Below are 56,823 nucleotides of genomic sequence, written 5' to 3' on the forward strand. Positions count from 1 at the left end.
GGATCCGGCGTGAAACCCAAGACTCTTGCCGTCGCAGCCGCGATGGGCGCCGCTGCTCTGCTGCCTACCACTGCCGTGGCCGCCACCGGTGGCCTCTATTGGAGCCCGGACGGCAGCGGCGTACAGTCCGCCTCACTCCAGAATCCGCAGTCTGGCAACTGCTACACCCTGCGAGGCGACCGACCCCCCTTCTACGCGATCAACGTCACCGACAGGATCATGCACTACTACCGCTCAGCCGGCTGCTCTGGCGAGGTGGGAACGCTGACCCCGAACATGTCTGGAAACATCACCCGGTATGTGAAGTTCGACTAGGAACTGCTCCCGGTGGTCCGTCGACTGGGCCTCCAGGCGCTCAAACTCCCACTGGTCCCCTTCGTGCTCGTGGCCGCAATGCTGCGGTGGCGCTTGCGCCGAAAAAACCGAGGCCCCACCTTCGAGGACTACTTGCATGGCTTCGGCGAGGAATGAGACCACCCGTGACCGAGATCGACGAGTACGCCGCCGTTCAACGGCGGGCGATCCTCGGCGGCCGTTCCCCTCATTGTCATCGGTTGGTCGGACCCGCACCCGTCAGGCATGTCCGGCGGTCTGTGGCGATCAGGCTTGCCTGGCTGAGGAGCCGACGGGCATGTCCCCGATCAAGACAGGGCGAATGCTGCCTGATGTGGCATTAGGCCGGATGCCGGAATCCGTCCAGGATGAGGGCGAGAAGGTGGTCGCGCCGGGCGGCGATGGACGGGGCCTGGTCGGCGATCCAGACGACGGCGTTGACGAGCGCGAACAGGTCCGTCCCGTCCACGTCGGGGCGGATGAATCCGGCTTCCTGGGCGTTCTCCAGTAGACGGCCCGCGGCCTGCCGCATCGCCAGGCATGATGCGTGCAACGAGGAGTCCGCATCCTCCAGGGTCGCCACCATCGATGCGGCGAGGCCTCGATAGGCGGTGGTGCCGGAGGCGAAGTCGCCCAGCCACTCCACCAGGGCGTCGCCGGGCGCGTGGGTGCTCTCGAGTGAGGCGGCCTTCGCGGCGAGGCGGTCGAACCCTTCACCGAGCAGCGTTTCGAGCAGTTCCTCGCGGGTCGGGAAGTGGCGGTAGAGCGTGCCCAGGCCGACGCCGGCACGGCGCGCGATGTCGCGGAGCGATGCCTGCGTTCCCTGTTCCGCCACCACGGTCCGTGCCACCTCGAGGATGCGCGTGCGGTTGCGCTGCGCGTCGACGCGTTGCGCACGCGGCGTTGGAGTGGCGGGCGTCGCCTTCTCGGTCACGGGACCATCCTGAGTGTTGACAACCGGAGCAGTGCTCCGGATATATTCCGGAGCGCTGCTCCGCATCTTAGGCGGGGCCGGAATCGACGACCAGTCGACGACAGGGGAGCGACCATGCCGAGACAGACGATGATGGCCGTCCGTGTGCACGTGTTCGGCGGCCCAGAGGCCCTGGCGTACGAGGAGGTGCCGCTGCCCGAACCAGAGCCCGACGAGGTGCTGGTCCAGGTTCACGCGGCCGGCCTGAACCCGGCCGACTGGTACGCCCGGGCGGGGTTCGCGAACCTGCCGGAGGCGATGCGCCCGTCGTTGCCGCTGCCCTTCACACCGGGCGAGGAGGTCTCCGGCGTCGTCGCCGCGGTCGGCCCGGAGGTCACCGAGTGGGAGGTGGGCGATGAGGTGTTCGGCCTGGTGCGCTTCCCCCAGCTGGACAACAACGGCCGGGGTTACGCCGAATACACGACCGCGCCCGCGTCCAATCTCGCGCGCAAGCCGGCGGCGATCGGCCATGTCGAGGCCGCCGCGATGCCGCTGGCCGGGCTCACCGCCTACCAGTACCTGTTCGACCACGTACGGCTCGGACCGGACAAGACCGTCCTGGTGAACGGTGCCGCCGGTGGCGTCGGCCACTTCCTCGTACAGCTCGCCAAGACCAAGGACGCCCATGTCATCGGCGTCGCCTCCGGGCGGCACGAAGGGTTCCTGCGCGAGCTGGGCGTCGACCGGTTCATCGACTACACCACCACGACCGTCGAGGACGTCGTACGCGGCGTCGACCATCTCTTCGACACGGTCGGAGGTTCGCACGGGTACCGGTTCCTCCCGGTGGTCGAACCCGGCGGCACGATCAGCCCGGTCTTCTTCGGCGAATACCACCGCGAACGCGCGGCCGAGCTGGGCATCACGTTCCGGGGAAGTCAGGTTCATTCCGACGGGCCGCAGATGGCCGAGCTCGCGCGGTTGGTCGACGCCGGCCGCCTTCGCGCCGGGATCGACAGCGTCTTCCCGCTGATCGACGCCCCCAAGGCTCACGAGCGCGCAGAACAGGGACACATCCAGGGCAAGATCGTCCTACGCGTCATCGACGAGTAAACCGCCACGGCGGCCCCGTCGACGAGCTCAGGCGATGGTCAGCGTCGTCACTCCGGTCGCGTTCGTCAGGCCGGTGGTGAGGCATCGCAGCGCGCTCGGCTGCGGAAGGGTGATCACTTCGATCGCCTTCCGGCCCCGGAAGCGGCCCGCCGTGATCGGCCCGGTGATCGTGGTGATGACCTGGCCGGCCGCCGCCGTGCTGCTTCCGGTGCCGTCGATCACGCTCGTGTCTCCGGTGTTCCACCGGAACGTCCGCGTGCGGTGGAACCCGTCCAGCAGGTCGTCGCAGCCGACGAGGATCGTGAACCGCTCTCCGTACGATCCGCTCGTGACGGCGCTCGCGCCGCCGACGCAGGAGGTGAAGCGCCCGCTGGTCGTGATCTCGATGTTCCGGGCCCGAAGGACCACTCCAGGCCGGTACGTGGTGGTCTCGGTGCCCTGGCACTGCAGAAGCGTAGGTGGCGCCGCCCAGGCGGGACGCGTGACCGGCGTGAGCGCTCCGAGCGCAGCGACGGTCACGGTGACCAGTGCGCGCGCCGATGATCCGCGGACGGCCATGAACGTCTCCTTCGTCTCCGTTGCGAACGATTCACCGACAGTGAGCGATTCGGCTGGGCAATCAGAGCACATTCGCGAGCCCGTGCGCGTACTTTCCGTAGAAATTCGACCACGCTGTGCGATGATGGCGGTCATCCCGATTCCCGCTTGGAGTGCGATGGACGCCCTGGAGACCGGCACGCTCGCGGTGCCCGGCGCGACACTGCACTACGAGGTACGCGGCGCGGGGCCCCTGCTGTTACTCATCGCCGGAGGAGCCTCGGACGCGGCCGTGTTCGAACCGCTGGCGACGGTCCTCGCCGCCCGCCACCGCGTGGTCTCCTACGATCCGCGCGGCAACTCCCGCAGCCGCCTCTACGGACCGCCGGTCGACCAGCGGGTCGGGGTCCACGCCGACGACGCCCACCGTCTGCTCGACCACCTGTCCGCCGACGGAGAGCCGGTGCGGGTGTTCGGGGGCTGCGCGGGCGGGCTCGTCGCACTCGAGCTCGCGATCCGCCACCCGGGGCGGGTCCGTACGGTGGTCGCCCACGAGCCACCCGTGATGGAGCTGCTGCCGGACGCGGAGGCTCACCGGGCGTTCTACGACGACGTCCACGCGGTGTTCCACCGCGAGGGTGTCGCAACGGCGCTGGACAGGCTCAGCGCCGTCTTCGGCGGTCGCCCCGCGCCGGCATTGCCCGAGGCGTACGACAACAACCCGTTCTTCCTCGCCCACGTCGTCCGGCCCTTCACCCGTCACGTCCCCGACCTCGCCGCGCTCCGGACCGTGGCGGAGCGGATCGTGATGGCCGGCGGCGAGGACTCGCGCACCTACACCGTCCACCGCCCGGCGGTCGCCCTCGCCGAACGGCTCGGTCACCGCCCGGTGCTCTTCCCCGGCGGCCATGCCGGCTACGCGAAGAACCCCGTCGCCTTCGCCGGACGGCTCGCCGAGGTGTTCGCGGCCCCGGTCCCGGCGCGGGAGCGATGACATGCGGATCGTCATGGGGGCGCAGAACTGCGGCTTCGGCCCGGTGGCCGAGCTGGTCGCGGTCTCCCGGCTGCTGGCCGGCCATGAGCGGGTGTTCGTCGGTGATGGGGTGTCGGCGCTGTTCGCCCGCCGCAACGCCGACGCCTTCGACGAGATCCACGAGGCACCGGGGAGCGCGTCGATCGACGACCTGGTCGAGGCCGGCGACCTGGTGATCTCGGTGATGGACGCCGACCTGGTCCTGCGGGCCGCCGTGGCGGGCCGTCCGGTCGTCATGGTGGACAGCCTGTTCGCCTTCTGGCTGCTCCGCCGCCCCGTGGCGGCCGTCCGCGACCTGTGCGGGAGCCTGCCGCGTTCGTCCTTCGCGGCGGCCGACCGGCACCTGGCCGGCCTGTCCCCGCACGAGCGTGTCGTCGCGGCGCACCTGCTCGCCACGCACAGCGTCGTGCAGAACTTCCCCGGCGTGCCGAAGCGGGTGGCCGAGTTCGCCGCTTTCGGCATCGGCCCCGAGATCCACCTGACCGGCTCGATCATCGACCTGGAGGGGCTGCGGCACCTGCCGGTCGACGCCGATCCCGGGTGCGACCTGCTGATCAACGTCGGCGGATTCCAGAACTTCCTGCTGGACTTCGACGTCAACAACGACTATCTGCGGCTGCTCCACCGGTGGATTCCGGACCTGCTGCGCGACTGGCCGCGATTCGCGCGCGTCCTGGTGTGCGGCGGGCCCTTCGGCCCGGGCCGCGAGCGGACGGTCTCGGTCGCGGGTCGTCGCGCTGACTGCCGGCTCCTGGCACAACGCGACCTGCTGCGGCGCGTGGCGGCCGTTCCAGACTACCTGCTCGCTCCGGGGCTGACGGCGCTGCACGAGGCGATGGCCCTCGGGCGGCTGCCCCTGGCGCTGCCCGAACAGCACTACGCGCACGTCTTCACGATCCGGCGGCTCGCCGACACGCTCTTCGGCCGGGCGGCCGGCCGGTTCGCCGACGTCCTGCCGCATTACCCGGTCCCTGAGGACGACTTCGCCGGGACCGCGGCCATCGCCCGGATCGCCGGCCGGATCCATGACGACGACGGGCTCTACCGGCGCTTCCGGGCCACCTTCAACGAACGGATCGAGCACCATCTCTCCCTCGACCCGGAACGCCGCACGGAGGGCGTGCGGGAACTGCGCGAGGCGCTCGGCGGCGACCCGCTCCCATCGGTGATCGCCAGGCTCGTCCCACGCCCTACGGCCGGAAGGCGCCGGTGAGGGCGTCGGAGGCCATGGCGTGAAGGAGCCCCGCCATCGCGCCGCGGCTGAGGTCGCCGGTGCTGTGGGGCGTCGAGTTGAGCAGGCCGAAGACCGCATGGGTCGCGGAGCGCGCGCGGTCGTCGGGGGCCTCCGGGTGGATGAGGCGGAGCACCGTCACCCACTCCTCCGCGTAGGCGCGCTGCAGGCGGCGGATCTCGCGGCGCTGCGGCTGAGGGACGTTGCCCAGCTCCCGTACGTGCACCGTGATGAGGGCGGGGTTGTCGAGCGCGAAGTCGATGTGCCAGCGCAGCAGCGCGTCCAGGGCGGCGGCCGGGCTCTCGGCGGCCTCGACGCGGCGTCCGCCCTCGGTGAGGAGGCGCTCGCTGATGTCGAGGAGCATCTCGGCGAGCAGGGCCTCCTTGCCGCGGAAGTGCCGGTACAGCGCCGGTCCGGTGAGGCCGACGGCCCGCCCCAGGTCGCCGATGGACACGCCGTGGTAGCCGCGCCGGGCGAACAGCTCCGCCGCCGCGGAGAGGATCTCCAGTCGGCGGGTCGGTGGAGCGGTCGCCTCGGCCATGCCCAAGAGTCTAGACGGTGCTGTTAACGTTGATTAACATCGGACTTGTTAACGATCGTTAACAGGAGGGCCTGTGGTGGAAGCTCCGCGGCTGGGGAGCCGCGTGGACGTGCGTGGTGCGGCATTCCAGCGCAACACCGAGGAGAACCTCGCGCTCGCCACCGAGCTGCGCGAGCGCCTGGAGCGGGCGGCTCAGGGCGGTCCCGAGCGCTCCCGGCAGAGGCACGTCGCGCGGGGCAAGTTGCTGCCACGGGACCGGGTGGACGCTCTGCTCGACCCCGGCTCGCCGTTCCTGGAGCTGTCGCCGCTGGCGGCGACCGGGATGTACGACGACGAGGCTCCGGCGGCGGGCATCATTACCGGCGTCGGCCGGGTGTCCGGGCGCGAGTGCGTGGTCGTGGCCAACGACGCGACGGTCAAGGGCGGCACGTACTACCCGGTCACGGTGAAGAAGCACCTGCGCGCCCAGGAGGTCGCGCTGCACAACCGGCTGCCGTGCGTCTACCTCGTCGACTCCGGGGGAGCGTTCCTGCCCAGGCAGGACGAGGTCTTCCCCGACCGGGAGCACTTCGGCCGGATCTTCTTCAACCAGGCGACGATGTCCGAGCGGGGCATCCCGCAGATCGCCGCCGTGCTCGGCTCCTGCACCGCCGGCGGCGCGTACGTCCCGGCGATGAGCGACGAGACCGTCATCGTCCGGGAGCAGGGCACGATCTTCCTCGGCGGCCCGCCGCTGGTGAAGGCCGCCACCGGAGAGGTCGTCAGCGCGGAGGAGCTGGGCGGCGGGGACGTGCACTCGCGCGTCTCGGGCGTCGTCGACCACCTCGCCGACGACGACGCCCACGCCCTGCGCATCGTCCGGTCCATCGTCGCCACGCTCGAGCCGCCCGGCCCCGCGCCCTGGCCCGTGGTCGACACGGAGGAGCCCGCCGCCGACCCGGCGGACCTGCGCGGCATCGTCCCGCCCGACCCCCGGACGCCGTACGACGTGCGTGAGGTGATCGCGCGGATCGTGGACGGCAGCCGGTTCCATGAGTTCAAGGAGCGGTACGGGCCGACGCTCGTCACCGGGTTCGCCCACATCCACGGGCAGCCCGTCGGGATCGTCGCGAACAACGGCATCCTGTTCAGTGAGTCCGCGCTCAAGGGGGCGCACTTCATCGAGCTGTGCGACCGGCGGTCGATCCCACTGGTGTTCCTGCAGAACATCACCGGGTTCATGGTCGGCCGGGAGTACGAGGCCGGCGGCATCGCCAAGCACGGGGCCAAGATGGTCACCGCCGTCGCGTGCGCGCGGGTGCCGAAGCTGACGGTCATCATCGGCGGATCGTTCGGCGCGGGGAACTACGCGATGTGCGGCCGCGCCTATTCGCCGCGCTTCCTGTGGATGTGGCCGAACGCCCGGATCTCGGTCATGGGCGGGGAGCAGGCCGCGTCGGTGCTGGCGACCGTACGCCGCGACCAGCTCGGCGACGAGTGGCCGGCCGAGGAGGAAGAGGAGTTCAAGAAGCCGATCCGGGAACAGTACGAGCGTCAGGGCAGCCCCTACTACTCCACGGCGCGGATCTGGGACGACGGCGTGATCGACCCCCTCGACACCCGCCGGGTGCTCGGCCTGGCCCTGGCGGCCTGCGCCAACGCCCCACTCGAACCCGTCGGCTACGGCATCTTCCGGATGTGACCATGTTCGACTCCGTCCTGATCGCCAACCGCGGCGAGATCGCCTGCCGGATCATCCGTACGCTGCGGCGGCTGGGGATCCGGTCCGTGGTGACCTACGCCGACGCCGACGCGGACGCCCGGCACGTACGGGAGGCCGACGCGGCCCTGTGGGTGCGCAGCTACCTCGACGTCGACGACGTCGTCGGGGCGGCCGTGCGCGCCGGTGCCGGGGCGGTGCACCCCGGGTACGGCTTCCTGGCCGAGAATCCCGACCTCGCCCGGGCGTGCGCCGAGCACGGGATCGTCTTCGTCGGCCCACCGCCGGACGCGATCGCCGCGATGGGCGACAAGATCCGGGCCAAGCGGACGGTCGCCGCCGCGGGCGTTCCCGTCGTGCCGGGGCGCGACGAGGCGGGGCTGAGCGACGACGAGCTGGCCGCCGCGGCGATGGAGGTCGGCCTGAACGCCGGCGCGGCCGTGCTGCTCAAACCGTCGGCGGGCGGCGGCGGCAAGGGCATGCGCCGGGTCGAGGACCCGGGGGAGCTGCGGGACGCCATCGCGGCGTCCCGGCGGGAGGCGCTCGGGGCGTTCGGCGACGACACGCTGCTCGTCGAGCGCTACATCGACAGTCCCCGGCACATCGAGATCCAGGTGTTCGCCGACGCGCACGGCGATGTCGTCCACCTCGGCGAGCGCGAGTGCAGCCTGCAGCGCCGGCACCAGAAGATCGTCGAAGAGGCGCCGTCGCCGCTGCTCGGCACCGGCCCCGAGGGCGAGCGGATCCGCGCCGCGATGGGCGCGAGCGCCGTCGCCGCCGCGAAGGCCGTGGGCTACGTCGGCGCGGGCACGGTCGAGTACATCGTCTCCGCCGACCGCCCCGACGAGTACTTCTTCATGGAGATGAACACCCGGCTGCAGGTCGAGCACCCGGTGACCGAGCTGGCCGTCGCGATCGGCGACCGGCCGGGCCTCGACCTGGTCGAGCTGCAGCTGCGGGTCGCCGCGGGGGAGCCGCTGCCGTTCGGGCAGGACGCGGTCGCGTTCGCCGGGCACGCGGTCGAGGCGCGGGTGTACGCCGAGGATCCCGCCCGGGGCTTCCTGCCCACCGGCGGCCGGGTGCTGCTGCTGGCCGAGCCGGCCGGTCCCGGCGTCCGGGTCGACTCCGGCCTGGTCGAGGGGACCGTCGTCGGCGGCTCGTACGACCCGATGCTGGCCAAGGTCATCGCCGCCGGGCCGGACCGCGCGACCGCGCTGCGCCGGCTGGACCGCGCGCTCGCCTCGTACACGCTGCTGGGCGTCGGGACGAACGTCGCGTTCCTGCGGTCCCTGCTGACCGACCCCGACGTGGTCGCCGGGCGGCTCGACACCGGCCTGGTCGAGCGCCGCCCCGCCGAGCCCGCCGAAGAGATCCCCGAAGACGTTCTCGCCGCCGCGGCCCTGGAGCGCATGCTCGCGCTGGAGGTGCCCGACCCCGGCCCCTGGGACGTCCCGGACGGCTGGCGCGTCGGCCGGTCCGCCTGGACGACCTGGCGGATCGCCGGACGCGAGGTGCGGATCCGCGGCCGGGCCGCCGACGCGGAGGTGTCGGTCGACGGCGCCGAGCCCGTACGGGTCGCGGCCCGCCGCCACGGCGCCGACCTGATCGTCGACTACGCCGGGGACCGTACGCGCTTCGTGTGCGCCCGCGACGGCGACGTCTGCCGGCTCGGCCGGGACGGCCGGGTCTGGTCGCTGCAGGAGACCGAACCGCTCGCCGCGCGGGCCACCGAGACCACCGCCTCCGCCGGTGCCGTGCGCAGCCCCATGCCCGGCACCGTCGCGGCCGTCAAGGCGGCCGACGGCGACGAGGTGGTGGCCGGTCAGCCGCTCGTGATCGTCGAGGCGATGAAGATGGAGCACACCGTGACCGCGCCGGTCGACGGCCTCGTCAGCGGGCTCACCGTGCAGCCCGGCGCGCAGGTCGCCCTCGACGAGGTCCTCGCCGTCGTCACCCCGAAGGGAGACAGCTGATGCGTGTGCCGCTCGATGGGCTGCCCGCCCACGTCACGGTCTACGAGGTCGGGGCGCGGGACGGCCTGCAGAACGAATCGGCGATCGTCCCGGTCGAGGTGAAGCGGGAGTTCATCGCCCGGCTCGCCGGGGCCGGGCTGCGGGTGATCGAGGCGACGAGCTTCGTCCACCCGAAGTGGGTGCCGCAGCTGGCCGACGCCGCCGAACTGCTCGGCGGGCTGGAGCACGCCGAGGGCGTCCGCTACCCGGTGCTCGTCCCGAACGAGCGCGGCCTGGACCGGGCGCTCGACGCGGGCGTCACCGAGATCGCCATCTTCGGGAGCGCGACCGAGACGTTCGCCCGGCGCAACCTCAACCGGACGATCGACGAGTCGGTGGAGATGTTCGCGCCCGTCGTCGAACGGGCCCGCGCGGCCGGCCTCGACGTCCGCGCGTACGTGTCGATGTGCTTCGGCGACCCGTGGGAGGGCGACGTGCCGATCGAGCAGGTCGTCTCGGTCGCCACCCGCCTGCTCGACCTCGGCTGCACCGAGCTGTCCCTGGGTGACACCATCGGCGTCGCCACGCCCGGGCACGTCACGGCCCTCGTCGGCGCGGTGCTGGAGTCCGGGGTCGACGTCGACCGGATCGGCGTGCACTTCCACGACACCTACGGGCAGGCGCTCGCCAACACTTTGGCCGCGCTGCGCTGCGGCGTCACCACCGTCGACGCCTCGGCGGGCGGCCTCGGCGGCTGCCCGTACGCCAAGAGCGCGACAGGGAACCTGGCCACCGAGGACCTCGTGTGGATGCTCGACGGCCTGGGCATCGAGACCGGCGTCGACGTGCGCCGCCTCGCCGAGACGAGCCTCTGGATGGCCGAACGCCTCGGACGCCCCAGCCCGTCCCGCGTCGTCCAGGCCCTGTCCAAAGAGCAAGGGAGCGACCAATGATCGGATTCACCCTCGACGAGGAGTACGAGGCGCTGCGCCGCACCGTCGAGACGTTCGCCCGCGACGAGGTGGCGCCGGTCATCGGCGACTACTACGAGCGGGGCGCGTTCCCCTACGACATCGTCGCCCGGATGGGGAAGATGGGGTTGTTCGGACTGCCCTTCCCCGAGGAGTACGGCGGGATGGGCGGCGACTACTTCGCCCTGTGCGTCGCGCTGGAGGAGCTCGCCCGCGTCGACTCCTCGGTCGCGATCACCCTCGAGGCGGGCGTCTCCCTGGGCGCCATGCCGATCTTCCGGTTCGGCACGGAGGAGCAGAAGCGCGAGTGGCTGCCGCGCCTGTGCTCGGGCGAGCGGCTGGCCGCCTTCGGGCTGACCGAGCCCGGCGGCGGCACCGACGTGCCCGGCGGCATGCGCACCACCGCGCGGCTCGAGGACGGGCACTGGGTGATCAACGGGTCCAAGGCGTTCATCACCAACGCGGGCACCGACGTCACGGTCGCGGTCACGGTGGCCGCGCTGACCGGCGACGGCGAGATCTCCACGATCATCGTGCCGTCCGGCACGCCCGGCTTCACCGTCGGGAAGAAGTACTCCAAGGTCGGCTGGAACGCCTCCGACACCCGCGAACTGTCCTTCACCGACGTCCGCGTCCCCGAGGAGAACCTCGTGGGGGAGCGCGGCCGGGGCTACGCGCAGTTCCTGCGGATCCTCGACGAGGGCCGCATCGCGATCGCCGCGCTCTCGGTCGGCCTCGCCCAGGGCTGCGTCGACGAGTGCCTGAAGTACGCGCGCGAGCGCGAGGCGTTCGGCCGGACGATCGGCGAATACCAGGCGATCCAGTTCAAAATCGCGGACATGGAGACGCGGGCGCACACGGCACGGCTCGCCTACTACGCGGCGGCGTCCCGGCTGCTGGCCGGGGAGCCGTTCAAGAAGGAGGCCGCCATCGCCAAGCTCGTCGCCTCCAACGCCGCCATGGACAACGCCCGCGACGCCACCCAGATCTTCGGCGGCTACGGCTTCATGAACGAGTACCCGGTCGGCCGGTTCTACCGGGACGCCAAGATCCTCGAGGTCGGCGAGGGTACCTCCGAGGTCCAGCGAATGCTCATCGCCCGCCACCTCGGCCTCCCCGCCCGCTGAGCAGTCCGTACGGCTCGTCCGCCCTGCTCGGCCGGAGTGGCTCAGGGAGTCGTGGGTGGCCCGTGCTTCTGGTCCGGCGGCGTGCCCTGCGGGGGGACGTACGGGGCCTTCTGGCCGTACGTGCCCTGGAGCGGGTCGTAGCGTGGGCGCGGCGGCGGCAGGGCCGGAGCGGGACCGGGATCCGGACGCCGCTGTGCCTCCTCTCCAGCGGGAGCCGTGTTGGGATCCGGGGATCGTGGTGCATCCTCCTGGGCCGGAGCGGTGTTCGGATCCGGGAGCGGCGGCGCCTCGAGGGGTGACCGGCCGGCCGCGCGTTCCTGGTACGCGTCCCTGATCCGGCCGCCCAGCCGTCGGCCCATGCCCTGGACCTGCCGGCCGCGTTCGGACTCCATGACGCGCCGCACGTGGTCGGACTGTGCGATGCGGGCGGCCTGCTCGCGGGCGACCTCCCCGGCCGCCTGGGCGCCGTCCCAGGCGGCCTGCCCGGCCGTCTGGGCGCCCTCCCGGGCGACCTGTCCCGCCGCCTGAGCGCCGTCCCAGGCAGCCTGTCCCACCGCTTGGGTGCTCTCCCAGGCGATCTGCCCGGCCGTCTGGGCGCCGTCCCAGGCCCGCTCGGCGCCCTGGCGTGCGGCGGCGACGGCGCGCTCGTACGTCCGGGCGCGGACGACGTGCGTCCCGGCCAGCAGGTCGGCGAGCGTGCGGCGGCGGCCGCCGAAGAGCGCGGGCAGGCTGTTGGCGGCGAAGACGCCGACGGAGAGCATCCAGATGGCCAGCGAGAGGACGAACTGGCTCTCCAGGAGGAGGATCCAGGCCAGGCAGTACAGCCCCGTCCCGCCCACGGTGGTGACGAGGGCGCGGCGGAAGGCGCGCGCCTTGCCGGCTTTCACGGTGTCGCCGTCGGCGGCCCGGACGCGGATGTCCATGGCCGCCTTGCCGAGCGTGCGCCCCAGCCAGGCGTGCGCGGCGAACTGGTACAGCACCTGGATCACGATGAGCAGGACGAGTGCCTGCTCGACGTCGCCGACGAACGTCGCCCACACGCCGGTGCCGAAGTCGGTCGCGGCCTTCTCCACGTCGCCGCCGGACAGCAGCAGGCCGCCGGTGGCGGACAGGGCCTTCCCCGGCAGGTCCTCCACGACGTATCCGTGCAGCCGTGCCCAGGTCAGCATGGCGAGCAGGACGGCGGCGCCCCACAGCAGCGCCGTGTCGATCCCCCAGGCGGTCAGCCGCCGGACGCGCGGCGCTCCGCCACCTGGAGGCTCCGGCTGCGGCGGACCGGTGAACGGCGCGGGGAACGAGGGCTGCGGGACTGGGGGAGGGCCGGGCACGACAGCGGAGTGTAGAGAGGCGTGATCAATTTTGTCAGCGTCCGCGGCCCGTACCGTCCAGACCCGGCCATATGGGCCGTGCTTCCTCAGCGGGCCGGAGCGGGAGGTGGCTCGGCGGCGGCGGTGTCCGGCGTGGGCCGCTCGGCGTTGGAATCGGTCGCCGGTGCGTCGAAGAGGTGCCGTTTCGCGGTGTTGACGCCGGCGATCAAGCAGAGGAACAGTCCGAAGGACACGAACGCCACGACGGCGCCGAGCCCGCCGAGCAGTGCTCCGGCGAACATCGGGCCGAGGGGCGCCAGGGACAGTGCGGTGAAGCTGACGGTGTTCTGCACCCGGCCCTGCAGGTGGTCGGGGGTCATGCGCAGCAGCGTGCTGCCGAAGACGACGTTGAGGGCCGGGGTGAGCAGGCCGCTCAGCGCGATGAGCGCCCCGAGGACCAGTGGTCGCGAGGTGGTCGCCATCAGGAGCGCGAGGACGGCGTCGGCCCAGCAGACCGCCAGGACGATCTGCCGTGTGCCGAGGCGTCCGATGGCGCGCGGCGCGAAGAGGGAGCCGACCAGGGAGCCGAGCCCCGAGAGCGTGACGATGCTGCCCACGGACAACCCGGACGAGCCGCCCTCATAACTCGCCGCCACCGCGACCAGGACGATGCCGCCGTAGGTGAAGTTGCTCACCGTCGCGTTGAGCACGACGTTGCGCAGGTACGCCGAGCGCATCACGAAGCGCAGCCCCTCGGCGGTGTCCCGCCAGAAACCGGTGCCGGTCTCGCCGCCGCCCCGCCGCGCGGTCATGGGCGTGCGGATGGCCAGCACGGCGGCCATCGAGAAGAGGTACGAGCCCGCGTCGGCGACGAACGGGACCACGGGGGACAGCTCGAACAGCAGCCCGCCGAGCGCGGGACCCGCCGTGTAGACGGCGGCGTTGCGGGCCTGGATCAGCGCGATGGCGGACGCGAAGCGCTCCTCGGGCACGAGGCGTCGTACGGCGCCGCTCACCGCTCCGGCGAAGACGCTCGTGCAGGCGCCGTCGACCGCCGCGACGACGAGGATGAGCGGCAGCACCGTGCGGTGGACGGCCACCGAGTACGCCAGCGCCGCCATGCCGACGGACCGCACGATGTCGCAGGTGAGCATGGTCCGCCGCCGGTCGTGCCGGTCGGAGAGGGTGCCGCCGGGGAGCAGGAAGGCGACCTCCGCCACCCCTTTGACCAGGCCGACCAGGCCCGCCTGGGCGGGGGAGTGGGTCAGGGAGAGGACGAGGAGCGGCAGTGCGAGGTACGACGCCTGCGATCCCAGTTTGGACAGTGCCTGCGCGATCCAGATGTCGCGGAACTCGCGGTTGGCGCGCAGCGGTTCGGAGGTTCTCACGCCATTCTCCCGATCGATGAGCGGCGGGTCTGCGGTGTGCGGGCGGGGGGTTTGCGGTGGTGCGGGTGGCGGGACTGCCGTGGTGCGGGCGGCGGTGCAGGCGCGCCGTGAGGCCGGCACCGCCGCCCGGTGGATCAGTGCGTCTGGATGCAGCAGATGCTGCTCTGCTGGCTGGACAGCTCCGCCGCGGGAGCCTCCTGCTCGAGGTTCTGCAGGTCGAGGATCGCCTTCATGTCTTTCACCTCCGTCCGAGGGGGAGTCCCGGGACGTGCCGGTCACCGGGGTTCGTGGGGCGGAGGGCCGCCGGCACCCTCCGTGCTCGGAGAGGGCCGGCCGCCCCGCCGGGAGGGCCGACGCCGATCGGGCGTCGCGATGGTGGATCAGGACGTCTTGATGCAGCAGATGGAGCTCTTGTTGCTGGACAGCTCCCGCGAGTAGGCCTCCTGCTTGAGGTTCTGCAGGTCGAGGATCGCCTTCATGTCGTTCACCTCCGTCCGGTCTCGAGCGTCGGGATCACGGCGGTCGCCGGATGCCCGGCGGTCAGGAATGGAAGCGGACCGTCGGGCCTCCCTTCGACCGCCATGCGCACGGCGAGCAAGATCCCCGCGGATCCCGTCGCCAGGTCTGTGGAGAGGCGGAGCATGCCGTCGCCTGGGAAGAACACGGCGCCCCGGTGTTCGACCGAGTGCCAGAACATGCGCCGTAGGTGCACGTCGACGCCGGCGTCACGGCCGTCGCCGAGATGGCGGGCGCAGGTCATGAGCCCGGTGCGGCCGGAGAACAGGCCGGGCAGCACCACGAACTCGGCGCGGCAGGTGTCCCGGATGAGGTCGCGGGCCCGTTCGAACTCCGGGTCCGGGCGATGGCGGAGGTACTCGTGGAGCGCGACGCCGATTCCCCCGCTGCCGTTGTCGAGGTACGGCAGGATGCGCGACGGCTCGCGTACGTACAGGCCGTTCAGGGCCTCCTTGCACCCCTCCAGGTCGCGTCGCAGCGCCGCCGCGGCGACGTCGAGGTGGCCGGGATCCCCGGTGGCCTCGAAGAGGCGCACGAAGAACAGCGCGACTCCGGCGAACCCGTGCATCAGGCCGGGCCGTTCGGGTGGCGCGAGGTCGGCGCCGTCCTCCTCGACGGCGCGGGCGAGCCGCGCGGCGTACGCGAGCGGTTCGTCCAGCAGTGCCCGGTCACCGGTCCGGCCGGCGAAGTAGAGGACATTGAGGCCGACTCCCGCCAGCCCGCCGAACAGGTCGACCGAGCGGATGGTGTCGCGCATGTCCAAGGCCCGCTCGAAGACGGCCAGCGCCTCGTCCGGTCGCCCGATGTGGTCCAGGGCGAAGGCGATGCCGTGCAGCCCGTTGTAGAAACCCGCGTACGGAAGAGGCGTGCCCCGGCAGGAGCTGACCAGCCAGTCCACGTGGTCGGTGAACTCCGGGTGGTCGTCCCGTCCGATGGCCGCGAGCGCGTACAGCACGCCCGCGGCGCCGTACGCGAGGTTCGCGCCGCCGTACCGGAACTGGTTGATGTCGCCGGGGAACAGCCGGTCCCGTCGCTCGGGCGTCGCGCTCGACACGATCCCGGCCACCGCCGAGTCGAACAGGGAGTCCCAGCCGGGGTCGGCGGCGCGGCGTCGCCAGGCCACGGGCCGTTCCTCCGGGAACAGGCCGCGGGCGACGACCGAGCCGAAGTCCGCGGGCACCGGGAATCGGTCGACGATGATGTCGAGCAGGTCCAGCGCCTTGCGGGAATCCCACTGCATCATCGCGGTGAGAGGCAGGAAGGCCGCCAGCCGAAGACACGCCAGCGCGTACTCGTCGACCGCGAAACCGGTCAGCGTGTCGGGCCCGGCGTACCCCGTCGCGGCCAGTCCGGGCCGGTGGTTCTCGCTGATGTGCGAGGACGACTCGAAGTCGACCAGCGCGATGCGGTCGTCGGGACGCACGATGACGTTGGACGAATGCAGATCGCCGTAGACGATGCCGTCGCCGTGCATCGCGCGCAGCGCCGATTCCACCTGGGCGACGACGTGCAGCACCCATTCGGTGTATTCGGCGATCTCCCGCTCGTCGGGGCTGTGGTGGATCAGCGGATCTCGGAGCCCACTGGCGCGGAAGAGCGTCTCGCCCTCGATGTACTCCAGGCCGAGGAAGTGATGCTCCCAGTAACGCGCGGACTCCACCAGCGCGGGCACGAAGGGACGGCCGGCCAGCAGCCGGAGGGCGCGCTCTTCGCGGGCCATGCGGGCGACCGCGTCGTGGCCGTTGCGGTCGAGGCCCGCGTGCGGCCTGGCCTCCTTGAGCACGATCCGTTTCCCGGTGCGCAGGTCCACCGCGCGGTAGACGCCGCCGGCGTTGGAGAAGTGCAGGGCCTCCTCGACGCGGTACGGGAACTCCGCGTCCGACTCCGCCGCCTGCTGGGCCGCGATGAAGTCCGGCACGGTCACCCAGGACGGCACGCGGAAGGACGGCTGCCGCTCGTCGGGGACGAGCCGCCCGGTCGGGTCCTCGATGGCCGGCAGCAGTTCCCCGGAGCCGGAGACGCAGTACCGCAGGGTGAACCCGCCGTACCGCACGTGGAGCGGGCCGTTGCGCCAGCGCAGGTCGTTGAGGATGTACGGCCCGGTGAATCCGGCGAGTGCGCGGTCGAGCTCTTCCAGTGTCGTGCGCAGTTCGTTCTCGTCGCGCGGATAAATGGTGATCAGTTTCCCGCTGGAACCGCGATGCGCGTACTTGAAATTCGACATGAGCGCCATCGGGCGGCTGCGCAGGAATTTGAAGGCGATTCCGCGGGACACGCAGTAGTTCCAGACGATGTCGATCGCCGCCACGGCCTCGTCCAGGCGCACGCCGACGTGGATCTTCCAGCCCTGGTCGGGGAGCCGTGCATCCACGGGCTGGACGTACACCCACTCCCGCAGCTGCTCGAGCTTCCAGCCGTCCGGCACCGGGCGGCTCGCGGCGGCGAACCGCATCTTCTCGTCCGGCATTCTCTCCAGGCTGTCGTAGAAATCGGGGTCGGAGATCGTGAAATTGGTGTGCGACATGCTTCCCCCGGCGTGCTGCGAGGAATCGTTTTGAAACCGCTTGAACTGGAGATTAGGCGGCGCGTCGATTCCGGCACATCGGCCGAATCATGTAGTCGCGACTCTCGGGGGAATGGGTCGTTCTACCCATGCGGCGGTGCGGCGATCCCGTGCTCGAAGGCGTAGGCCGCCGCGGCGGTGCGCGAGGACAGACCGAGCTTGGTGAAGATGTTCGACAGGTGCCGCGCCACCGTCTTCTCGCTCAGGCGCAGAGCGGTCGCGACCTGCCGGTTGCTGCCTCCGGCGGCGACGTTGCGCAGCACTTCGGCCTCGCGCTCGGTCAGCCCGTCGGGAAGCGGCGCCCGCCCGCCGGTTCCGGCCGGGCGTCCGTCGCGGGCCGGCGCGCCCAGCTCCCGTAGCCGGTCGTGGGCGGCCTCCGACTCCAGGTGCGCGGCGTCCTCGTCGCCCAGCGACCTGTACGCCTCGGCGAGCAGCAGCCGGGTCCGCGCGACGGCGTACGGCGCGTCGAGTTCCTGCCACATCCGGCGCGCGGTCCGCAGCACGGCCAGCGCGTCGTCGGCCTTCCCCTCGGCGAGCAGGACCGCGCCGAGGGCCTGTGCCGCCTCGGCCCGCAGACCCGAACTGCCGTAGGCCGCCGCCGTGGTCTCGAGCTCGGTGGCGGAGGCTCGGGCCGTGCCCAGGTCGCCGGCGGCGAGCGCGATCTCCACCTGGGCGGGGTGCAGCCGCGCCCGTGCGAGGGCGTTCCCGCTCTCGGCGACGAGCGCGGCCCGGATGGACGCCGAAGCGGCGTCCGGCCGGCCCTGCGAAAGCCGGAGCAACGCCAGCCCCGGCTGCGGATCGCGGCCGAGCTGATGGGCCCGCCGGAAGAAGTCCTCGGCGGCGGTCCCGTCGCCACCGAGACGGCGGGCCTCACCGGCCTCGTACAGCGCCTCGGCGAGCACGCAGACGCGTACGTGCGCCGGGTCCCCGGCGGCGCGCTCGGCCACGCGTCCGGCCGGTCCCCACGCCCCCCGCATCCGGAGGATCCGCGCCCGGTGGACCCGCCAGGCACCGCGATAGGGCACGGTCGCGGGGACGACGTCGGACCACCGGGTGGCGGTCCGCGCCCACTCGGCGGCGCGCGTCAGGTCGCCCAGCTCGTGGCAGACGTCCATCAGGTTGCAGAAGATCGCGCCGGACCAGATCGGGTGCAGCCCGTCGGAGAACGCCGTGAGCATCGCCTCGTCGAGCAGCGAGAGCCCGTCGCCCGCGCGGCCCAGGCCGACCAGCGCCCGTCCCTCGCCGAGCAGGCCGGCGGCGAGCAGGAACGCGTCGCCGTACCGGCGCCCGATGCCCTGCATCCTGCGGGCATGGTCGGCGGCCTCGTCGTTCTCCCCGCGCGTCAGCGCGGAGGCGATGTCGAGGTAGATCGGATAGCCGTGCTCGGCGCAGTCCGCCTCGTCGCGCAGGAGCCGGTGCGCCCGGCTCATCCAGCCGGCGCCGATCGCGCCGTCCCCCCACTCGAGATGGTGCACGGCCAGGAGCACCGCCGCCATCGCCGCCGGGCGTGGTCGTGCCTCCCACTGGTACAGCCGGTACGCGTCGGTGAAGGCGGCCAGTGACTCGTCGATCTCGCCCACCCGCCATGCCGCCTGAGCGAGGGCGTCGTGGTCGTCGGCCGGCATCGGGCCGCTCTCGCGGGCCTTCCTGAACCCGCTCCACGCGTCCATCCAGGCGCGTCGCTCGAAGGCGGATCGAGCCGCCACGAGGTCGTCCGTCATCTCGTTCGACACCGTCGTCATGAGACCCCCTTGATCCCCCGGTGCTTCGTCCCTGACCCCTACGGCGTGACGTGGACGGGGAGGGGTGTGCCATGGCGTGGCACACCCGCATGACGCTGGGAATTTGTCCGTATCCGGCCACTTCTTTCGCTGCTCGCGCGCCGTCGCCCCGGACCCCGGGTGACACCATGACGGCATGCCGGGGGTTGACCGACACCTTGTCGGCCGGGGGAGAGAGCTCCGCGTGCTCGACGACGCGCTGACCATGGCGCGCGGCGGCGAGGGCCGCCTCATCGTGGTGGCCGGCGACCCGGGGATCGGCAAGACGCGCCTGTGCCGGGAGATCGCCTCCCGTGCGGCGGACACCGGGTTCGCGGTCGGCTGGGGCACCTGCTGGCCCGAGGGCGGCGCTCCGCCGCTGTGGCCCTGGCAGGCCGTCCTGTCCGACCTGGGCCGTGGAGCGGCGACGGACCTGCTCGGAGCCGATCGCGGCGGGCCGGTCGTCGACCCCGAGCGGTTCGCGCGATTCGCCGCGGTCGGCGAGGAACTCGCCCGTGCCTGTGACGCCTCACCGGTGCTCGTCGTCATCGACGACATCCACGTGGCGGATCCGGGAGCGGTCCTGCTCGCCCGATTCCTCGCCCGCGCCCTCGCCCGGCGGCCCCTGACGCTGGTCTTCACCCGCCGCCACGGCGCGGGCGGCCGTTCGCCGGCCGCCGGGCTGCTGGCCGAACTCGAGGAGCAGGCCGCATCGCTGACGCTGCGCCCCCTCGACGTCGACGAGACCGACCTCTTCCTCCGGTCGTACGGCTATCGCGACGTCGATCCGGACCTGCGGCGCACGCTGTGGCGGCTCACCGGCGGCAACCCGCTCTTCCTGCACCGGGTGATCGCCCTGGGACCGGCCGATCCCGTGGGCGGGCGGCTGCCCCCGGAGGACGTACGGGCCGCGATCGTCCAGGCCGTGGACCGGCTGGGTGAGCGGGCGCGGCAGGTCCTCAGCCGTTCGTCCGTGCTCGGCTCCTCGGTTCCCATCGCGCACGCGGCCGCCGTCGCCGACTGCACGACGTCCGAGTTAGGCGAGGCGCTGGTCGAGGCCGAGCAGGTCGGGCTGGTCGCGCCGCCCGGACAGGGCGACTTCGCGTTCACCCACGAACTCGTCCGCGAGTCACTGCAGGAGCTCCTGACCGTCGGCGAGCGGTGCGCGGCGCACGCCAGAGCGGCCGACGTCCTCGCCCCGCCGCGCACCGCCTTGTCGCCTTCCGGTCCGCCGCGCACCGCCTTGTCGCCTTCCGCCCCGCCGCGCACCGCCTCCTCGTCTCCCGGTCGGCCACCTGCGGCACCGGCCCCCCGGCAGCTCACGCGCTACGCCTACCACGCGCTGCGGGCGGCGCCACGTTCGCCGGAGGACGGACGCCGCGCGATCACCGCTTGCCGGGCCGCCGCCAGGGCCATGGTCGGCGGCTTCGACTACGACCAGGCCGCCTCGATTCTGGAGGCGGCCGTCAACGTGCACGAGGAGGCGCGCCTGGGGGACCCGGTCGCGGCGCTGCTGGTCGAATGGGCGCAGACGGTGCTCATGTCCGGCCGGCTGGCCGAGGCCCGCGTGCTGTTCGGCCGGGCGGTCGACGCCGCGACCGCCGAGGGGGACCGGATCGAGCTGGCCGGCGCGGCGCTCGGCCTCGGCGGGGTCTGGGTGAACGAGCACCGTTCCCGGCCCGACCACGAGCGCGTCCTCGGCCTGCAGCGCCAGGCGCTGATGTCGCTGCTGCCCGGCGAACACCGGCTGCGCTGCCGGCTCGCCGTCCGGCTGGCGGCCGAGGACGTGTACCAGGGCGGTCCGGTCGACCCCGTCCTCGACGCCCTCGAGGAGGCGCGGCGCCTCGGCCACAGCGACGTGCTGGCCGAGGCGCTCTCCCTCACCCACCACGCGCTGCTCGCTCCCCGCTACGCGCGGACCCGGCTGAAACTGGCCGAGGAACTGATCGCGGTCGCGTCCCCGGCGGGTGCGGGGATGCTCGTGCTCATGGGCCTGTGCTGGCGGGCCACCGACCTGTTCCACCTCGGCGACCCCCGGGCGCCGCGGGCCCTCGCCGAGCTGCGCGACCGGGCGGACGCCCTGAACTGCCGCAGCGTCCTGTACATCGCCGAGGTCATGGCGACGATGCTCCTCATCCGCGCCGGTCGGCTGGAGGACGCGGAGGCGAGGGCCGCCGAGTGCTTCGAACTCGGCAGCGAGGTCGGCGACGCCGACGCGTTCGCCTACCTGGGCGCGCAGCTGGTCACCATTCGCTGGCTCCAGGAGCGCGACGCCGAGATGCTCCCCATGCTCGAGGAGATCGTCGCCTCACCGACGCTCATCCCGGCCGAGTTCGGCCTCCAGGCGACCGCCGCCGTCATGGCCGCCCGCGTGGGCGAGCACGGCAAGGCCCGGCGGATCCTCGACGAGCTCACCGCCTCCGGGCTCGCCGCCCTGCCCGAGTCCAGCACGTGGCTGGGCGGGATGATGTCGATCGTGGAGACCGCGTTCCTCCTCGGTGACGCCGCCGTCGCCCGGGAGGGCTATGACCTGCTCGTCCCGTACGCGGAGCTCACGATCACGCCGTCGCTGGCGGTGACCTGCCTCGGCTCGGTCGAACGCCCCCTCGGGATGGCCGCCCTCGCGTTCGGCCGCCCCGACCGCGCCGTCGAACACCTCGAGCGCGCGGTGACCGCCGATCGTCTCCTGGGGAACCGGCCGCTGACCGCCGTCACCCTGGGCGACCTTGCCGAGGCGCTGCTCCGGCGCCACCGGCCGGGCGACCGCGAGCGAGCGGCCGACCTCCTCGAGCAGGCCCGGCGCGAGGCCGAGGCGGTTGGGCTGAAGTCGCGGGCCGACCGCTTCGCCCAGCGCGGCCGCCGGCTCGACGAAGGCCATGCCACCATCCGCCGCCAGGGGCGGATGTGGGTCCTCTCGCTCGGGGACCACCAGGCGGTCGTCCCCCACCGTCTCGGCGTCGGGTACCTCGCGCGCCTGCTGACCAGCCCGCACCGGCCGATCTCCGCCCTCGAGCTGGCCACGTCCGCCACCGGCGACACCCCATTCGTCGAACCGGCACGCCACCCGATGGTCGACGAAAGGGCGCGAAGCGCGTACCGGAGGCGGGCCGAAGACCTGACCCGCCGGCTCGCGCAGGCCGCCTCCTCCGACCCGGAACCGGACGAGCGGCTGCACGCCGAACGTGAGGCGCTGCTGCAGGAGCTGAGCCGTACGGCCGACAGGGGCGGCCGTACCCGGTCGTTCCCGGACCCGCGGGAGCGCGCCCGAACCGCCGTACGAAAAGCGATCAAGCGGGCGATCGATGACATCTACGCCGCGGACGCCGTGATCGGCGGCATCCTGCGATCCTCGATCACGACCGGTGCGACCTGCCGCTACACCCCGGACGCCGAACGGCCCCTCACCTGGTCGCCCGAGTGACGCCGCGAGGTCCCGGCTCTCAGGGATGCAGGACGATCTTGTTGCAGTCCTCCTGCTTGTTCTTGAAGATGTCGTAGCCGTGCGGCGCGTCGTCCAGCGACATGTGGTGGCTGACGACGAAGCTCGGGTCGATGTCGCCGTTCCGGATGCGGCCCAGCAGCGGCCGCAGGTACCGGTGCACGTGGCACTGGGCGCCCCGCAGCGTCAGGGACCGGTTCATCAGCGCGCCCATGGGGAACTTGTCGATCAGTCCTCCGTAGACGCCGATCACGGACACGATCCCGCCGTTGCGGCAGGACATGATCGCCTCGCGCACGACGTACGGCCGGTCGGTCTCCAGCCGGGTGGCCTGCTTGACCCGGTCGTAGGCGTACATCGGCGCCGTCGGGTGGTGCGCCTCGATGCCCACCGCGTCGATGCAGGCGTCCGGGCCGCGCCCGGCGGTCATGTCGAGCAGCGCCTCCGGGACGTCGACCTGCTCATAGTCGAGCGGCTCCGCACCGAGCCGTTCGGCGCGCCTCAGGCGGTACGGGAACCGGTCGATCGCGATCACCCGTTCGGCGCCCATGAGCAGCGCGCTCGCGATCGCGAACTGGCCGACGGGCCCGGCGCCCCACACGGCGATGACGTCGCCGGGCGTGATGTCGCACATCTCCGCCCCGAGCCACCCGGTCGGGAAGATGTCGGACAGGAACAGGACCTGCTCGTCGGGCAGGTCGTCCTCGATCTTGATCGGCCCGACGTCGGCGAACGGCACCCGCGCGTACTCGGCCTGACCGCCCGCGAAGCCCCCGAGCATGTGGCTGTAGCCGAAGATGCCGGCCGGCGAGTGCCCCATCAGCTTCTCGGCCATGCCGGCGTTGGGGTTGGAGTTCTCGCAGATGGAGAAGAGCTCGTGCTCGCAGGCCCAGCAGTACCCGCAGGCGATCGGGAAGGGCACGACCACCCGGTCTCCCGGCCGCAGGTTCTGCACGCGTGGCCCGACCTCGACGACCTCGCCCATGAACTCGTGACCGAGGACGTCGCCCTTCTTCATCGTGGGGATGTAGCCGTTGTAGAGGTGGAGGTCGGATCCGCAGATCGCCGTCGAGGTGATCCGGACGATCGCGTCGCGGTCGTTCAGGATCCGTGGATCCGGGACGTCCTGCACCTCGACGGTGTTGCGGCCCATCCAGCAGGTGGCCCTCATCGCACTCCTCCTCCCACCATCGGCCGGGCCGGCCGCTGCCTGAGCTGCCGGGTGGCGAGCGTGCCCTCCGGGCTGCCCTCGGAACGGATCACCTCGCCGGTCTCCATCACCTGTTTGAACCTGCGCAGGTCGTCACGGACCTGCTGTTCGGGGTGCTCGCCCAGCAGGCGGGCGACCGCGGCACCGGCCGTACCGCCCGGCTGCGCGTAGCGCAGGTGCACCCGGACCTCCGTGCCCCGGCCGCCGGGCGCCTCGGTGAAGCGGACCGAACCACTGGTCCCGGCGATGACGCCCTTCGTGGATCGCCAGGCGATCAGTTCGCCGGGCCGATCTTCGGTGATCTCGGCCTCCCACTCGACGGTCCCGCGCAGCGGGCTCCGGGCCTTCCACCGGAAGCGGCCGTCCTCGATCTCCCGCACCGACTCCAGGTGGATCATGAACCGGGGAAGGTTCTCCAGGTCGCGCCAGAACCGGTAGACCTCGTCGGGCGGCCGCTTGACGGTGACCGCCGCGCGCAGGGGCAGCTCCCGCATGCCCATCAGGCGCGCGACGCCACGGGCCCACGGAAGGTCCTGCGCGCCGCTGAGCCGGCCGGCGGCGGACGGTGCGGTCGACCGTCCCACCCCCATGCCGGCCGGTTTCAGCAGGCGGGTGAGCCGTTCGATTCTGCGGTGAGTTTCACTGGTCATGTTCGTCACCTGCCGATTCGCCGTCACCGCGGCGTGATCGCCGCGGCCGGCCGCGCTGCGTGCCGTCGTCCTGCGGCGAGGCGGCCCTGCGGCCGGAGAGACGCTCCGGTGGAAGCCGGAGCCTACGTGTCCCGGCCCTACCCCCGGACGGCCCGATTACCGGGCTTCCCGCTTAAAGACCGAAAGGACCGTTCCACGGTCGGCGAGGTACCGCTCACCGGCTGCGATCAACGCCGTTCGTCGGATGTTTCCTCGGTCGGAACCGCGAGGCGGCCCGGTGGTCGTACGACGCAGTCAGGCTCACGGCCGTGAAGGTCGCCATCGTGACCGAGTCGTTCCTGCCCCGCGTGAACGGGGTGACGAACTCGGTATGCCGTGTGGTCGAGCATCTGGCCGGTCGAGGCCATGAGGTCCTGGTGGTCGCACCGGGGCCCGGGCCCGACGGCCATGCGGGTCAGCCGGTACGGCTGACGCGGGGGGTCGCACTGCCGTTCTACCGCTCGTTCGTCGTCGGAATACCAACGCGCCAGGTGACGGGCGCACTCAACGAATTCGGCCCGGACGTCATCCACCTGGCCGCTCCCTTGGCACTCGGCGCATCCGGCGTCGCGGCCGCTCGGCGGCTGGACGTACCGACGGTCGCGGTCTTCCAGACCGACGTCGTGGGCTTCGCCCGCCGGTACGGCTTGCGGGGCGCCGACCACCTCGTGTGGGCCTGGCTGCGTCATATCCACGAACAGGCCGACCGCACCCTGGCGCCGTCCAGACCCACGCTGGACGAGCTCCACCGGCGCGGCGTCCCCCGGCTGGCGCTGTGGGCGCGGGGAGTGGACGACGAGCGCTTCAACCCGCGGCACCGGTCGGCCGCGCTGCGCGCCGAACTCGCCCCCAACGGGGAGGTGCTCGTGGGGTACGTCGGCCGGCTGGCCGTCGAGAAACGCGTGTCCCTGCTCCGGCACCTGGCCGACATGCCGGGCGTCCGGCTCGTCGTGGTCGGCGACGGCCCGGCCGGGCGGCGGCTGCGGCGCATGTTGCCGGACGCGGTCTTCACCGGGTTCCGTACCGGCCGGGAACTGTCGGAACTGGTCGCCTCCCTCGACGTGTTCGTGCACACCGGCGCGGACGAGACGTTCTGCCAGGCCGTTCAGGAGGGCCTGGCGGCGGGGGTCCCGGTGGTGGCGCCCGCCGCCGGAGGCCCGCTCGACCTGGTCCGTCCCGGCTACAACGGCCTGCTCTATCCCCCGGACGACCCGGAAATGCTCCGAGCGGCGGTCGCGACCCTGGTGGGCGACCCCGCGCTGCGCCAGCAGATGGCCGGCCAGGCCCTGCTGTCGGTTCGCGGGCGGGACTGGAGCAGCGTCTGTGAGGAACTGGTCGGCCACTACCAGGCCGTCCGGTACGGCCGCTCCGTGCGGCAGGCCGCCTGATGCGCGGCGCCCGGAAACCGACGGGCATGGGCGGAGCGGACCCTACGACGGCGGGGGATGCGGCGGTCGGTCACGGAATGGTCGGGTGCCCTGAAGGTTCCCGCTACCGGGTCGTCCTCTCCGCGTCCGTCACCCGGACTATCGTCCCGCCGTCCGTTCGAATCATCTCAGGCAGGCAGGGGGACCGGATGGTCGAGGACTCGCGGTGCGGCGCGGCGTGACGCACCTGGTGGTGAGCGTGCACGACGTCGCTCCCGTGACCGCCGAACAGACGCGACGCTGGTGCGCGGACGCGGACTCGCTGGGGATCCCGGTGTCGCTCCTCGTGGTCCCCGGCCCGTGGCGCGGCACTTCGCTCGCCGACGAGCCGGGGTACGCGGCGGTGCTCCGGGCCCGGGCCGCGAACGGCGACGAACTGGTGATGCACGGCTGGAGCCATCAGGCCGGCCCGGAAGGGCCGTTGCCGCGCCGGGTGGTGGGCCGGTTGGTCGCTCGCGGCGCGGCCGAGTTCGGCGCGCTCGACGAGGTGCAGGCGGCCGACCGGCTGATGTCGGGGCGGGCCGTCCTGCGGGAGCTGGGCCTGGTCGCCTCCGGCTTCACGCCACCGGGGTGGCTGGCCTCGCCCGCCACCAACCGGGCGCTGCGCCAGGCCGGATTCCGGTACACCACGTCGCACTTCGGCGTACGCGACCTGCGGAACGGGCGACTGTGGCGCGGGTTCGCGCTGTCCCACCGCCCCGGGGGCGCCGGCGAACGGCTCGGGGCCGTCCTGATGAAGGAATGGGCGCGGTGGCGGGCGAAGCGCGGCGGCCTGGTGCGCATCGCCCTGCACCCCGACGAACTGGACCGCCCGGGCCTGCGCGACACCACGTTGCGCGCGATCGAGGCGGTGCTCGCGGCGGGAGGCCGGGCGATGACCTACTCGGACGTGGTCGCGGCGGACGCTGTGAGTGCGAATTGAGGATCGTGCAGGTCGCCAACTTCTACACCCCGACGTCAGGCGGCCTGCGCATCGCTCTCGACGAACTCGGCCGCGGCTACCGGCAGGCCGGCCACGAGCGGGTGCTCATCGTGCCGGGGCCGGCCGAGTCGGTGGAGCAGACGCCGGCCGGGCAGCGCATCACGGTGCGCGGCCTCAGCCTGCCCGGCCTCGGCGACTACCGGATCCTGACCGGTCGAAAGCGGGTGCTCCGGCTGCTGGACGCCATGCCACCGGACGTGCTGGAGGTCAGCGACAAGATCAGCCTTGGCTGGCTGGCCCGGTGGAGCCGCCGACGCGGCGTGCCGCTCGTCCTGTTCTCCCACGAACGCCTGGACGCGATCCTGCTGCCGAGGGTGCCACGCTGGTTCCCGCTGCGTACGGCGGCGAACATCGTCAACCGCCGCCTCAGCCGCCTCGCCGACCGGGTCATCGTCACCTCCGCCTTCTCGGCCGCCGAGTTCGAGCGGATCGGCGCGCCCAGCGTCCGCCGGATCCCGCTGGGCGTCGACCTCGCCACCTTCCGGCCGGAGCTCGAGGCCCCATCGTGCGCGGCGACCTCCACGGACCCGTACGGTGACCGGCCGGAGCTCGAGGCCCCGCCGTGTGCGGCGACCTCCACGGACCCGTACGGCGACCGGCCGGAGCTCGAGGCCCCGCCGTGCGCGGCGACCCCCGCGGACCCGTACGGCGACCGGCCGGTACGTCTGGTCACGGTCACCCGCCTGTCGCGGGAGAAGCGCCCGGAGAACGCGATCGACGCCCTGGCCGCGCTGCGCGACCAAGGCGTGGACGCCAGCTTGGTCGTGATCGGTGACGGCCCGCACCGGAGGCGGCTCCGGCGTCGCGCCCGGGGCCTGCCGGTCACCTTCCTCGGGCATCTGTCCGACCGGCGGGCCGTCGCCGGACTGGTCGCCGCGGCCGACGTCGCGCTGTTCCCCTCCCCGGCGGAGACCTTCGGGCTGGCGACGCTGGAGGCCCTGGCCTGTGGCACACCGGTCGTGGTGCCTCCGGAGGGAGCGGCCCGGGAGCTCCTGGACGGCCCGGGCTCCGGGACGGTCAGCGACGGTACGCCGAGCGGCATGGCGGACGCGGTGCGCGGCCTGCTCTCGATGCCGGCGGCCCGGCGCCGTGCCGCGGCTCGCGCCGCCGCCGAGCGGTACCCCTGGGCGGAGACCGTCGCCGGGCTCCTGCGCGGCTACGAGGTCATCGGTCCTGCCGACGCGGAGGTCTCACCCTCCCGGTGACACGCGTCGCTCATCGTGCAGGCTCGGCGAGGTGGCGAGCACCGCGACGCCGACCACGATGAGCACGATCGCGACCGCGCTTCCCGCGATCACGCCGGCGTTCGCCGCCGGAGGGGCGTCGAAGACCACCATTCCCGCGATCCAGCCGGCCACCGGGTCGGTCACGGTCATCGCCGTCATGGCGGTCGCCAGCGAACCGCCCGCGAAGGCGCTCTGCACCAGGACCGTGCCCAGCACGGTCGAGGCGGCCAGCGCGGCCGGCGGCCAGTCGAGGGCGGTGGCGAGCAGGCCGCGCCGGGCCAGGTCGTCGCCGGCGAACACCACGAAGACGGCGGTCAGGCAGAAGCAGATGCCGGCCGCGACGGCGAGCGCGGCGGTGCGGGACTGTGCGTACGACCGGAGCGACCGGGCGGCGAGGAGGAGCAGGCCGATCAGTCCCGCCGCCACCGCCACCACCACGGCCACGGCGGCCCCCTGCCCGGTGGTCTGCGGCACCGCCCCGCGGACGGTCACCAGCAGGACCAGCCCGGCGCAGACCACGGCCGCCCCCGACCAGTCCCGGCGCAGTGGCCGACGGCCGCCGAACATCGCGCCGAGGGGGATCGCGAACAGCAGCTGGGTGACCAGCAGAGCCTGCACGATGACGATCGACCCGAAGTGCAGCGCCAGCGCCTGAGCGCCGAAGCCGGTGACACCCGCCGCCCAGCCCAGCAACCACAGCGGGTCGCGCGCGAGCCGGACGAGCAGCTTCGATACGCGCGGCGGCGGGGCGCCCTCCTCGGCGGACGAGGGGTGGCCGCCCGCGCCGACCCGGGCCGGCGACGGCCGCCGCGCGGCGGTCCGTGCGGCGTGGTGCCGCTGTGCGGCGGTTCGTGCCGCACGTTGCTGCAGGGCGGCGGAGACCGCGAACAGCAGCGCGCCGAGCAGCGCCAGCGGGACGCTCAGCACCATCAGGAGTCCTCGAGGACACCGCTGCCCGCGGCGGGCTCGGGTGCGAGGGCCGCGAGGACGTTGTCGATCTCCGAGCGCAGGCGCGCGTCGAGCCGTGCGGTCCGGTTCCGGACCCGGTGCCACCACTCGCTGATCCCCATGCGTACCAGGTGAGGCAGCAGGTCGAGGGATCGCCGCAGCACCCACCCCGTCCCCTTGGTCGCCAGCCAGCGGACCTGGGCCCAGGCGCTCGGAGCGGGATGGCTGGGCTGTGGATCGAGCCGGTCCCACAGGTGAACCCCATGGTCGGCGAGCATGACCGCGAACAGCTGCGCCAGCAGCCGGTGCCCGCGTTCGCTCGGGTGGATGCGATCGACCCCCCACATGTGCCGGTCGTAGAGGGCCGGGTGCCGGGTCAGGTCGAGGTGGACCGTGCCATGACGGGCCGCGAGGTGGTCGAGCACCGTGTTGATCGCCTGGATCCGGCGGGCCAGGGGATGCCGGAGCAGGCCGGGGATCCGCAGCATGATGCCAGGATCCGGGAGGCTCGCGGTCAGCACCAGAGCCCCGGCCTCCCTGAGCCGCGTGATGGCCTCGTCCAGGTCGGACGCGATCGTCGCGAGCTCGAATCTCCCGCGCAGCGTGTCGTTGACGCCGACCACCACCGACGCCAGCGTCGGATGCCCCGCCAGCGCGTACGGAAGCTGGTCGGCGACCACGTCCCGGACCCGCGCGCCGCAACGGGCGAGATTGATCAGCTCCACGTGCCCCGGAGGCGCGAGCGATTCACTCAGCAGCGCGGCCCAACCACGCCAGCCCCCGTCGGGCGTCGGATCGCCGAGCCCGACCGTGACCGAGTCGCCCAAGGCCACGAAACGCAGCACATCGGTGTGTTCCAAGACCGCCGTCATCCCGCGTCCCCGCTCGCAGCCGCCTCGCCCACCGCGCCGGTCCGCCCGGCCGGCTCGCTCACGGCACTGGTCCGGCCCGTCGGCTCGCCCAGTGCGCCGCCCGGACCCGTTGGTTCGTCCACCGCGTTCCACCGGCCCGTCGGCTCGCTCACGGCACTGGTCCGGCCCGTCGGCTCGCCCAGTGCGCCGCCCGGACCCGTTGGTTCGTCCACCGCGTTCCACCGGCCCGTCGGCTCGCCCACAGCGCTGGTCCGCCCTGTCGGCTCGCCCACCGCACTGGCCCGGCCCGCCGGCTCGTTCACCACGCCGCCCCCGCCCGTCGGCTCGTCCACCACGCAGTACCGGCCCGCGGCCGGGGCGACCTGCGATCGTCGCGGATCCGAGCGACCCGGTGGCCCGCCCGTCACGTCATGCGCCCTGAGGAAGCCTTCGACGGCCCCGGACCAGCCGAACCGCTCCGCCTGGGCGCGCGCCAGGCTCCTGCGCCACGAACGCTCCCTGGCGAGGAGGTGCTCGACCGCGTCCGCGTACGCCTTCGGGTCGTCCTCGACGGCGAGCCCGGCCGGGCCGATCACCTCCGGGAGCGCGCTCGCCCGATTGGCGACGACCGGGGTACCGCTGGCCAGCGCCTCGAGCCCCGCCAGGCCGAAGGTCTCCACCGGGCCGGGCGCGATGGCGACGTCGGCGGTGGCCAGCAGGGACGCGACCAGCCCTCGCGCGCTGACGTGGCCGAAGAACCGGACCGGCAGCCCGGCGGCCTGCGCTTCCAACGCACGCCGGCGAGGTCCGTCCCCGACCACGGCGAGGACGGCGGGCACCCCTCGGCGCCGCAGTTCGGCGAGTGCGGCGATCGGCCGGTCGGGACGTTTCTCGGGGGAGAGCCGGCTGCAGTGCACCAGGAGGTGTTCGCCGGGGCGCACGAGCGAGGACCGGAGTTCCTCGTCGTACCGGGAGGGGGAGAAGGAGGTCAGGTCGACGCCCAGCGGCACGCGGACCAGGTTGGGCACGCCGAGCCGGCGGAACTCCTCCGCCGCCCAGTCCGTCGTGCAGACCACGACGTCGAACGAGGCCGCGGTGGCGCGGTTCATGCGGTCGGCGAGGCGCTCCGTGGGCAATCCCGGCGGCCCCAGCTCGCGCAGCAGGCCGCTGAGGTGCTCGTGGGAGACCATCATCGAGCGCACACCGTGTGCTCTGGCCCACTCACCGGTCCAGCGCAGGGTCGTCCGGTCGGAGACCTCGAGCCGGTCGGGTTCCAGCCGCTCCAGCAGCCGCCGCAGCGAACGCCGCGCGACGATCAGCCGATAGCCGCCGGTCTTCGGGACGATGGGCGCCGGTACGGTGATCACTCGTCCCTGACACGTCTGTTCGTCGTGCGGATCGGACCCCGGAACGATGAGGACCGGTTCGTGCCCGGCCTCGCGATAGCCCGTTCCCAGCTCGCGCAGCGCGGTCCGCAGTCCGCCGGAATGGGGTGCGACGGCGTTGGCCAGCCGCACCACCTTGAAACCACCCACATCTGAAAAGTCGCCTTTCGGGCACGCGGGGCGGCGACGCTGAGATGAGCTGAGGGCGAATCTTCGCCGAAGGGTGATCAGCGCCGGACAGCCGCGAAGTGGGTGATAAGGGCGCTTTTCCGGGTAGACGGGGCGAACGGGGGGAGGATGGCCCGGACGGAGGGTATGGAGGTGCCCGGCGTACACATGAGGCGTGACCGGCCTGGTCGCGATTCGACGTGCTGGGGGCTTGCGCCACGGGCGGACCGGCGGGCCGTTACATTCGTACGATCCCAGTCGCGCCAGCGGGTCGCGGCCGTCGGTGCGGTGGAAGAGGTGGCGCGGTGAGCTTGGACACGGGGGCTCAGATCACGGACCTGACGGTCAACGATCACGCGTGCCTGACCTTCGGGGAGAGCGAAGAGCTCGCCGATCTGACCGCCGCGTTCGTCCGCGACGGGCTGGCGGCGGGATCGCGGGTGGTGTGGCTCAGCGACACCCCGCAGGCGGCAGCGGTCGAGCTGGGCAGGCGCGGACTCGGTACCGCCACCGCCCCGGCGGATCCTTCGGCCGAGAGGACGGCGGCTGCGGGCGCCGGGCCGATCGCGGTCGTGGACTGCCAGGAAGGTCTGATGGCCGGGCGGGCGTTCGAGGTCGAGCGGGCGGTGGGCTGGCTGCGCGAGCAGGTCGCGGCGGCCCAGCGGAAGGGGTATCGGGGCCTGCGGGTCGCCCTCGACATGGCATGGGCGCTGCGGCCGGTCGACGGCATCGAGCAGCTCCCCGTGTTCGAGCGGGAGATCGCCGCCATGGTCGGCGAGCTGGCGACGCGAACGGCATGCGGCCCGGGCTCCACCGCGGAGGCCACCGGCGCTCTGTCGGTGCTGTGCCAGTACGACCGGGAACGGTTCGACCCTGTGACCCTCGCCTCGGTCGCCCCCTTCCACGCCCATTCGGTCGCGGCGGCCACCTACCACGACGACGAGCTGCTGCGGATCTGCCGCCAGTACGCGCCGCCAGGGATCCGCATCGCCGGACAGATCGACGTGCAGGCTCAGGAGGCGCTCGCGCTCGCCCTGAGCGAGGCGATCCGCGTCGACGGCGACATCACCGTCAACATGGCGGAGCTGACCTTCATCGACGTCTCCACCACGCGCATGATCCTGGATGCCGCGCGCAGCATCGCCCACCCGCGCCGCGTGATCCTCAAGTGCCATCCGGCGATCGAGTCCCGGTTCGTGATCCTGGGCGTCGCCGATCTGCCCAACGTCGATGTGAGCCGACGATGAGCCCCGACACGCCGTACGACCCGCGCCGTCCGGCCCCCGGCCGCGCACAGGGTGACGAGGCGGCGCCGGCGGCCCGCGCCGCCTCGCCGCCGATCCTCGACCAGCTCTTCGACCGCGACTCCCTGTACGCCCTGCGTTCGGCGGTCGAGGCCCACGCGGTCGAGGCGGGCATGCCGCAGGGCCGCGCCGAGGACATCGTCATCTGTGTGCACGAACTGGCGACCAACGCCATCCGGCACGGTGCCGGGGCGGGACGGGCGCGCATCTGGCACCTGCCCGGCCACCTTCGCTGCCAGGTCGACGACGGCGGCGAGCCCCCGGCCGTTCGCGATGATCCGTCCGCCGACGGCGCCGAGCCCCGGGCCGTTCGCGATGACCTGGTCGCCGACGGCGCCCAATCTCGGGCCGTTCGCGATGATCCGGTCGCCGACGGCGCCGATCCGGCCCGGCTTACGCCCGATGACGACTTCGCCGACCGGTGGCCCTATCGGCATGGCCACGGGCTGTGGCTCATCCGCTGTGCCGCCGACACCCTCAGCCTCCACTCCGGCCCGGCCGGCACCCACGCCGTCCTCACCTTCACGCTGCCGCGGCCGGGCCCCCGCCCGCCCTTCCACCTCGGCTCACGCGCCCTGCCGGCCGATGAGGAGGCCGGCCGGCGGCGGCTGGTGCTCACCGTCACCGGCGACCTGGACCTGCGGGCGGGTTCGGAACTCCTCGCCACGGTCACCGACCTCCTGAAGGATCACCCGGCGGACCTGATCCTCGATCTGCGGGGGCTGGCCTTCTGGGACACCGCGGGGATGGCCTCGGTGTCCTCCGTCCAGCACCACGTCGACCAGGATTCGGCCGCGAGCGTCACGATCGTGGGCCCGGAAGCGCTGCACCGACGCCTCCGCAACGCCGGCCTCGCCGAGAAGCTCACGTTCGCCGACGACATCGACGCCGCCGTCCGCCCGGCCGAGGACACCGGCCGCGACTCGGCGGACTGACAGTAGCGAGGGATTTACTCTCCGTAGTCATCGTGCTACTGTTCGATGAGATGATGCCTCGACGTGCTGGTCTTCCTCGCCGTACGCGCCGGAGCCTGACGGTCATCGTGGCCGCCGCGCTCCTCACCGGGTGCGCGCGGGGAGAGCACGGCTCCGCCGGCGGCGCCCCGACGACCCCGGTCGTGACCGTGACACCGGCTCCCGCCTCGGCCCCGGCCGCCGCGACGGCGACGCCGACTCCGGCGTCGCCCACCCCGCGGCCGACGGCGAACCGCAGCGCGCTGAAGGCCTGCAAGGGCGGCAAGTGCGAGGTGACGGTGACCCGCGGGGCCGACATCCCGGTGGACGCGCGGCGATTCCAGGTCGGCACCATCAACGTCCGGTCCGTCGACGATCGCCAGGTGTCCTTGGTGATCACGCTTCCCACGGCCTCGAACCGCCTCGACTGCCAGGGCGACGAGGACTGCGACAGCAGCGTCGTCGGCGGCACGAACACCAACACGGGATACGTGAACGCGCACGCCGGTGCGGTGATCACGGTCAACCGGCTCGTCATCCAGGTGGTGTCGGTCGGCAACGGATCGGCGGTCCTCCGCCTGAAGCCGGCCTGAGCCTGAAGCCGTTGAAGTCGGCCTGAGCTTGGAGCCGGCCTGAGCTTGGGGCCGGCCTGAGCTTGGGGCCGGCCTGAGCTTGAAGTCGGCCTCTGCCTGAAGCCGGATTCGCTCGAGGCCGGCCGCGGGCCGCGGCGGGCCCGCGCCACTGTTCGACATTGTCGGCGGGACTCCGTTGACGTGCCCGGATGCGCCCCCTAGCGTCCTGGGAGGCCACAGGGACGAACCGTCCTCCAGGGCCCCAAAACGTACGAGCCGCCGGCAGGTTCCGCTGAGGAAGCGGACCCGCCGCGCATCTCCGCCGAGCGGAGCCGATGCTCGCCCCTTCCCCCGGGTTCACGGGCGGGGTGCCCCCCGGCACCCCGCCCGTAGCCGTCTTCGGCCGTGTGCTCAGGCGAGCAGTCGATAGTCGCGCGGCCTCCAGGCCAGGAGGCCGTAGATCTGCACCATCGCCGACTGCTCCAGGAGCGTCACCTGGTTCCCGCCGGTGAAGCTGAACCGGCCGCTGTCCAGGTCGGTCGGGAAGATGCCCGTCTGCTGGTTCCGGACCTTGTCCCAGACCGTGTCGGCGTAGCGCTGGATGACCTTCCGGTACGCCGGGTCGGGGGACTGTGCGTCGAGGATCAGCAGGTTCTTGAAGAAGATGGCGTTGAACCGCGCCGGCTGGGTGAACCACCGGTCGTCCGCGGTGTAGAAGGAGATCGCCGCGGCGGCGATCGCCCGTGCCTTGTTCAGGTACGTCCGGTCGCCCGTGGCCTGGTAGAGCAGCGTGGCCGCGCCGAGCATCACGCCCTGGTTGTACGACCACTGGGTCTTCTCGATCGTGCCCTTGAGGTCGATGTGGTCCCAGTAGAGGCCGTTGGGCGCGCGCAGGCAGCCGTCCGCCCAGGCGAACATCCGCTTCGCCCAGGTCAGGTACTCCGGCTTCCGCGTGCGCAGATACAGCTGCAGGCCGAGCTCCGCGCCGGGCCCGTTGGAGATCGTGTTGCGGTCCTGGCTCCACGGGGCCTGCGTCCAGTACACCCCGCCCGGGCACGGGTGCGACGGGTCGGTGTCCCAGCCGTGCACGACGAGGCGGAAGATCTGGTCGGCCCGGGCCAGCGCGGCCTTGTCCCCGGTCTGCTTGTGGTGCTGGACGAGGGCGAGCCCGATCCACTCATTGTCGTCGTAGAACTTGTCGCCGCCCTGGCCGAGCGGCGGGCGCAGGTACGAGTCGTAGCCGGGCGGATCGGTCTCGCCGTTCCAGTACGCCTCCAGCGCCCGCAGCCGGTCGGTGACGTCGCCGGCGTAGCGGCCGCCCCCGGGCAGGCCCGCGAGCGTGAGCGTGCCGACCAGCGCCTGCGAGTACGGCCAGACGTAGGAGTAGGGGTTGTCCTGTTCCCGGTGCGGATAGGTCTCGAGGTAGAGGCCGTGGTCGGCGGCGAGGTAACGCTGGAGGGCACGGTAGGAGGCCGTGGCACGGGCCACCGCGGTACCGGTGTCGCTCGCCGTCGCCGGGCTCGCGGTCAGCGGCACGGCCAGCACGGTGGCGACCACCGCCGCGACCACGGACCAGATGACCCGCATCGTCGTTCTGATCTTCTTCGGCGCCAGGTCGTGCCCGGTCCCGCTCGGCCTACGCCGGCCGGGGTGATGGTGAAGCTCGACGGTCATTCCGCTCGTCCGATCGAGTAGAGGCGGGCGACGGACGGCGCGACACGACGCGCGTGGTCGCCACGCTTGGGGCGGGAAGGGGCCGGATGGCGCGCCCGAGATCCGGCCACTCGGTGTGAGCAGAGTGACAATAATGGCAAATCGCTCGAGAAGTAAAGAGTGCAAATCGCCACTCCGGTGGGAGCGATGACCCGGAGACGCCGCCGCGTGACGCCTGCCGTCGCCACCGGACGGCCGCGCGCCATCAGAAACGATAATCCCAGCTCAGTAGCCATTTTTGAGGCGTTACCGAACAGACCGGGTCGCCCGTGGAGGGCGGATGGCGATGTCCGTGGGCATCGAGACGGGCGGGTCGCCGTCGTTCCCTCCGAGCATCAATTGACATCGTGGTCAGACAAATGATGCGACCCAAAAGGCATGGGTCACCTGCGGGATCGGTGACCGACCCCGGTCGCCCTCACGAGAGGGGCCGACGTCATCCGTTGCGGCGTCGTGTCATGTGACGTCGTCGGCGGGTGTGGCGGTGTGCGCGATGCCGTGGATCAGGGCCTGGAAGCCCCAGGACAGCCGCTCCGGCCCGGTGCCGGACAGCAGCTGGGAGGCGAGCGCAGCGATGTGCGGGTGCGTCTGCGCGGACGCGCCGTGCACGGCCCGGGAGATGGCGTCCCACTCGTCCTGGGCGGTGGCTGATTCGTCCCGGGTGGAGTGCTCGGCGGCCGTCGCCGTCGCGACCTGCAGCAGCAGGTCGACTCCCCAGGCCGCCTGGGCGGGCGCGACGCCACCCTCGTCCAGCAGGGCCAGCAGCGTCTCGATCAGGTTGAGGTAGTGCCGGCCGCCGGGGCGGGACACCAGCGCGGACCGGGCCAGGCTGGGGTGCTCGAACAGCACGAGCATGTAGGAGGCCAGCAGCCGCTCCAGCCGCTCGCGCCAGTCTCCTTCGGCCGGGGGCGGCTCGACGGTGCCCAGGAGATCGTCGAGCACCGCGGCGTGCAGCTCGGCGGTGTTGCGGAAGTAGACGTACAGCGAGGCGGGGCCGGTGTCGAGCTCCTGAGCCAGGCGGCGCGCCGTGACCTTCTGCAGACCCTCGGCCCGCATGATCTCCACCGCCGTGGCCACGATGCCCTCGCGGGTCAGGGCCGGCTTGGCCGGTCGTTCTCGGCGGCTGCGTGGGGACTCGGAACGCGCTGTCATGCCCGCAGCCTAGCGAACACGCTCGTCACGAACGCGTTCGTCAGGACTGCCGCGGTCGAGCCTTTCACATGACCTGGGAGACCTTGTACGCGATCCCGCCTTCGACCAGGTACCCCGAGCCCACGCAGACGATGTCGTTCAGCCAGCCGTACTGGTCGGCGCCCGTCTCGAACAGCGGGTTCGTCCGAAAGTAGTAGTGAGCGGGGTCGACCTGAGAGCGCTTGGCGGGATCGGCCATATCGCCGCGTAGCTCGGGCGGGGTGACCCAGCGGCCGCCGTACGTCATGTGCACCAGGGCGCCGTCGTGTGTGCGGAGCGTCAGCCGGACGTCGAGGCTCATCGACCCGTCGGGACGGAACAACGCCCAGTCGCCGCCGCCCGGCAGTACCTCGCCGCGCAGCCGCGGGCCGTCGAACGATCCACCGGCGCTGCCGAACATGATCCGCCGGCCGTACGGCCCGCTGCCGATGTCGAGCCGAGGATCCAGGTCCACGACCATGTCGAAGAGGCGCACCGTCGCGATGTCACCGACGGGCTTCACCCGTGAGTCCATGTTCCCCTCCTGCGATCGGCCGACGCCGTCGACCGGCTGTGCGTTCCTACCGGCTGCCGGCTCGCGCCATGGGGTCGCCGAACAGCTTTCGCCGGACCGCGTCCGTCGAGACGCCCGACTGGGTGCAGAGCTCCGACAGGTCGAAGAAGAACCGCTCGCCGGCGATCAGGTCGTCCGCGAAGGCGAACTGGATGAACACCGGCAGTTCGGCGCGCCGGCCGTTGGGGGTGGCGCCGAACCGATCGCCGGTCATGGTCATCCGGGCCGTTCCCCAGCAGACCAGGGTGGTGTCATCGGCGACGTGACCCTGGAGGACGACGTCGTAGTCCGGGAAGGATGCGAAGAATCGGGTCAGCACCTTCTCGTTCTCGGCCAGACCGCGGGCCATCGTCCCGAAGGCCGGTGTCTCGAGCAGCATGTCGCGGTGGAACAGCCTCATGGCCGCGGGCACGTCCTGGCGGCTCTTGGCGGCGGCGAGCGCCTGCGCCAGTTGAAGCATCCGATCACGGTGCATCCCGGACCCCGCTTCCTTTGGGCGGCCGATCATTGACGAAACAAAACATACGACCGGTCGTACTTATTGGCAACAAGTGTGGCAGGATTGAGGCGATGAGCGACCTCGCGCAGCAGCCAGGCTCCGATGCGGGCGTCCGCCCTCCCGGACGATCGGACACGGCACCGACCGACCAGCGCCTTCTGCGAGGGGCGCGGGCCAGGCGGGCCATCGCTCGCCACGCCGTCGACGTCGCGTCCCTCGAAGGGCTCAACGGACTCAGCATCGGCCGGCTGGCCACCGACCTCGGGCTGAGCAAGAGCGGTATCCAGACCCTCTTCAGGACGAAGGAGAATCTGCAGCTCGCCGCCGTCGAGTCGGCGCACGAGCGGTTCACCGACGCGGTGATCCGCCCCGCCCAGGACGCCCCTCCCGGCGTCGCCCGGCTGCGCGCGCTGATGGATCGGTGGATCGTCTACGCCGAAACGCCGCTGTTCGCCGGCGGCTGCTTCTGGGCGGCGAACCTCGCCGACTTCGACAGCCGGCCGGGCCGGGTCCGCGACGCCCTGTTCCGCCACCATCGGGACTGGCTGGGGCTCATCGCCCACGAGCTGCGCCACGCCGCCGACGCCGGTGAGATCCCCGACCTGGACGTCGACCTCGCGGCCTTCCAGATCGACGCGGTGCTCATCGCGGCGAACACCGCCCTCCGGCTCGGCGACGCCGACGCCGTCGGCAAGGTGCGCCGCGTGGTCGAGGGGTTCCTGGCTTCACGCTGACCGGGCCCCGGTGATCCCTCCGGCCCCGGCGACCGCGCGGGACCGTGTCACATCGGCGGTGACGCCGGAACTCCGGTCAGTGGGAGTTGGGCGCGATCGAGTCCTGGGCGTCGGCCACGTTCAGTGGCAGGTATCGCCCGGACACCGCGTTCGTGCGGACCCGGGTCTCCGCCGGCACGACGGAGGGCTCCGTGATGATGGCGTCGGAGAGGGCCTCCTGGCACGAGCACACCGGCTCGGGCTCGAGCGTCTCGATGAAACGTACGAGAGTGTCCTTGGCCGCGGCGATGTTGCGTGCCATGACCTCGGCCACCAGTCCGGCGGTGACGGCCGCCTCCCCGGCGTCGGTGCGCCAGCAGTCGTAGTCCGTCACGAGAGCCAGGCCGACGTAGCACAGCTCGGCCTCGCGGGCGAGCTTGACCTCGGGGATCGCCGTCATGCCGATGATGTCCAGTCCCCAGCTCCGGTAGAGATTCGACTCCGCGCGGGTCGAGAACTGCGGCCCCTCCATGCAGCAGTACGTGCCCGCGTCGTGCACCTGAGCCTGCGTGGCCTGCCGCGCCGCCTTGGCGGCCAGCGGCCGCAGCCGAGGGCAGTAGGGCTCGGCGAGAGAGACGTGAGCGACGACCCCGTCGCCGAAGAAGGACGTCGTACGGTGTCCCCTGGTCCGGTCGACGACCTGGTCGGGAACGACCAGGTCCCCCGGAGCGAAGTCCTCCCGGAGGCTGCCGACCGCGCTGATGCTGATCACCTCACGGACGCCAAGGCTCTTGAGAGCGTAGATGTTGGCGGCCACCGGAATCTCCGAAGGGGTCAGCCGGTGCCCTCGGCCGTGCCGCGCCAGGAACGCCACCCGCCGGCCCGCCAGCGTCCCGACCAGGAGGTCGCCACTCGGCACCCCGTACGGGTTCGGCAGGGCGATCTGCTGGACGTCCTCGAGCGCGTCGAGCCGGTAAAGGCCGCTGCCGCCGATAATCCCGATTTCCGCCTGCTCGGTGGTCGACGCGGTCAAGTCGGTCATGATATTGCCGCCCTTTCAGAGGTATTACATGCAGCACCGGCCGAAAGCTAACACGGGAGGGCGACGATTGAATATGTGCCGAGGGTCGTACGGCGATTGTCACCGTCGGCATATCGCCTCCTGCGCCCATCGCCGCATTGTTGCGTCGGCGGCGATCCGGCTGTTCCCAAAAATCGGATGCGCCAATAGCGTGACCTCGGTGACCCTTTGCACGCCTAGGAGAGGGGTTCGATGTGCTGACGGAGTTCAAGGTCGCCGATCTATCGCTGGCGGCGTTCGGCCGCAAGGAGATCCAACTCGCGGAGCATGAGATGCCGGGTCTCATGGCGGTCCGTAAGGAGTACGCCGAGGCCCGGCCGCTGCGTGGCGCGAAGGTCATGGGCTCGCTGCACATGACGATCCAGACCGCGGTGCTGATCGAGACGCTGGTCGCGCTCGGTGCCGAGGTCCGCTGGGCGAGTTGCAACATCTTCTCCACCCAGGACCACGCGGCCGCCGCGGTCGTCGTCGGCGCGAACGGCACCCTGGACGACCCGCAGGGCGTTCCGGTGTTCGCCTGGAAGGGCGAGACGCTGGAGGAGTACTGGTGGTGCACCGAGCAGGCGCTCACCTGGCCCGGTGGTGACGGCCCGAACATGATCCTCGACGACGGCGGCGACGCGACCCTGTTCGTCCACAAGGGCGCCGAGTACGACACGGCCGGCACGGTGCCATCGGCCGCCGAGGAGGACCCGGAGGAGTGGAAGGTCATCCTCGCCGCACTCCGCCGGAGCATCGGCGAGGCGCCGGGCCGGTGGCGGGAGCTCGCGGCGGGCATCAGGGGCGTGACGGAGGAGACCACGACCGGCGTGCACCGTCTCTACGAGATGCACAGGAACGGCGGGCTGCTGTTCCCGGCGATCAACGTCAACGACTCCGTCACCAAGTCGAAGTTCGACAACAAGTACGGCTGCCGGCACTCGCTGATCGATGGCATCAACCGCGCGACCGACGTGCTGATCGGCGGCAAGGTCGCCGTCGTCTGCGGTTACGGCGACGTCGGCAAGGGCTGTTCGGAGTCGCTGCGTGGCCAGGGCGCCCGCGTCATCGTCACCGAGATCGACCCGATCTGCGCGCTGCAGGCCGCGATGGACGGTTTCCAGGTCTCGACCCTGGAGGACGTCGTCGAGATCGCCGACATCTTCGTGACGACGACCGGCAACACCGACATCATCCGCGCCGACCACATGGAGCGGATGAAGCACCAGGCGATCGTCGGCAACATCGGCCACTTCGACAACGAGATCGACATGGCCGGCCTGGCGAAGATCCCGGGGATCCGGCGGATCAACGTCAAACCCCAGGTCGACGAGTGGGTCTTCCCGGACGGCCGCATGATCATCGTGCTCAGTGAGGGGCGCCTGCTCAACCTCGGCAACGCGACCGGCCATCCGTCGTTCGTCATGTCGAACTCCTTCACCAACCAGGTGATCGCGCAGATCGAGCTGTTCACCCGGAGGGACGCCTATCCACTCGGTGTCCACGTGCTGCCCAAGCACCTCGACGAGAAGGTGGCGCGGCTCCACCTCGACGCGCTCGGCGTGAAGCTGACCACGCTGACCAAGGAGCAGGCCGCCTACATCGGCGTCGACGTCGAGGGCCCGTACAAGCCGGACCACTACCGCTACTGAGCGCGCGGCCGAAGCGGCCCGGGCGGATGGGACATCCGCCCGGGCCTTTGGCCGTTGTGCCCCTTCCGTTAATGGGCACGCCGTGCGTTAACGCCGAGTAGTAGTGACAATGTGACCTTCGTCGAGGGGAATACGACCAATCGGGGCCTGCGGCTTGCGACGACCATGCAATTGCCCTGGTAGTAACGGGCGGCATAGCGTTCTTCGTGGGGCACCGAAATGGACCCCAGCAAAACGGGAAGGGGAGTTCTCAATGGTGGAGAACGGAAGCCGACGACCGATCATCGCTTTCATGAGTGACCTGGGAACGACCGATGATTCGGTCGCCCAGTGTAAAGGTCTCATGATGAGCATCTGCCCGACCGTCACCATCGTCGACGTCTGCCACTCCATGACCCCGTGGGACGTCGTGGAAGGCGCTCGGTACATCGTGGACCTGCCGCGGTTCTTCCCGGAGGGGACCGTGTTCGCGACGACGACGTACCCGGCCACCGGCACCACGACCCGATCGGTGGCGCTGCGGATCAAGCAGGCCGCCAAGGGCGGTGCCCGTGGACAGTGGGCGGGCTCCGGCGCGGGCTTCGAGCGCGCCGAGGGTTCCTACATCTACATCGCCCCCAACAACGGCCTGCTCACCACCGTGATCGAGGAGCACGGTTACGTCGAGGCGTACGAGGTGTCGTCGACCAAGGTCATTCCGGAGCAGCCGGAGCCGACGTTCTACAGCCGGGAAATGGTGGCGGTCCCCTCCGCTCACCTCGCGGCGGGCTTCCCACTGGAAGAGGTCGGCCGCCGACTGGAGGATCACGAGATCGTACGCTACGACCGGGCCACGCCGGCCCAGGCCGCCGATGGCGGGCTGAACGGCATCGTCACGGCGATCGACCACCCGTTCGGCAACGTGTGGACCAACGTGCACCGCAGGGACCTGGAGAAGCTCGGCGTCGGATACGGGACCCAGCTGACGATCACGCTCGACGGCGTGCTCCCGTTCATCCTTCCGCTCTCGCCGACCTTCGCGGACGCGGGCGAGATCGGTGAGCCCGTCGCCTACCTCAACAGCCGCGGCTACCTGTCCCTGGCGCGCAACGCCGCCAGCCTGGCCTACCCGTACAACCTCAAGGACGGCATCAGCGTCCGAGTGCAGATCGGCTGAGCCGCTCCGCGGCGTCCACCTTTCAGCGGTCCGCCCGCGCCCGCGAGGGTGCGGGCGGATCCGTCTTCCAGGGAGAGAAAGATGTCCCTCTCAACGGCCGACGTGGCCGGTCTCGTGATCGCCCTGGCTCTTCTTCTGCTGGCCGCGCACACCATGGGATACCTGTTCGCCGCGCTGCACCAGCCGCCGGTGATCGGCGAGATCGCGGGCGGGCTCCTGCTCGGGCCCACCGTGCTCGGCGCCCTGGTGCACGGCTCCACCCGGCATCTGTTCGCCTCCGGCGTGACGGGGGGAGTGCTGGGCGCGATCTACCAGCTCGGACTGCTCCTTCTGATGTTCCTGGTCGGCACCGAACTGCGGTTCCGCGCGGGGCCGGCCGAACGCCGCACCGTCCTGTCGATCACGGCGGTCGGCCTGATGGTGCCGTTCGCCGTCGGGGCGCTGATCGCGCCCCTGCTGGACTTCCGGCGGTTCTCGGGCCCGCACGGCTCGGGAACGACGTTCGCCCTGATCTTCGGGATCGCCATCGCGGTCACCAGCATCCCGGTCATCTCCCGGATCCTCATGGACCTCGGGATCCTCGACACGGCGTTCTCCCGGGTGGTCCTCACCGTGGCGGTCCTGGAGGACATCGCGCTGTACGTCATGCTCGCCGTGGTGCTCGGCCTCGCGCAGGCCAAGTCACAGCAGACGTACGGGCTGTGGGCCGCCGTCGGATCCCACTCGGTCACCCTCACCGGGGTCTACTACATCGCCATCAGCCTGGTCTATCTCGGCTGCACGCTCGCCTGGGGCGGCCGGCTCGTCCGGGCGCTCGTGAACAGCCGCGCCAACTTCCTCGAGCAGCGCAGCCCGACGGCCTTCCGGCTGCTGGTGCTGCTGGGCATGGCGCTCATCTGCATGGGGCTCGGCATCAACTCGATCTTCGGTGCGTTGATGGCCGGCATCGCCTGTGGTCGCGCCGACGCGGTACCGGACGAGTCGGCCCGGATCGCCCGCGCCCAGGCGTGGGCCTCGCTCAAGCAGTTCTCCCTGGCGTTCTTCATCCCGATCTACTTCGCCATCGTCGGACTGCAGCTCGACCTGATCCGCAATGTCGACGTGGTCTTCTTCTGCTGGTTCTTCGTCGTCGCGTGCATCGTCAAGGCGGCGTCCGTGTGGGCCGGCGCCCGGCTCGCCGGCGAGGACAGCCGGTCGTCGGTCGGCCTGGCCGTGGCCATGAACGCCAGGGGCGGGCCGGGGATCGTGCTCGCCAGCGTCACGTTCGCCGCCGGGCTGGTCAACGAGAAGTTCTTCACCGCGCTCATCCTGTTGTCCATCTTCACCTCGCAGATCGCCGGCTTCTGGCTGGACCGCACGTTCGTCCGGCGCAGAGAGTCTCTGGAGACGCCGGTTCCGGACGAAGAACTCATCCGGTGATGCCGGGCGGGTGCGACCCGGGGTCACATGATGGGCTCGGTGCCGTCCGCGAGGGTGCCCGCCGGTGATGAGACGAGACCGAGGGGCCGGGCGTCGCGCGCCGCGTCCGGCCTCGCCAGCCCCGAGCGATATGCGGCGACGATGGCCTGGGCCCGGTCGCGGAGATTCAATTTAGCCAGCAAGCGCGAAATGTGCGATTTGACCGTGGCCGGAGAAAGCGCGAGCGTTTCCGCGATCTCGTTATTGCTCATCCCCTCGGCGAGGAGTCCCAATACCTCGATCTCCCGTCCGGTGAGCCGGTCGAGCCCGGAAGGAAGGACAGCCTCGCCCGGTTCCGGGCAACGCAGCAGGTGCGGAAAGAACAGTTCGGAGACGACGGAGGAGAAGACCGTGTGCCCGGCCGCCGCGGAGCGTACCGCCGTCACGATGTCGTCGCTCGGATCGCTCTTCAGAACGAATCCACGGCCACCGGCGCGCAGACCCGACAGCACGGAGGAGCGGTCGAGTGCCTGCGCCAGGAATACGACCTGGAGCGGCGCAGGGTGAGGCGCCCGGGTCACCCGGCGCGCCAGCTCGACACCGCCGATGCCGGACAGACGCGTGTCGGTGAGGACCACATCAGGGCGCAGCCTGGCGACGAGTTCGAGCGCGTCGCGGCCATTCGCCGCTTCGGCCACCACCTTTATGTCGCCCTCATTCTCGAAGATGCGGCAAAGGCCGCTGCGTACTAGGGATTGCTCATCGCATAGCAGGACATTCACGTCGGCCCTCAACAATTCGTCGCCGCGGGTCGGAGAATGACACTGCGACATTACGTCAGGGCGAAGGCCGGTACAAGGAATTCCCGCGATATGTAACGAAAGGAACATCGGGCAGCGACATTCGGCGAATCAAGGTGGCACCAGGGGCGATGCCCCGATTCTCCTATCGCACGTCGGCCTGGTCGGTCAGGCGCTCGTGCGCCCTCGGTGCCGGGTGTGCGCGCAGGGCCCGGATCGTGGGGACGACGCTCGCGGCCACGATCGCGGCGCCGGACAGGAAGCAACCGACGTACCCGATCCGCGCCGCGAGGACCGCGATGAGGAAGGGGACCGCGAAGCCGAGGTAGATGAGGGCATAGAAGATCGCCACCAGGGCCGCGAGCTCGTCCTCGTCGGCCAGCCGCTCCACCTCCCAGAGCCCCGACACCAGCAGGATGCCGTACCCCGCGCCCAGGAGTACCGCCGCGGGCAGCGCGTACCAGGGATAGGGGACGACCGCGACGACGGCGGACAGGCCGAGACCGGCGACGGCGGCGAGCAGGCCGGCCACCGGCGGAAGCGTGTGGCCGCGCCCGGCGAGCCACCGCGCGGGCGGCTGGCTGAGAATGCCCGAGAGGAGCGTCAGGCCGGTCATCGCGCCGTTGAAGGCGATCGGAACACCCCCGGCGTGCCGGGCGACCAGCGCCGGGAGCGTCGCGAAGCCGATCGTCGCCGTGCCGAAGACCCAAGGCGACCATGGGGCCACCGCTCGCGTGAAGCGCGGGTGCCGGGCCGAGCGGGGGAGAAGGCGTCGCCGCGCGCTCCGGCGGGCGCGGTCCGGCGACACCGTCTCCGGTGCCATCCAGACCGCGCCGATGACCAGTGCCATCAGCGCGATGTGTACCACGTACGGCAGCACCCGCGGATGCGGCAGCCACTGCGCCACCAGTCCGGCGCAGAACGGGCCGCCGCCGAAACCCGCGGACAGCGCGACCGTCGCCCGGCGCGCGCCCGCCCCGTCCGGCGCGCCCTCCGAGAGCTCCTTGACCCACGCGCTTCCCGCGCTGAAGGCGCTACCGGACGCGACGCCCGCGAGGAACCTGCCGAGGTACAGGAGCCAGGGCCGGTCGGCGCCCGCGATCAGGACGAGCGAGGCGGCCACCGACAGCACCACCACCGGACGGAGCACGACACGACGGCCCCGCCGGTCGGAGTACGGTCCGGCGACGAGCAGGGAGGGGATCAGCCCCAGGGCGTACACGCCGTACATCGCGGTCACCGACGCCTCGGAGAGACCGTCGCGGATCCGGTAGACCGTGAGCATGGGCGCGAACTGGTTGGCCCCCCATCCGACGCCGAACATCGCGAAGGCCGCCCTCGCCCAGGCTCGGCCGGCGACACCGTTCGGACCGGGCATCGTTCTCCCTCAGCAGGCGCGTCGGAGCGGATCGGTCACCGTGGTGGTTCCTGCCCGTAGCCGGACAGCTTGTCGGCCACCCGCTTGATCTCTTCGGCGTCCAGGAGCCGTGGCCGTCCGACGCTCGCCGCCCGCAGGTACAGCTCGCTCACCCATTCCAGATATTCGTTCCGCGTGCACGCGGTGCGCAGATCCGGCCCGATCGTCACGGTGCCGTGATTCCCGAGGATGCACCCGGCCGATCCGCGCAGCGCGCGGACCGCGTTGTCCGCGAGCTCCGGAGTGCCGTACGTCGCATAGGGCGTGACCGGGACCGGCCCGTCGAACAGCGCGACCATGTAGTGGATGGCCGGAAGCTCGTCGACCAGCGTCGACAGCACGGTCGCCGCCGTGGAGTGAGTGTGCACGATGGCCGACGTCTCCGTCGCCGCGTACACCGCCAGGTGCAGCGGCATCTCCGAGGTCGGCGCCAAGGGGGCCTCCACCGGGGTCCCGTCGAGCAGGTGAACGCCGACCAGGTCCGCCGTCATCCGCGCGTAGTCCAGCCCGCTCGGGGTCACGGCGACGTGATCGCCGACGCGTACGCTCACGTTGCCGGCGGTGCCCGGCAGGAGGCCGGCGTCGGACAGGCGTCGGCATACCTCCACGATCTCTTCGCGGACCTCACCGAGCAACATGACGCTCCTCTCAGGAAAGAACGCTCCACGATGGCAATGGCGCGCTCTTCCGAGTCCTACACAGTTAACCGACCATTGTCCATAGTTCGGGATACGTCATTCCTGAGGACCATGCCGAGTGCTGAACATGCGGATGGCGGATTGAAGACCATCATTACGGCGGATGTGCACTGCTGTACGTCAGCGGAGAATTACGCTGGGACGAGCAGGAGGCAATGGTGCACGCAGGCGACGCCGCGATCGAATGGCGGCACGACCAAATCATCTGCATCGATCAGACCGTTTTGCCGTATGCCGAGCGACGGCTGTCCATCACCACGGTGGACGAGCTGATCGACGCCATCGTGCGCCTGGCGATCCGTGGCGCCCCGATGCTCGGGGCCGCCGGGGCGCTCGGCGTCGTGCTCGCCGCCGTACAGGGCGAACGCTCCGGCTGGAGTTCGGAGCGGCTGCGGACGGAGATCGACCGTATCCGGTGGGCCCGCCCGACGGCCGTGAACCTGGAATGGGGCGTCGAGGAGGTCCTGCCGGCGCTGCGGCGCGGCATCGCCGCGGCGGAGACGGCCGCCGTCACGACCGTGGCGCGCATCGCCGCGGCCAACCGGGAGATCGGCGACCGTGGCGCCGCCCATCTGACGGCACTGTGCGACGGACGGCTGCGCGTGCACACGCACTGCAACACCGGTGCCCTGGCCTGCGTCGAGTGGGGCACCGCGCTGGGCGTCATCCGAACCCTCCACGAGCGCGGCAGGCTGGCGAACGTGATCGTCGACGAGACGCGGCCGCTGCTCCAGGGCAGCCGGCTGACCTGCTGGGAGCTGGCAAGGGCGGGGATCGCGCATCAGCTCGTGCCCGATGGGGCCGGTCCGTTCGTGCTCGCCCAAGGGCTCGTCGACGCCGTCGTCGTCGGCGCCGACCGGATCGCCGCCAACGGCGATGTCGCCAACAAGATCGGCACCTACGGCCTGGCCCTGGCGGCACACCGTGCGCGGATCCCCTTCCTCGTCGCCGCGCCGGAGTCGACGATCGACCCGGCGACGCCGACCGGCGCGTCGATCCCGGTGGAGCGGCGGTCGGAGGCCGAGGTCACCCACGTCGCCGGCCGGCGCGTCGCGCCGGAGGGCACCAGAGCCGTCAACTTCGCCTTCGACATCACCCCGGCGGAACTCATCACGGCCATCGTCACGGAGCGCAGGGTCATCGCCGGCGAGCCCCCGGTGCGAGGCTCTACGGCGACGGCCGAGCCGGGCGCCGCCCGGTCGTGACGGCGCGGTTCGGCGGCGGCGCGCCGGTCGTGACGGGCCGGGTCGACAGGGCCTCGCGCACGGCCGGCGGCGCGGTCGGTTCACTTCAGGACGGGGTCCTCCGGGAAGAGCAGGCCGATCGCCACCGCCTTGTTCACCGCGTCCATTCTGGAGGCCGCTCCTAATTTGGCGTATATGTTGGTGAGGTGCCGCTTGACCGTGCCTTCCGCGATGAACAGGCGCTCGGCTATCTCCGCATTCCGCATTCCCGAGTACACGAGTGATATCACTTCTCTCTCCCGGGGTGACAGGAGAGCGTTGTCGTCCTCCTTGAGCATGTTGAGGGTGTCCTGTGACACCGAGAGGATCACCCGGTCCACCTCGCGGTGAAGAGTGCGGATCACGGTTATCAGCTCCTCCGGTGACGTGCTCTTCAACACGTACGCGCGAGCACCCGCGCTGAGCAGCGTCTCCACGACGCGAGGCCGGTCGTGCATGGCGAGGACCACGACCTTCGCCGCGGGTGACGCCTGTCTCGCAACCTGGATGAGCCGAGCGGCCTCCGTGCCCGAATCGCCGCCGTCCACCAGGAGGACATCGGGTGGTTCGGCGCGCAGTGGCACGGCCACGTCGTCGCCGAGATATGCCTCCATCATCACGTCGATATCGGGCTCTGCGTTCAACATCCTTGCCAGTCCGGCGCGAAAAAGCATGGATCGATCGACAATGCCTACCTTGATCATGTTCGCGCCACTTTCCATGGGCGGCCTTCCTGTTCAGTGGAGACGGCGGTCGGCAAGGCCATGACGGTATGCCGTTGATCGGCTACGGCTGGTGGGATTCGGTCCCGAGTTCGGGTTTCCCGTGATTCGTCCGTGCGAGCATATAGTCCATATGTTGCGCAGAGCTGACAACATCCCAGGATGAGAAGATTCCGGTGGTGACGTGTGTCGATGCGCTCGAGATCACCCACCCGGCAAGCAATTCGCAACGTGTGTGATCGGCGGAGTATCGAGTTGCTCCCCGGCCGGATCAAACGATCCGCGAAACGGTCACGCGATTCCTGCTCGTCGGGGTGATGTCCGTGTGATTCCGGCGACCGCGGTTGGTTGATGATGCCAAATCGCATTCGGATGAAAAGAGCGGAGTATCCGTCGGCCGGCCCGTGTCGTTGTGATCGATGAACGAAGCGCGCACTACCGATGTGTCGTTGGTGCAATTCCGGTTGTGACATCACGGTGATGGTCGCGGGGCGGTCGTCCGCAATACGCTTCGACCGGCGACGTCACAATTGAAATTCGGCCGTGAGAGTTCCGGTCAGCCGTGAATTCAGAATGGAGTGATGTGATGTCCGATCGCCTTTTTACCTCAGAATCGGTGACCGAAGGTCACCCGGACAAGATCGCGGATCAGGTGAGCGACGCGATCGTCGACGCGATGATCGCGAGAGACCCGGCCAACCGCGCGGCGATCGAAACGTTGATCACGACTGGATTCGTGCACGTGGCGGGCGAGGCGACGGAACGGCCGGCGCAGCTCGAAGAGACGATCCGGCGGACGATCCTCGCCATCGGCTATGACTCCTCGGCCATGGGATTCGACGGTGCGACGTGCGGCGTCGCCGTCTCGATCGGGAGCCAGTCGCCCGACATCGCCCAGGGCGTGGAGACCTCCCAGGAGGCGCGGACGGGCCGGAACGACGAACTCGACCGGCAGGGCGCGGGCGACCAGGGGATGATGTTCGGCTACGCCTGCACGGAGACGCTCGAACTCATGCCGCTGCCGATCACCTTGGCGCATCGGCTCGCCCAGCGGCTCGCCCGCGTCCGCCGCGACGGCCTGGTGCCCTACCTCCGTCCCGACGGCAAGACGCAGGTCACCATCGCCTACGACGGCGATCACCCGGTCCGGCTGGACAGCGTGGTGGTCTCGACCCAGCACGGGCCGGAGGTGGCCGTCGACCCGACCATCACCAAGGACATCGCCGAGCACGTCGTGCGACCGGAGGTCGAGCGGCTCGAACTCAACACCTCGGACTTCCGGCTCCTGGTGAATCCGACCGGCCGTTTCGAGATCGGCGGCCCGATGGGGGACGCGGGACTGACCGGCCGCAAGATCATCATCGATTCGTACGGCGGAATGGCACGTCACGGTGGCGGCGCCTTCTCCGGGAAGGACCCGTCGAAGGTCGACCGGTCCGGCGCGTACGCGATGCGATGGGTCGCCAAGAACATCGTCGCCGCCGGCCTGGCGGGCCGGTGTGAGGTGCAGGTCGCGTACGCGATCGGCAAGGCCCACCCGGTCGGCCTCTTCATCGAGTGCTTCGGCACGGAGAAGGTCCCCGTGCGCCGGATCCAGGACGCCGTCAACGAGGTGTTCGACCTTCGTCCCGCCGCCATCATCCGCGATCTCGAACTGCTGCGGCCCATCTACGGACCGACGGCGGCGTACGGTCACTTCGGTCGTGACCTTCCGGAGTTCACCTGGGAACGGACCGACCGCGTCGACGCGCTCCGCGAGGTCGTCCGGCCCTGAAAGAAGGAGAACGTCATGACAGAAGCCGCCACGACCTCCGATCTCAGCGCGCTCCGGCGCCGCCTGTCCGACCACCTGCGCGTGGTCCCGGACTTCCCCAGCGCGGGCATCCTGTTCCAGGATCTGTGCGGGGTGCTGGCCGTCCCGTCGCTCGTGCGCGACATAGCCGATGCCATGGTGGCCGGCTTCCGGCACGAGTTCGACAGGGTGGTCGCGGTCGAGGCGCGAGGGTTCGTCCTGGGGACCGCCGTCGCCCAGGTCGCCGGTCGTCCCCTCGTCCTCGCCCGGAAGAAGGGCAAGCTCCCGGGCCCGGTCCATTCCGTGGAGTACGGGTTGGAGTACGGCACGGCCGTGCTCGAGATACAGCAGGGAGCCATGCGCGCCGGTGAGCGCGCGCTGGTGGTGGACGACGTACTCGCCACCGGCGGCACGCTCGAGGCGACCGCGGAGCTCGTTCGCCACGACGGCGCGGACGTCACGGGTCATGCCGTCGTCCTGGACATCGGGGCCCTGGAGGGGGTGCGGCGGCTCGCCCCGGACCGCGTGCTGTCGATCCTCACCGTCTGACCCGAGCCTCGGTGTGCCGCTGCCGGTCACCGCGTGTCCGGCAGCGGGCGCACCTGGACCTCCTCCAGGAGGGCGACCGCGTCGTCGAGGACATCGTCGAGATCCGTCAAGAAGCTCCGGATGCGCGGCTCCACGTCGACGATCGTGATCACGGCGGGAGCGTTGCGACCGACGCGTAACCACGTGCGCCGGCGTTCGTCGCCGGGATGCGTGAAGCCGTCGATGGCGGCCGTCACCGTGGCGCCCGCCAGCCCCGCCTTCCGCGCCCGGCGGACCACCTCCGCGTAGAGCGGCCGGCCATCGTGTTCGTCGGATCGGCGGACGATGATCGTCAGACGGTAGATACGGGACCGCGTGCCGGAGATGACGACTCCCTGAAATAGCAGGTCATGAGAGTGCGGTGCGGCTCTGTCGCACGTCGATGAGAACTCGGAGGTTCGGCAGTGGATGATCCTCGGGAACGGCCCGCCGGCGATGCCGAGCCGGACCCCGGCGTCGCGAGCGTCGCCCGGATCTACGACGCGTACCTGGACGGGACCGACCACTTCCCGGTCGATGAGGAGGCGGCCGCGCGCGTCATCGCCAGGACGCCCTGGGCCAAACCGGTGGCCCGGTTCAACCGTGCCTTCATGGTGCGGGCGGTGGAGAACGCCGCACGGGCCGGGATCCGACAGATCGTCGACATCGGCTGCGGCATGCCGAACGACCCCAGCGCGTTCAGCGCCGCCTGGGGTGTCGATCCCGGCATCCTGGTGGTCGGTGTCGACAACGATCCGATGGTCGTGGCGCGCGGCCGGTCGTCGGCGCTTACCCGCGGGCGAGGGGCGCTCCTGCGGGGTGACGCCCTGGACCCGTGGGCGATCCTTGAAGATCTCGAACCACTGGTCGACTGGTCGCGGCCGGTCGCGCTGGTCGTCACGGCCGTGCTGCAGTTCGTCCCGGACGACAAGGATCCGTGGGGCCTGCTGCGCGTGCTCCGCGGCCCCATGGCTCCCGGGAGCCGCCTGGTGCTGTCCCACTCCTCCACTGAGGGCACCGCACCCGAGGTCGTGGCCGGGGTCGAGGACGCCTACCAGGGCGCGACCGCGCAGATCAAATACCGGAGCGACGAGCGGATCCTCGCCTTCTTCGAAGGAATGACACTCCTGGATCCCGGGCTGGTCGCGGTCCAGGACTGGCGGCCCGGGACGGATCGGTGGGCGGGCGAGATCCCGGACGCCCCCGGGTCGGTGGTACGGGTCGCCGGAGCCGTCGGGGTGCTCCCGGCCTGACGGCGCACTCGCCACATGGCCGTCGACCGCAGTCCCGCCTCCGGTATTCCCGCCGCCCGCGGGGAGCCGGCGGGCGACGCGGCGGACCGGGCGTTCGGCCCCGGTGGCCGCTCGCCCGGTCACTCGTCCTCGATCCGCAGGACCGCGCAGGTGAAGTTGAAGCCGACGCCGACGCCGAGCAGGACCAGCGTCCGGCCCGGAAGCGCCCGGCCCTCCTGCCGCAACCGGTGCAGACCCGCGATCTGATCGCCCGCGCCCAGGTGGCCGACGGTCCGACCCCAGTTCCACAGGGTGGCGTCCACCGGGATCTTCAACGCGTCCAGGTAGTAGGTGCGCAGCTCCTGAAGGCCGACATTGGGCAGCACCCAGTGGTCGACCTCCGTCCTCCGCACGCCGGCGTCGTCCAGCGCGCGGGTGACGACCGTCGAGATCCCGGACGAGAATCTCGCCACCGTCTCGGCCAGGCCATGGCTCTGGAAGTACTGCTGCTTCCGTCGCCGAAAGGACGGGGTGGCGCCGATGTCCTGCATGGGGATGTAGGCGAAGTCGCCGCGGTGGACCTCCTCGAATGTGGAGTCGGCGTGGGAGACCAGGCTGAGGATCCGGGCGAAGCCCCCTTCTCGCGACACGACACACGCGGTGGCGCCGTCCCCAACGAGCAGGCCGTAGTCGTAGTTCCACCGTCCGCCGGGCATGTCGTCGAAGCGGTCGGCCGTGGCGATCAGCGCCGCGCCGGCGTCGCGGGCGGCCAGATAGGCCGTCGCGAGATCGAGCGCGGCCATGCAGCCGTTCGACCGCTGGACCACCTCGATGGCCGGGGCGGAGTTGCCGACCGCGAACCTGTGCACGAACGCACCCGAGTGCCAGCCGTGCAGGCCCTGGTTGGAGATGTAGGCGTACAGCGTCAACGCGATGTCGGGCGGCTCGTGCGCCGATGCCGCCAGCGCCTGCCGTGCCGCGTCGACCGCCATCTCCGCGGGAAACCCATCGGCCGCGATCGCGACGGAGAGCATCTGTGTCTCGGCGTGATCCTCCGCCGAGTAGAGCCCGTCGGCGACGACCCGGTCGATGGGGACGGCCGGGGGAATGGAGACGCCCGTGCCGTCGATGTAGAACTCGCCCGACATCATCGCCGTCACCCGATCCCCTCGCCGGTGGCCGATGTGCTTCCAAAGCGGGCCGCGAGGTCCTCGGCGCGCCGGCGTGCCTGAGCGGCCCGCTCCGGATCGCCGTCCGCCAGCGCGGCCCGCGCGTGCCACCTCCAGGTGAACGGGCTGTCCGGGCGGATCGCCAGGCGTTCACCGATCAGCACCCGCGCCGCGTCGAGACGACCGGCCCGGACCGCAGACTCGATCAAGGTCTGGTGGATGACGTCGCGCTGAGCGTGGCTGCCCCCGCAGCGCCGGAGATCGCGTCGAATCGGATAGAGCAGTTCGAGGACCTCATCGTGCGCGCCGCGGCCGAAGGCGAGAAACGCTCTGGTCACCGGCAGCCCGAGTTCAGCGGTCACGGCCACGTTGTCGAGGCCGGCCGGACCGTCTCGCACGTACGCCTCCCGGTCGGCGATCAAGGCGGCGGCGGCTCTGAGGTCGCCCGAGCCGACGTGGCACATCACCGCGTGCATGTCGTTGAAAGCGCACCACGCCTCGTGGACCAGCGGTGACCACGCCCGCGCCTGGGGGACGAACCGCTCGCCGACGTCGACTCCTTCGAGGTGCAGGCGCCACAGCAGGGACGAGCCGTTGACGAGGTCCTGCGCGGCGTTCCCGGCGATCCCCGGGCGCAGCGTTCGGTCGTACAGCAGAAGGACGGCGTCGACGTCACCCGCCTCCAGGAGGTAGAGCCCGTTGTGCCAGGAGAGGTGGCCGCGCAACCGGTTGGCGGTGTCCCAGGCCCGGCGCCGGGCGGTCAGCCATTCGGCGCCCCGATCGAATCGGGCGCGCATCTCGTGGACGTGGGCCACGGCGTGGATCGCCCACACGGCCTCGGCGTCGAGGTCGGCCGCCTCCATTCCCAGGTCTTCGGCGTACTCCCAGTGGCCGCTCTCCTCGAGGCCGAAGGCGTACATGCCGAGCAGGCTCGGATACCGCGGGTCGTCCCGCGGCCAGGTGGGCAGCACCGCTCCGACGCGGTCGCGTAAGGTCACGGCGTCGCCCAGCAGAAAGTCGACCTGATGGCCGACGGCGAGCGCGAGGACGTCCTGCGGGAACCGCTGGGAGATGCCGGCCAGTTCCCGGGCGGTGCCGGAGAGGTCGCCGGTCAGGAGCCGCCACGCCGCGTTGAGGTGACGCCGCTCGCGTTCGGGCAGCCGGTGGCGCGCGGCCTGCCGCCGGAACCCGGCGAACGCCCTGCGTTTCGCGGCCACCGGCTCTGCCTCGGTGCTCAACCCGGCCAGGTAGGCATCGAACGCCTTCGCCAACGGGAAGAACGCCTCGCCGTCCAGGAACGGCCGTATCGGGTCCAGCATGTCGTCGCGGAAGTGCAACAGGCCGTCCAGCGCGCGGTCGAGTCGCCCGACCGATTCCGCGCTGGGCGCCGTCAGCTCGAGGCCGTTGTCTTCTCGGTTCATGGTGTCGCCGTTCTGGCCCGGCGCGTGGTCACTCCGGTCCGAGGACGAGGGGCAGGTTGTCGATGAGCCTCGTATCGCCGACCTTGGCCGCGACGGCCAGGACCGCCGGCCCTGTCATGCCGGGCGGAATCTCGGTCCAGGTGTCGGGCGACACCAGGGTCAGGTAGTCCAGCTCGACGGGCGGGCGCGCGGCCGCGCCGTCATCGAGCACCTTGCGACCGGCGCGCAGGACGGCGTCCCGCCCGCCGGCGGCGGCGTCACGGCCCGTGAACAGGGCCCGTGGCAGGGCACGCGCCGAGGACCGCTCGGCGTCGGACAGGTAGGCGTTCCGGCTGGACAGCGCGAGCCCGTCGGAGTCCCGGACGGTCGGCTCGCTCTGGATCCGGACCGGAACGTCGAGGTCGGCCACCATCCTGCGGATGAGGGCCAGTTGCTGGCCGTCCTTCTCGCCGAACACGGCGATGTCGGGGCGGACCAGGTGCAATAACTTGAGCACGACGGTGAGCATGCCGTCGAAATGGCCCGGGCGGGTGGCGCCCTCCAGCACGCGTCCCATGGCCCCGGAGCACACGCTCACCTCGGGATCGGCCGGGTAGATCTCACCGCGCGAGGGCGCGAACACCAGGTCGGCGTGTTCCGCCTCGCACGTGCGCAGATCGGCTTCCAGCCGCCGCGGATACCGGTCGAAGTCCTCGCCGGGGAGGAACTGCAGCGGATTCACGAAGATCGTGACAACGACCGCATCGCCCAGACGCCGGGCGGTCCTGATCAGGGCCCGGTGGCCGTCGTGGAGCGCGCCCATCGTCGGAACGAGCGCGACGCGGCGTCCGTCCGCCGACCAGCTCGCCCGCACTCGGGAGAGCTGCGCGATCCGATCGACGAGAAGGAGCGACCACGGCTTCTCTGACGCACTCATACACGCTCTCCTTCGCGTATTCCCGACCGGCGTCCATCCCCGATCCGATGGCCTGTGGCCGGACGGACGAACTGGTAGATCGCCCGATCGGAAAGGGACATGACCGCCGACGATGCGCGCAGCGTCGCGGCGATTCGATGCTAGATCGGCGAGGGGACCGGTCTCCAGAGGTCGGCCTGAGGCGGCCCGCAGGCCGACCGATGTCCCGCCGACAGGACACGGAAAGGTCTGTCGGCGGTCCCTCCACTCGCGGCTCCCGGCGGTCGTGTGACCGCGATGAGCTGGCGATTGACGCCGAATTGACGGGTGGAAGATCGGCCGCGCGTAGCCTTTGCGTCGCCGACCGAGCGCGGAGTCGCGGACGAGGAGAACCGATCGTGTCGTCAACGAAGGACCGGGCGACGGCGGGCGCCCGCCGGGCCGGGCGCCATATCTTTCTCGGCCGCCGGGTGACGGCGACGAGGACCCGGCTGAACCTGCCGCCGAGACTGCCGCTGGAGACATGGCGGGAGATCGGCGAACAGCTCGTCGTCCTCTGCGACGCGTCCGCCTGGTGGCACGGTGACTGGCTCCTCTACGGACAGGGCCGGTATCCCGATCGGTACCGGCGCGCCATCGAAGACTCCGGGCTGGACTATCAGACCCTACGGAATTACGCGTGGGTCGCCCGCAAGTTCTCGCCGTCCAGAAGGCGCGCCGCGCTGAGCCTTCAGCACCACGCGGAAGTCGCCGGCTTGCCGGCGGAGCAGCAGGAGTACTGGCTCGACCTCGCGGAGAAGGAGGGGTGGCCCAC

At 71.3% G+C, this 56,823-nt stretch carries 49 protein-coding genes (2 of these 49 cut by a window edge); 24 read left to right on the forward strand and 25 right to left on the reverse strand.

What is annotated here, in order from left to right:
* Positions 1-315, forward strand: the 3' portion of a protein-coding gene (locus ACQP2O_RS19615) for a hypothetical protein (protein ID WP_433186900.1). The gene continues 6 nt to the left of window position 1, outside the view; the window shows 315 of its 321 coding nt (coding positions 7-321); the start codon falls outside the window, past its left edge; its stop codon occupies positions 313-315.
* Between the two features lie 358 nt (positions 316-673).
* Here ACQP2O_RS19615 and ACQP2O_RS19620 read toward each other — a convergent pair whose 3' ends face one another.
* Positions 674-1,267, reverse strand: a complete 594-nt coding sequence (locus ACQP2O_RS19620) for a TetR/AcrR family transcriptional regulator (RefSeq protein WP_433186903.1) — start codon at positions 1,265-1,267, stop codon at positions 674-676.
* 114 nt (positions 1,268-1,381) lie between these two features.
* On the opposite strand from ACQP2O_RS19620, the gene ACQP2O_RS19625 reads away from it, so the two are divergent.
* Positions 1,382-2,359, forward strand: coding sequence for an NADP-dependent oxidoreductase (locus ACQP2O_RS19625; protein ID WP_433186906.1), 978 nt, complete (start codon positions 1,382-1,384; stop codon positions 2,357-2,359).
* A gap of 27 nt (positions 2,360-2,386) precedes the next feature.
* Here ACQP2O_RS19625 and ACQP2O_RS19630 read toward each other — a convergent pair whose 3' ends face one another.
* Positions 2,387-2,917: a hypothetical protein gene (locus tag ACQP2O_RS19630; protein WP_433186909.1), complete on the reverse strand. Its 531-nt coding sequence runs from the start codon at positions 2,915-2,917 to the stop codon at positions 2,387-2,389.
* A 157-nt stretch (positions 2,918-3,074) separates the two neighbouring features.
* Between ACQP2O_RS19630 and ACQP2O_RS19635 the strand changes: the two genes are divergently transcribed.
* Positions 3,075-3,890: an alpha/beta fold hydrolase gene (locus tag ACQP2O_RS19635; RefSeq protein WP_433186912.1), complete on the forward strand. Its 816-nt coding sequence runs from the start codon at positions 3,075-3,077 to the stop codon at positions 3,888-3,890.
* Position 3,891: 1 nt separating this feature from the next.
* A complete protein-coding gene (locus ACQP2O_RS19640; protein ID WP_433186915.1) occupies positions 3,892-5,142 on the forward strand; it encodes a hypothetical protein in 1,251 nt (416 codons plus the stop codon).
* On the opposite strand, the gene ACQP2O_RS19645 is transcribed toward ACQP2O_RS19640, so the two are convergent.
* Complete coding sequence (locus tag ACQP2O_RS19645) at positions 5,120-5,701, reverse strand: SACE_7040 family transcriptional regulator (RefSeq protein WP_433186918.1); 582 nt, start codon at positions 5,699-5,701, stop codon at positions 5,120-5,122. The two genes, ACQP2O_RS19640 and ACQP2O_RS19645, sit on opposite strands and share 23 nt — an antisense overlap.
* A gap of 73 nt (positions 5,702-5,774) precedes the next feature.
* Here ACQP2O_RS19645 and ACQP2O_RS19650 point away from each other — a divergent pair, with 73 nt between their 5' ends.
* Genes ACQP2O_RS19650 through ACQP2O_RS19665 form a run of 4 tightly spaced genes read left to right on the forward strand, consistent with a single transcriptional unit; the run spans position 5,775 to position 11,450 of the window.
* Positions 5,775-7,382, forward strand: a complete 1,608-nt coding sequence (locus ACQP2O_RS19650; protein ID WP_433186921.1) for a carboxyl transferase domain-containing protein — start codon at positions 5,775-5,777, stop codon at positions 7,380-7,382.
* Between the two features lie 2 nt (positions 7,383-7,384).
* On the forward strand, positions 7,385-9,373 hold the full coding sequence (locus ACQP2O_RS19655) for an acetyl/propionyl/methylcrotonyl-CoA carboxylase subunit alpha (RefSeq protein ID WP_433191074.1): 1,989 nt from the start codon (positions 7,385-7,387) through the stop codon (positions 9,371-9,373).
* Positions 9,373-10,305, forward strand: coding sequence for a hydroxymethylglutaryl-CoA lyase (locus ACQP2O_RS19660; RefSeq protein ID WP_433186924.1), 933 nt, complete (start codon positions 9,373-9,375; stop codon positions 10,303-10,305). Before ACQP2O_RS19655 ends, ACQP2O_RS19660 begins: the two co-directional genes overlap by 1 nt.
* Positions 10,302-11,450, forward strand: coding sequence for an acyl-CoA dehydrogenase family protein (locus ACQP2O_RS19665; RefSeq protein ID WP_433186927.1), 1,149 nt, complete (start codon positions 10,302-10,304; stop codon positions 11,448-11,450). Before ACQP2O_RS19660 ends, ACQP2O_RS19665 begins: the two co-directional genes overlap by 4 nt.
* A gap of 41 nt (positions 11,451-11,491) precedes the next feature.
* On the opposite strand, the gene ACQP2O_RS19670 is transcribed toward ACQP2O_RS19665, so the two are convergent.
* The 4 genes from ACQP2O_RS19670 to ACQP2O_RS19685 form a co-directional block, all read right to left on the reverse strand.
* A complete protein-coding gene (locus ACQP2O_RS19670) occupies positions 11,492-12,778 on the reverse strand; it encodes an RDD family protein (protein WP_433186930.1) in 1,287 nt (428 codons plus the stop codon).
* Positions 12,779-12,864: 86 nt separating this feature from the next.
* Positions 12,865-14,145: an MFS transporter gene (locus ACQP2O_RS19675; RefSeq protein ID WP_433186933.1), complete on the reverse strand. Its 1,281-nt coding sequence runs from the start codon at positions 14,143-14,145 to the stop codon at positions 12,865-12,867.
* 484 nt (positions 14,146-14,629) lie between these two features.
* Positions 14,630-17,185 carry a class III lanthionine synthetase LanKC gene (gene lanKC / locus ACQP2O_RS19680; protein ID WP_433186935.1) on the reverse strand — a complete coding sequence of 852 codons (2,556 nt, stop codon included), beginning with the start codon at positions 17,183-17,185 and terminating at the stop codon, positions 14,630-14,632.
* A gap of 122 nt (positions 17,186-17,307) precedes the next feature.
* Positions 17,308-18,966, reverse strand: coding sequence for a LuxR C-terminal-related transcriptional regulator (locus tag ACQP2O_RS19685; RefSeq protein WP_433186938.1), 1,659 nt, complete (start codon positions 18,964-18,966; stop codon positions 17,308-17,310).
* Between the two features lie 175 nt (positions 18,967-19,141).
* Between ACQP2O_RS19685 and ACQP2O_RS19690 the strand changes: the two genes are divergently transcribed.
* The gene (locus ACQP2O_RS19690; RefSeq protein ID WP_433186940.1) at positions 19,142-22,405 is read left to right on the forward strand and encodes an ATP-binding protein; all 3,264 of its coding nucleotides are present in this window, start codon (positions 19,142-19,144) and stop codon (positions 22,403-22,405) included.
* A gap of 19 nt (positions 22,406-22,424) precedes the next feature.
* Here ACQP2O_RS19690 and ACQP2O_RS19695 read toward each other — a convergent pair whose 3' ends face one another.
* Together ACQP2O_RS19695 and ACQP2O_RS19700 are read right to left on the reverse strand one after the other, a co-directional pair.
* Positions 22,425-23,594 carry a zinc-dependent alcohol dehydrogenase gene (locus tag ACQP2O_RS19695; RefSeq protein WP_433186943.1) on the reverse strand — a complete coding sequence of 390 codons (1,170 nt, stop codon included), beginning with the start codon at positions 23,592-23,594 and terminating at the stop codon, positions 22,425-22,427.
* The gene (locus ACQP2O_RS19700; protein WP_433186946.1) at positions 23,591-24,283 is read right to left on the reverse strand and encodes an SRPBCC family protein; all 693 of its coding nucleotides are present in this window, start codon (positions 24,281-24,283) and stop codon (positions 23,591-23,593) included. Before ACQP2O_RS19700 ends, ACQP2O_RS19695 begins: the two co-directional genes overlap by 4 nt.
* Before the next feature lie 308 nt (positions 24,284-24,591).
* On the opposite strand from ACQP2O_RS19700, the gene ACQP2O_RS19705 reads away from it, so the two are divergent.
* The 3 genes from ACQP2O_RS19705 (at position 24,592) to ACQP2O_RS19715 (ending at position 27,936) form a co-directional block, all read left to right on the forward strand.
* Entirely contained in the window at positions 24,592-25,710 is a 1,119-nt protein-coding gene (locus tag ACQP2O_RS19705) for a glycosyltransferase family 4 protein (RefSeq protein ID WP_433186949.1), read from the forward strand.
* 205 nt (positions 25,711-25,915) lie between these two features.
* Complete coding sequence (locus ACQP2O_RS19710) at positions 25,916-26,671, forward strand: DUF2334 domain-containing protein (protein ID WP_433186952.1); 756 nt, start codon at positions 25,916-25,918, stop codon at positions 26,669-26,671.
* 5 nt (positions 26,672-26,676) lie between these two features.
* Positions 26,677-27,936: a glycosyltransferase gene (locus tag ACQP2O_RS19715; protein WP_433191076.1), complete on the forward strand. Its 1,260-nt coding sequence runs from the start codon at positions 26,677-26,679 to the stop codon at positions 27,934-27,936.
* On the opposite strand, the gene ACQP2O_RS19720 is transcribed toward ACQP2O_RS19715, so the two are convergent.
* From ACQP2O_RS19720 to ACQP2O_RS19730, 3 genes are read right to left on the reverse strand one after another with little or no spacing between them, the layout of a single operon-like run.
* Complete coding sequence (locus ACQP2O_RS19720) at positions 27,922-28,887, reverse strand: DMT family transporter (protein WP_433186955.1); 966 nt, start codon at positions 28,885-28,887, stop codon at positions 27,922-27,924. The genes ACQP2O_RS19715 and ACQP2O_RS19720 overlap by 15 nt on opposite strands.
* Entirely contained in the window at positions 28,887-29,777 is an 891-nt protein-coding gene (locus ACQP2O_RS19725) for an SGNH/GDSL hydrolase family protein (protein WP_433186958.1), read from the reverse strand. The genes ACQP2O_RS19720 and ACQP2O_RS19725 overlap by 1 nt, the downstream gene beginning before the upstream one ends.
* On the reverse strand, positions 29,774-31,291 hold the full coding sequence (locus tag ACQP2O_RS19730) for a glycosyltransferase (protein WP_433186961.1): 1,518 nt from the start codon (positions 31,289-31,291) through the stop codon (positions 29,774-29,776). Before ACQP2O_RS19730 ends, ACQP2O_RS19725 begins: the two co-directional genes overlap by 4 nt.
* Before the next feature lie 323 nt (positions 31,292-31,614).
* Between ACQP2O_RS19730 and ACQP2O_RS19735 the strand changes: the two genes are divergently transcribed.
* From ACQP2O_RS19735 to ACQP2O_RS19745, 3 genes are read left to right on the forward strand one after another with little or no spacing between them, the layout of a single operon-like run.
* Positions 31,615-32,556, forward strand: coding sequence for an MEDS domain-containing protein (locus tag ACQP2O_RS19735; RefSeq protein ID WP_433186964.1), 942 nt, complete (start codon positions 31,615-31,617; stop codon positions 32,554-32,556).
* Positions 32,553-33,548, forward strand: a complete 996-nt coding sequence (locus tag ACQP2O_RS19740) for an ATP-binding protein (protein WP_433186967.1) — start codon at positions 32,553-32,555, stop codon at positions 33,546-33,548. Before ACQP2O_RS19735 ends, ACQP2O_RS19740 begins: the two co-directional genes overlap by 4 nt.
* 50 nt (positions 33,549-33,598) lie before the next feature.
* Positions 33,599-34,159 (forward strand): hypothetical protein, encoded by a 561-nt coding sequence (locus ACQP2O_RS19745; protein WP_433186969.1) that lies wholly within the window; start codon positions 33,599-33,601, stop codon positions 34,157-34,159.
* Between the two features lie 390 nt (positions 34,160-34,549).
* On the opposite strand, the gene ACQP2O_RS19750 is transcribed toward ACQP2O_RS19745, so the two are convergent.
* The 4 genes from ACQP2O_RS19750 to ACQP2O_RS19765 all read right to left on the reverse strand — a co-directional run bounded on the left by ACQP2O_RS19750 (position 34,550) and on the right by ACQP2O_RS19765 (position 38,055).
* Positions 34,550-35,812 carry a glycoside hydrolase family 76 protein gene (locus ACQP2O_RS19750; RefSeq protein WP_433186971.1) on the reverse strand — a complete coding sequence of 421 codons (1,263 nt, stop codon included), beginning with the start codon at positions 35,810-35,812 and terminating at the stop codon, positions 34,550-34,552.
* Positions 35,813-36,307: 495 nt separating this feature from the next.
* Entirely contained in the window at positions 36,308-37,003 is a 696-nt protein-coding gene (locus tag ACQP2O_RS19755) for a TetR/AcrR family transcriptional regulator (protein ID WP_433186974.1), read from the reverse strand.
* A 64-nt stretch (positions 37,004-37,067) separates the two neighbouring features.
* Positions 37,068-37,556 carry a DUF3237 domain-containing protein gene (locus tag ACQP2O_RS19760; RefSeq protein WP_433186977.1) on the reverse strand — a complete coding sequence of 163 codons (489 nt, stop codon included), beginning with the start codon at positions 37,554-37,556 and terminating at the stop codon, positions 37,068-37,070.
* Between the two features lie 46 nt (positions 37,557-37,602).
* The gene (locus ACQP2O_RS19765) at positions 37,603-38,055 is read right to left on the reverse strand and encodes an ester cyclase (RefSeq protein ID WP_433186980.1); all 453 of its coding nucleotides are present in this window, start codon (positions 38,053-38,055) and stop codon (positions 37,603-37,605) included.
* Between the two features lie 110 nt (positions 38,056-38,165).
* Here ACQP2O_RS19765 and ACQP2O_RS19770 point away from each other — a divergent pair, with 110 nt between their 5' ends.
* Positions 38,166-38,828: a TetR/AcrR family transcriptional regulator gene (locus ACQP2O_RS19770; protein WP_433186983.1), complete on the forward strand. Its 663-nt coding sequence runs from the start codon at positions 38,166-38,168 to the stop codon at positions 38,826-38,828.
* A gap of 76 nt (positions 38,829-38,904) precedes the next feature.
* Here the strand turns inward: ACQP2O_RS19770 and mtnP are convergent, their stop codons facing one another.
* Positions 38,905-39,840 (reverse strand): S-methyl-5'-thioadenosine phosphorylase, encoded by a 936-nt coding sequence (gene mtnP / locus ACQP2O_RS19775; RefSeq protein WP_433186985.1) that lies wholly within the window; start codon positions 39,838-39,840, stop codon positions 38,905-38,907.
* Between the two features lie 242 nt (positions 39,841-40,082).
* On the opposite strand from mtnP, the gene ahcY reads away from it, so the two are divergent.
* The 3 genes from ahcY to ACQP2O_RS19790 all read left to right on the forward strand — a co-directional run bounded on the left by ahcY (position 40,083) and on the right by ACQP2O_RS19790 (position 44,094).
* Complete coding sequence (ahcY, locus tag ACQP2O_RS19780) at positions 40,083-41,519, forward strand: adenosylhomocysteinase (protein WP_433186988.1); 1,437 nt, start codon at positions 40,083-40,085, stop codon at positions 41,517-41,519.
* 292 nt (positions 41,520-41,811) lie between these two features.
* A complete protein-coding gene (locus ACQP2O_RS19785) occupies positions 41,812-42,675 on the forward strand; it encodes an adenosyl-fluoride synthase (RefSeq protein ID WP_433186991.1) in 864 nt (287 codons plus the stop codon).
* 81 nt (positions 42,676-42,756) lie between these two features.
* Positions 42,757-44,094: a cation:proton antiporter gene (locus ACQP2O_RS19790; protein WP_433186994.1), complete on the forward strand. Its 1,338-nt coding sequence runs from the start codon at positions 42,757-42,759 to the stop codon at positions 44,092-44,094.
* A gap of 23 nt (positions 44,095-44,117) precedes the next feature.
* Here the strand turns inward: ACQP2O_RS19790 and ACQP2O_RS19795 are convergent, their stop codons facing one another.
* The 3 genes from ACQP2O_RS19795 to ACQP2O_RS19805 form a co-directional block, all read right to left on the reverse strand.
* A complete protein-coding gene (locus tag ACQP2O_RS19795) occupies positions 44,118-44,855 on the reverse strand; it encodes a LuxR C-terminal-related transcriptional regulator (protein ID WP_433186997.1) in 738 nt (245 codons plus the stop codon).
* Positions 44,856-45,018: 163 nt separating this feature from the next.
* Positions 45,019-46,251: an MFS transporter gene (locus ACQP2O_RS19800; RefSeq protein ID WP_433187000.1), complete on the reverse strand. Its 1,233-nt coding sequence runs from the start codon at positions 46,249-46,251 to the stop codon at positions 45,019-45,021.
* 35 nt (positions 46,252-46,286) lie between these two features.
* Positions 46,287-46,928, reverse strand: a complete 642-nt coding sequence (locus ACQP2O_RS19805) for a class II aldolase/adducin family protein (RefSeq protein ID WP_433187003.1) — start codon at positions 46,926-46,928, stop codon at positions 46,287-46,289.
* Between the two features lie 215 nt (positions 46,929-47,143).
* Between ACQP2O_RS19805 and mtnA the strand changes: the two genes are divergently transcribed.
* Complete coding sequence (mtnA, locus tag ACQP2O_RS19810) at positions 47,144-48,193, forward strand: S-methyl-5-thioribose-1-phosphate isomerase (protein WP_433187006.1); 1,050 nt, start codon at positions 47,144-47,146, stop codon at positions 48,191-48,193.
* 80 nt (positions 48,194-48,273) lie between these two features.
* Here the strand turns inward: mtnA and ACQP2O_RS19815 are convergent, their stop codons facing one another.
* On the reverse strand, positions 48,274-48,915 hold the full coding sequence (locus ACQP2O_RS19815; RefSeq protein ID WP_433187009.1) for a LuxR C-terminal-related transcriptional regulator: 642 nt from the start codon (positions 48,913-48,915) through the stop codon (positions 48,274-48,276).
* A 604-nt stretch (positions 48,916-49,519) separates the two neighbouring features.
* Between ACQP2O_RS19815 and metK the strand changes: the two genes are divergently transcribed.
* Entirely contained in the window at positions 49,520-50,707 is a 1,188-nt protein-coding gene (gene metK / locus ACQP2O_RS19820) for a methionine adenosyltransferase (protein WP_433191078.1), read from the forward strand.
* A gap of 15 nt (positions 50,708-50,722) precedes the next feature.
* On the forward strand, positions 50,723-51,274 hold the full coding sequence (locus ACQP2O_RS19825; protein WP_433187011.1) for an adenine phosphoribosyltransferase: 552 nt from the start codon (positions 50,723-50,725) through the stop codon (positions 51,272-51,274).
* Between the two features lie 26 nt (positions 51,275-51,300).
* Here the strand turns inward: ACQP2O_RS19825 and ACQP2O_RS19830 are convergent, their stop codons facing one another.
* Positions 51,301-51,819: a DUF190 domain-containing protein gene (locus tag ACQP2O_RS19830; RefSeq protein WP_433187014.1), complete on the reverse strand. Its 519-nt coding sequence runs from the start codon at positions 51,817-51,819 to the stop codon at positions 51,301-51,303.
* On the opposite strand from ACQP2O_RS19830, the gene ACQP2O_RS19835 reads away from it, so the two are divergent.
* Positions 51,718-52,545, forward strand: a complete 828-nt coding sequence (locus tag ACQP2O_RS19835; protein WP_433187017.1) for an SAM-dependent methyltransferase — start codon at positions 51,718-51,720, stop codon at positions 52,543-52,545. The genes ACQP2O_RS19830 and ACQP2O_RS19835 overlap by 102 nt on opposite strands.
* Before the next feature lie 119 nt (positions 52,546-52,664).
* Here the strand turns inward: ACQP2O_RS19835 and ACQP2O_RS19840 are convergent, their stop codons facing one another.
* From ACQP2O_RS19840 to panC, 3 genes are read right to left on the reverse strand one after another with little or no spacing between them, the layout of a single operon-like run.
* Positions 52,665-53,675: a ketoacyl-ACP synthase III family protein gene (locus ACQP2O_RS19840; RefSeq protein WP_433191080.1), complete on the reverse strand. Its 1,011-nt coding sequence runs from the start codon at positions 53,673-53,675 to the stop codon at positions 52,665-52,667.
* A gap of 5 nt (positions 53,676-53,680) precedes the next feature.
* On the reverse strand, positions 53,681-55,114 hold the full coding sequence (locus ACQP2O_RS19845) for a tetratricopeptide repeat protein (RefSeq protein WP_433187020.1): 1,434 nt from the start codon (positions 55,112-55,114) through the stop codon (positions 53,681-53,683).
* A 28-nt stretch (positions 55,115-55,142) separates the two neighbouring features.
* Complete coding sequence (gene panC / locus ACQP2O_RS19850; RefSeq protein ID WP_433187023.1) at positions 55,143-56,030, reverse strand: pantoate--beta-alanine ligase; 888 nt, start codon at positions 56,028-56,030, stop codon at positions 55,143-55,145.
* A gap of 377 nt (positions 56,031-56,407) precedes the next feature.
* On the opposite strand from panC, the gene ACQP2O_RS19855 reads away from it, so the two are divergent.
* A protein-coding gene (locus ACQP2O_RS19855; protein WP_433187025.1) for an LmbU family transcriptional regulator crosses the window boundary here: on the forward strand, positions 56,408-56,823 show its 5' portion. The gene runs 250 nt beyond the window's last position; 416 of the gene's 666 nt are visible here — the first part of the coding sequence; the start codon lies at positions 56,408-56,410; the stop codon falls past the right edge of the window.

Source organism: Actinoallomurus sp. CA-150999, assembly GCF_050942425.1.
Classification (GTDB): domain Bacteria; phylum Actinomycetota; class Actinomycetes; order Streptosporangiales; family Streptosporangiaceae; genus Actinoallomurus.

Excerpts from the sequence above, each read along its gene's own strand:
- ACQP2O_RS19625 (WP_433186906.1), top strand. The coding sequence starts at position 1,382 with ATGCCGAGACAGACGATGATGGCCGTCCGTGTGCACGTGTTCGGCGGC.
- ACQP2O_RS19630 (WP_433186909.1), bottom strand. The coding sequence starts at position 2,917 with ATGGCCGTCCGCGGATCATCGGCGCGCGCACTGGTCACCGTGACCGTC.
- ACQP2O_RS19635 (WP_433186912.1), top strand. The coding sequence starts at position 3,075 with ATGGACGCCCTGGAGACCGGCACGCTCGCGGTGCCCGGCGCGACACTG.
- ACQP2O_RS19640 (WP_433186915.1), top strand. The coding sequence starts at position 3,892 with ATGCGGATCGTCATGGGGGCGCAGAACTGCGGCTTCGGCCCGGTGGCC.
- ACQP2O_RS19645 (WP_433186918.1), bottom strand. The coding sequence starts at position 5,701 with ATGGCCGAGGCGACCGCTCCACCGACCCGCCGACTGGAGATCCTCTCC.
- ACQP2O_RS19655 (WP_433191074.1), top strand. The coding sequence starts at position 7,385 with ATGTTCGACTCCGTCCTGATCGCCAACCGCGGCGAGATCGCCTGCCGG.
- ACQP2O_RS19660 (WP_433186924.1), top strand. The coding sequence starts at position 9,373 with ATGCGTGTGCCGCTCGATGGGCTGCCCGCCCACGTCACGGTCTACGAG.
- ACQP2O_RS19665 (WP_433186927.1), top strand. The coding sequence starts at position 10,302 with ATGATCGGATTCACCCTCGACGAGGAGTACGAGGCGCTGCGCCGCACC.
- lanKC (WP_433186935.1), bottom strand. The coding sequence starts at position 17,185 with ATGTCGCACACCAATTTCACGATCTCCGACCCCGATTTCTACGACAGC.
- ACQP2O_RS19685 (WP_433186938.1), bottom strand. The coding sequence starts at position 18,966 with ATGACGACGGTGTCGAACGAGATGACGGACGACCTCGTGGCGGCTCGA.
- ACQP2O_RS19690 (WP_433186940.1), top strand. The coding sequence starts at position 19,142 with ATGCCGGGGGTTGACCGACACCTTGTCGGCCGGGGGAGAGAGCTCCGC.
- ACQP2O_RS19695 (WP_433186943.1), bottom strand. The coding sequence starts at position 23,594 with ATGAGGGCCACCTGCTGGATGGGCCGCAACACCGTCGAGGTGCAGGAC.
- ACQP2O_RS19700 (WP_433186946.1), bottom strand. The coding sequence starts at position 24,283 with ATGACCAGTGAAACTCACCGCAGAATCGAACGGCTCACCCGCCTGCTG.
- ACQP2O_RS19720 (WP_433186955.1), bottom strand. The coding sequence starts at position 28,887 with ATGGTGCTGAGCGTCCCGCTGGCGCTGCTCGGCGCGCTGCTGTTCGCG.
- ACQP2O_RS19725 (WP_433186958.1), bottom strand. The coding sequence starts at position 29,777 with ATGACGGCGGTCTTGGAACACACCGATGTGCTGCGTTTCGTGGCCTTG.
- ACQP2O_RS19740 (WP_433186967.1), top strand. The coding sequence starts at position 32,553 with ATGAGCCCCGACACGCCGTACGACCCGCGCCGTCCGGCCCCCGGCCGC.
- ACQP2O_RS19745 (WP_433186969.1), top strand. The coding sequence starts at position 33,599 with ATGATGCCTCGACGTGCTGGTCTTCCTCGCCGTACGCGCCGGAGCCTG.
- ACQP2O_RS19750 (WP_433186971.1), bottom strand. The coding sequence starts at position 35,812 with ATGACCGTCGAGCTTCACCATCACCCCGGCCGGCGTAGGCCGAGCGGG.
- ACQP2O_RS19755 (WP_433186974.1), bottom strand. The coding sequence starts at position 37,003 with ATGACAGCGCGTTCCGAGTCCCCACGCAGCCGCCGAGAACGACCGGCC.
- ACQP2O_RS19760 (WP_433186977.1), bottom strand. The coding sequence starts at position 37,556 with ATGGACTCACGGGTGAAGCCCGTCGGTGACATCGCGACGGTGCGCCTC.
- ACQP2O_RS19765 (WP_433186980.1), bottom strand. The coding sequence starts at position 38,055 with ATGCTTCAACTGGCGCAGGCGCTCGCCGCCGCCAAGAGCCGCCAGGAC.
- ACQP2O_RS19770 (WP_433186983.1), top strand. The coding sequence starts at position 38,166 with ATGAGCGACCTCGCGCAGCAGCCAGGCTCCGATGCGGGCGTCCGCCCT.
- ACQP2O_RS19785 (WP_433186991.1), top strand. The coding sequence starts at position 41,812 with ATGAGTGACCTGGGAACGACCGATGATTCGGTCGCCCAGTGTAAAGGT.
- ACQP2O_RS19790 (WP_433186994.1), top strand. The coding sequence starts at position 42,757 with ATGTCCCTCTCAACGGCCGACGTGGCCGGTCTCGTGATCGCCCTGGCT.
- ACQP2O_RS19800 (WP_433187000.1), bottom strand. The coding sequence starts at position 46,251 with ATGCCCGGTCCGAACGGTGTCGCCGGCCGAGCCTGGGCGAGGGCGGCC.
- ACQP2O_RS19805 (WP_433187003.1), bottom strand. The coding sequence starts at position 46,928 with ATGTTGCTCGGTGAGGTCCGCGAAGAGATCGTGGAGGTATGCCGACGC.
- mtnA (WP_433187006.1), top strand. The coding sequence starts at position 47,144 with ATGGTGCACGCAGGCGACGCCGCGATCGAATGGCGGCACGACCAAATC.
- ACQP2O_RS19815 (WP_433187009.1), bottom strand. The coding sequence starts at position 48,915 with ATGATCAAGGTAGGCATTGTCGATCGATCCATGCTTTTTCGCGCCGGA.
- metK (WP_433191078.1), top strand. The coding sequence starts at position 49,520 with ATGTCCGATCGCCTTTTTACCTCAGAATCGGTGACCGAAGGTCACCCG.
- ACQP2O_RS19825 (WP_433187011.1), top strand. The coding sequence starts at position 50,723 with ATGACAGAAGCCGCCACGACCTCCGATCTCAGCGCGCTCCGGCGCCGC.
- ACQP2O_RS19840 (WP_433191080.1), bottom strand. The coding sequence starts at position 53,675 with ATGATGTCGGGCGAGTTCTACATCGACGGCACGGGCGTCTCCATTCCC.
- ACQP2O_RS19845 (WP_433187020.1), bottom strand. The coding sequence starts at position 55,114 with ATGAACCGAGAAGACAACGGCCTCGAGCTGACGGCGCCCAGCGCGGAA.
- panC (WP_433187023.1), bottom strand. The coding sequence starts at position 56,030 with ATGAGTGCGTCAGAGAAGCCGTGGTCGCTCCTTCTCGTCGATCGGATC.